We start from the raw sequence: 57258 nt of genomic DNA on the forward strand, positions 1-57258 counted from the left end.
GGGGGGGGGGGGGGGGGGGGCTGCTCTTCGCTCATCCTGCAACTCCCTCGCTCGAGTCGGTCAGGCTGGCTCGACGCCGCACGACCCCACGAATGACAAAGGGCGATGCCCCAAGGAGCATCGTGGCTGCGGCCCCGGCGGCGAGCATGGCACCGTCGAAGCCAGTGCTCGCGAGCGCCTGTCCGGGGCGGTCGATAAAGAGTGTCTGCTCACCCTCCTGCCCACAGACACCCTCGCTGAGCAGTACCTGCTTCGAATCATCGGCATAGGTGCGCTCGATCCAGTTGACGCCAGTGCCCATGTCGCGGGTGGCGGTGAAGGTCGGCCCGGGGACATCCGTGCGGCCGTTGACCAGGATCGGCGCCGACTCCGGCAGGTATTCGGTCGTGGCGTCGCAGACGGGCTGCCCATCGGTGATGCGGTAGGCGGTGAAGGTCTGCACGGCGGTATCGGGGTAGAGGGCAACATCTTCATGGTGGGCGGTGTCGCCGTACTGCTCGCCCTCCATCGCCGTCGGCACGGCCTTCGTTGTGACGCGGGGGATGACCGTCGTCTCGTCGGGCAGCCCGAACGCGTCGTGCCACGGTCCCTGCAGGACGGACTTGGTCGTGTCGGACTGCTTGTCGAGGTCGAGTGACCAGACCGCGGTGATCGGCCCGTCCGCCTCATCGGGTCGGGGGAAGCTGGCTTCCATGACGTCGCCGACCTCGTCACAGCTGGCGGTGGCCGTGCCGAGCGCCGGCCGCCCTTCCGGGACCTCGGGGAGGCTGTCTTCGCCGGGGCGCTTGGCGTAGATCGCGACGTCCCAGGTGACTTCGACGCCGTCGCCGTCTCGGTTGCGTCGCCAAGTGGTGCTCGTGCTGTCGGGGGAGAGGTCGCAGGTGGCGTGGTCGACGATGGTGCCGCCGACAGGCACGAGGGTCTGCTGCATTTCGCTCGTCACGATCGGTTGGAAGGTCGTCGAGGTGGTGGTGCTGGCAGCGGAGGTGAACGAGATGGGGGAGTGGTTGTCGCTGCCGCGGGCGAGGCGCTGCTGGCCGGGCGTCTCGTACATCCAAGCTTCGGAGGCATAGCCGCCTGGTGTGCTCCAGGAGCCGTCGGCGCGGATGTCGTAGTCCGCGATGCCGTCCGCAGGATTGCCGGTGATGTCGATGCGAGATCCATTGCCGACGGCCACCGAGGTCGCGCCCGTGCTGGTCTCGTGTGCGCCGGTGAGGGTGAGTGTGCCGGCCGCGGCTGCGGGGTCGACGGTCACGTCGATGTAGCCGGTGGTGCTGTCGGTCATGGTGATGGTTGTGGTCGCCGTGTTCGAGCCGGCTGCGGCAGCCCAGTTCTCGCCGACCCATGCCCAGATGCTGTTGAACGCTGCGATCACAGCCGCGTCGTGACCGTCTGCCTTCTGTCCGATGTAGTGGATGGCGCCGTCGTAGCCGGGGTGGTTCTGCGAGGTGAAGGCGTAGACGAACGCGGCGACGGCCGCCGCGGTGTCGTTGTCGGCGGTCTGCCCGAACTGGGAGAGCCCGGCGTTGAGCATTGCGAGTTCAGCGCCGCCGACGTCGCGTGTGCCGGCTGTCGCGCCGATGCCGCCGACGAGCGTTCCGCCGCCGGTGGTACCGGATGGCCAGTCGGCTTGGACGTCGATGCAGTACGCGAGGGAGCCGTCCGGGGTGACGTAGTTCACGAGCTGGCCCCACCCGTAGGCGGTGGCGGCTCGAGGGGATGGAGTAGTGCTGTCCGCAGTGGCTGACGTGTCCTCCGCGGCGGGAACCGAAGCGCTCGCGGAAAGGGCAGGCAAGCTCAGTGTGGTGGCAAGCAGAATCGACGCGCCGGCCGCACTCAGGATGCGGCGGCTCATGCGGCCTCCTCCACCCGAGCCCGGCCTCGTCGGCTCCGTACGGCGAGGGCCACGCCCGCCGCGATCGCGAGCAGACCTCCCGCAGCGCCGGCGATGAGTAGATCTTCGTTCGCACCGGTGACAGCGAGCTGTGGGCGCTTTGTCCCGACGCTTCCGCCAGAGTGGTCTGCAACGACATCGATGACGGTCTCATCGTCCTCGCCCTCGTCATCGACGGGTGGCTCGGTCTCTCCGCCCTCCTCCGGGTCGATGACGGCCGGTTCGGTGATATCGACGACTGACGACTCATGGATGATCAGGTCGAGACCTTCCGGATCGTTCGGGTTGTCGAGGGTCCAGGCGTACCCGCCGGCGGCCGAGACGCTCACGCAGTCGCCGTCGTAGCTCCACTCGGAGCCTGTCCACGTCGCGGAGAACGAGCCGACCGTCGCTGCGTCGGCGACCGAGCCGACCGGGGGCCAGCCGTCGTACGGTCCGGTGAGCGCTGCGGTGATCGGTTCGATCGCGATGCCGTCTTGGGTGCCGGACACGTCGAGTGCGAAGCCGACGCAGTCGCCCACTTCCGCTACCGAGGGGCTAGCAGAACCCGAGGCCGTTACTATGGCTAGGGGCGCTGGCGCTTCGAGGATTGTCGCGGGGTTGATGGTACCGAGCGCGGTTGCACTCAGTGCTGCGGCGGCGAGCTGGTGTGAGAGGGTCAGTGCCATGGGGTCCTTCCGACGGTTGCGCGAGTCACTGGGGTGGGTGTCTGTTGTAGTTACACCTCCCGGCCTTGTCGCCACTAGCTGTGCCCGGCGGACTGGTTTTGGCCGAGGCTGCGCAAAGTAGGTAATCAGTCCTGGTATGGGAGATCGATTTGCAAGAAACCATCGATCGTGCGAATGCGGCAGCCTGGACCGCCCTCCGTGGCCCCGCGTATGATCGCCAGATTTCGGGAAGCAAACAGTCCCGTGATTACCTCACAAGGAAGTCAAGTCCTGACATAGCAAAATGCAGTCCCTCGAACACAGTGGGTTCAGTGGGTAGGGTTTACGCATGGGGCTGATGAGAGAGGGAATCGACGCCAAATTTGCACGGGCTAGGCATCACCTGGAGCAATTCAACTCTGTCGTGGCCGCGGAGGGGACGTCAGTGGCCAGCCTCGAAGCAGATGTAGAAGACGGCGCACCAGTGTGGCGCGCCCGTATGCGGGATTTGCCGGCGCACTGGCCTGTCATTCTTGGTGACGCTGTTCACAATGCACGTTCTGCACTCGATCACCTAGCATGGCAGCTCGTTGTAAAGGACGGCGGTAATCCCTCCCGCCGCACACAGTTCCCGATCGCGGGCACACCTGCGGATCTAGCGAAACGCGTCAAGAACGACTTGAGTGGTTGTTCGCTCACCACCAAGAACAGAGTGAGACAGCTTCAACCTTTCAAGGACGGAACTCATTCATTTTGGGCGCTCAACGAGCTTGATAATTGGGACAAACACAGACTGCTCCTGCCAGTATTCGCTAGCCCGCATCATCTCACCCTCTCGACGACGCTCATTGGCGGAGACGAGGACGGTGAGTCGGGACCACCGATCAGCTTTCGAGGAGCGGGGCTCGCGGAGCCCACCGCGGACGGGCAAGTCGTGGCTCCGCGTCAAGAACCGTTGGTCGCGATCGACGCCGATGGGTGGGGATTCATGACAGATGCTATCCCCAGTTTCGTACTCGCGTTTGGTGAAGGTTCGCCATACGAGGGTGAGGAGGTGTCTACTGCGGTCATCAGGATGATCGACGAGATACAGGAAGCCGTGGAGAACTTAGTTTCGACGTTACACGCGCCCAGGGATGGGAGTTAGAGGGAAGCCACAACCCGGCCAGACGGGTGTAACGACCCTGCCGTTCGGATAATAGGCGGGGCTGGATTCCGCCCGTCTGAACCGCGAGACCGCGCCTCCGAGCCGCTTGGAGCATGGCCGGCGCGAGCGGTGTTGCGTGGGCGGTCTTGCTCGAAGGAGCCGCCAGGCTGGGCTGCGGTACAGAGGTTATCTGGGCCTATCAGTCGCGATCGACGCCAAGCGCAAGGCTGAGGGTAACTCCGCGACAAGCTGAGGAACAAAGCTTCGCTGTACTCAGAATTGAGACATGCATCGACGGATGCACGCAGGCACCGGGGTGGCAAGGTCCGCTCGGTCTGACCGCCGAGCGCAAGAACTGGTGAGGCGGAACGACCGTCTACGGCAGGGAGACGTTCGTGCGCGGCGGCATGGTCAGGTGGAAGCGGGGCATCGCTTCGCAAGGGCTCGAACAAGCCGTCGACTACGCGCTTGGTGGTTCCTGCGACGCAACTATTGGCACCCCCGCTGGCATCGCCCGCGCGCTCGGTTACGCACCCGAGACCGTAACCCGCTTCATCGTCGAGAACGAACAGGTCACCTCTGACCAACTCGACCGACAGAAACTCGCCGCATGGGTCGCCGGCCGTGATCCCGACACCGAGTTTATGCGAGGCATCCGGAACCCCTCACCTCGAGCAGATCTGCTCCTTGACGCCACCATCAACGCATCGAAGTCATTCTCCATCGCTGCGATACTCGATCCAGAAGTCGCCGCAGCGTATGACGCACTCCAGAATCGCCTCCGCGAACGCATCATCCTCGTCTGGCAGCGCGAGCTCAATGCCCGTCGCGGGAAAGCTGGCCACCGCCGCATGCCGCTGACGCGCATCGAGATCGTAGAGCTCAGGCATGCCCGGTCGCGCGCACTCGATCCCCACCAGCACCGGCACCTGTGGCTCAACATCAAGGTGCTCGGGGAGGACGGGCGCTGGAGCAACATCGATTCCCGGGTGGCACTGCGCTTCCAGACCGTCATCAACGCTGAGGGCGACCTCGCCGCGAGGACGGACCCGGATTGGATTGCAGCGCTCGCCAGGAGGGGCTTCAGCATCGGCGACGACGGCGAGATCGAGCAGCTCGCTCACGTCGTGCGGCCGTTGTCGAAGCGGTCGCGTCAGATCGAACGGAACCGTGCCAACCGACTCGACCAGTGGCGGCTCGAACACCCCGGCGCTGAACCCACGCCGCAGGACCTGACCGCCATCGACCAGTGGGCCTACGCGCACGAGCGCCCCGCGAAGCCTCACGCAATCGACGAAGCCGACTGGCTGAACCTTGTCCGAGAGGAGATCATCGAACTCGATCCGAGACTCTCTGAGGAGCGGGCTACCTTCACTCCGGTGGCGACCAGCCTCGATGACCTCGATATCGATCTGCTCGCGAGGCGGGCGGTCACCGATGCTGACCAACGTTCGACGCCGAGTGGAGGGCGATTCAGCCGATTCGATGTCCGCGCCGGGGTGCTCCGAGCAGTCGCCGCAACGGGAGTCGTCGCTGACCGATCCCAGCTCGAACCGCTGATCGAGCAGGTGCTCCAGCACGCCATCGGCGAAGGCTGCACGGACCTGCTCGGCGCAGACGAAGTGCCGCCACAGGTGAAGGGCTACCTCTCGAATCACACCGCAACGCTCAAAAGGGAAGTCGAGCGCCGCATGATCGAACTCGCGTCCCCCGGACGGTCTCTGACCGAGGAGACGGTCTCCCGCGTCGAGCGCGCGTCCCTTCCAACCGGTCGCCCGCTCGATGATGGGCAACGAGCCGCCGCCGCAGTGTTGGCGGGCACTGATCGGCTCGTCACCGTGACCGGCCCTGCAGGAACAGGTAAGACGACCATGCTGCGCGTCGCGTGCGACCTGCTCCGCCGCAACGGCCGTCGCCCGCTCCTGCTTGCACCAACGCGGAAGGCCGCCCAGGTCGCTGGTGCCGAGACGGGCGCCGATGCAACGAGCGTGCACGAGATGCTCCGAGCGCATGGCTGGACCTGGAAGACAAATGACGCCGGCCGCGATGTCTGGACCTGGGAACGGCCAGCCAACCCCATCGCTCGCCGCTACCGACTCCGACACAACGACCGTGTCATCGTCGACGAAGCCGGCATGCTCGACCTCGAGGCCGCACGCGCGCTCTGCATCACCGCTGAGCAAACCGGCATCGACCTGGCCTTCGTCGGCGACCCGATGCAGTTGCGCCCAGTCGGACACTCGGGAGCGATGCTGTTGGCGACCGAGGCCGCTACAGCACGCGTCGATCTCGAGGACGTGCACCGATTCCGCAAGCCAGACGGAGCGATCGACCGCGAGTACGCGCAGCTCACCGTCGCATTGCGCGATGCGCGGAGCGAAGATGATCGGCTTGCCGTTGCAGATCGTCTTATAGCCGGCGGCCATGTCGTCGAGCTGGAGCACGGTCAGGACCCGACGGCCCACCTCGCCGAACGGTATCTCGCAGACACCGCGGTAGGGCTACGTGTTGCGTTGGTGACGGCGACGAACGACGAGGCGCAGCGCATCAACGACACGATCCAGCGACTCCGACTCGCGCGAGGCGAGCTGCAGCCAACGTCCGTGATCTTCGCGCAGGACTCGCAACCCATCTACGAGGGGGACCTCGTCCAGAGTCGAGCCAACGAGAAGAACTTGGGCGTGAGCAACCGACAGCTCTGGCGAGTCCGCGGCATCGCCGGTGAGCACACCTCCCTCGAATCCGTTTCGGACCCGACCGGTGTTCGAAACGTGCCAGCGAGCTACATCGCTGAGCACGTGCACCTGGCTTACGCATCCACGGCGCATGGTGCCCAGGGTGAGACCGCTGACGTCAGCTACACGTCGGGTGCAGTAAACGGCGCGGCCATCTACGTCGGTCTCACTCGTGGAAGGCTCCAGAACACCCTGGTGCTCCCGCCGAGGGTCTTCGACCTCCGTGAGCAGATCGCCGAGTTGCTTGCGCTCGGCGCACCCGAGCCGACGGTGAATGCCACACGAGACGCGGCGCGGGTCGATCTTGAGCGCGCGGCACGCACCGGGGCGATAGCCGAAGCGAGTATCTGACGCGGGTGCCGGGGACGGCCAGCTTGTCCCGTGTGAACGCGCTCGTAACGTGGCGCTGCGGTGCCAGTGAACGAGCGGGTTTCCCGCATAAAGTGTCGCCGGCGTCCTAGTCGTGGTCGGTCGGCTGGACGTTTGCCTCGATTGCCCACCGTTCGGCGGCTCGCCTGAACGAGGCGAGATCACCTCGGCCGGCTCTCTCGAGGACGTCCCAGAACGTGCTCATGACGGTCTCATCATCCATACCGGTCAGCCAGCGCTCGAACGGCACACGAGATGGTGTCCCGAACATGCCGACCATCATGTCCAAGATCTGGACTCGGAGCATCTCACCGCCGATGCGCTGTTGCATGCGCTTCGCGGCGGGAGTGTCGCTTGCAGCTGCCCAGGCCGCATCAGCGTTGTCGTGCACCACGGTGATGTCGAGCGCTGGTGGGATTGGCGGGAGATCGGTTCGACCGGCGATGAGGATAGGGAGTGCTTGCAGCCGTACCCAGTCCGCGATCTCGCTGGTTTCTTTCATCAGGGTCCGCCACTCGCCTGAATGCGGGCGCTGCACTGCCACCTCCGGCCAGACCGAGATGGACTCCCGTCGTCCGATCGGTACGGAAGCGAGAACGTCACCGATCTCGACGACGTCTCGTATCTGCGCGGGCCGCTTGGTGATCTGCGAGTCGAGATCGAAGCGGGCAACTCGTGTGAGGGCGATGGTTGGTTCACGATGTTTCGCGAAGTTGGTGTGTTCCGTGAGTACACGCAGCGGGTGATGGTGAGTTTCATTGCGCTGCAACGGTTGCAGGCGGTGGATGCGTTCGTAGAGGTCATCGCCGGGCGAGAAGAGGTTGAGGGACACGCGGTGTTTGTGATGCGCCCATTGCTCGTACTTCTCCGATGTGTCGAACGCGGGCATTTGGAGTGCTCGTGACTCGTCGGGGGTGAGCGGTCGATCCAGACGGTGCACGACTTCTGCGAACAGGGTGTGCTCGATGCAGTTGCGCACCTGGTTCAGCGCGTCCGCGAACAGACGTGCCGCGGCCTGCGGCAATGGGCGAATGCCTTCCAGGATGACCTGCTCTTCGGCCTGCGTGTAGCGGCGTCCGAGTTGCACCGGTTCGTCGCGCTGGTAGCGCTCCAGCGTGACCGACAGGGTGGTGATGATCGCATCGATGTGTGCGGTGGTAAACAGCGCGTGTTCCTGATGCGGTGGCAGCCACGATCCGCTGGTCGTCCCCGTGCTCAGCATGGCCCGGCAGTGCTGTAGCTCGCTGTCGACCGTCCCATGGGTCCATCCTCGCGCATCGGCCATGGTGGTGTGCCGCCACCGGCACGGACGGTTTCGATGGAGTCGTCCACGAGGCGAGGACGTCCGCCGTACCCACAGTCGCGCCGCGATACAGCTCGTTCATCAAGAAGGAGTCGAGGATATCGCGTAGGACCTGTGGGTCCCTGTCGCGAAGCAGCCACTCGCTGGGCGTCATCCGTCGGCGGGACGTGGCCCACCCGCGGGCTTCAGATGGAGGCCAGCGGCCTGTCTGTGCCTGTCGCGGCGATACACAGTCAGCGGCGGGTTTTGCAGACCTGCTTGTCGCTGCACTCCGAAAGCGACACCCTAGATCGCAAAGCGACACTCTACGTGGGCGTTCACATCCCGATGGGTTCGTCCGTTGTCGCCGACACGACGTACACTCACTCAATCGAACACGTGTTCGAATATCGGAGGTGCGGCATGGCGACGATTGTTGACGAAGCAGTGGATGTGGATCTCGCGGCGGACGGAGATCCGTTGGCGTTCGTGTGGAAACGGTTCGAACATCGGGTCGTCGGCCAACCTCAGGCGCTGTTCTCCCGCCAAGCCTGGTGGACGGGTGATTCCTCGCCAGCGCGCATCGACATCGAGACCTGGAGGGTCGACGCAGCGCGAGGCGACGAGGAGCCCACTCGGTACGACCTCCGTCGGGACACCACCGGCAGGTGGACGCTCGCGGTCGCTTGGACGTGAGCTTTTCCCACCTCCACGTCGCATCACACCTCTCTGCGCACTACGGCGTCACATCGAGCGCCGCACTGGCAGGTCTCGCAGCGGAGGACGGAGCATCGTTCCTCGCTCTGACCGACCGCGACGGGCTCTACGGAGGACCGAAGCACGTCGGAGCCTGTCTGGCTGCGGGCATCTCACCAGGTCTGGGGGCCGACCTCGCTGTGCTGGACGAGCATCAGGAGCCGATCGGCCGAATCGTCCTGCTCGCGCACGGTCAGAACCGCGGAGCTGGGTTCGCTCAACTGTGCCGGGCGGTCAGCGCGGCGCATGGTCGCCGCGAGAGGCCGGCGATCCTCCGCGATGAGCTCGCCGCGATCCTCTGCGATGATCCCGCACTGACGGTGATGCTCGGGCCTGAGTCCGATGTCGGGCAAGCGATCGAGCAACGGGATTATACCGGCGCCGGTGCAGCTCTCGATCGGTGGCGGGAACGGCTACCAGCGCGTCATCTTGTGATCGAGGTCGTCTGCCATCTCACCGAGCAAGGGGTTCGAGGCAATGTCGCGGCCGCGACCCGGATGCTCAGCCTCGCGGAGTCTGCCGTCGTCCCTGCGGTGCTCACGAACGCCGTTCGCTACGGACTTCCGGACGAGGCCGCCACCGCGGATCTGGCGGACGCCGCGAGATTCTTGCGCCCGCTGGCAGAGCTCGACGACGTGAACGAGCTGCAGGTCAACGGACAGGCCTGGTTGAAGCCCGCGAAGCAGATGCGGCAGATAGCCAGGATGATCGTCGGCGCCGGCACTCACGATGACGGCGCGGTGCAACGACTCCTGACAGAGACCGAACGCCTCGCCGAACGGTGCGCTCTCGACCCGGTGTCCGATGTCGGTTGGAAGCAGCCGCGCATGCCCGAAGCGTCGGTGATCGGCATCAGCGGAGATCCCCACCAGGCCCTATGGGAACGGGCACGTGCCGGCGTCGACGAACGGTACACACGGCCAGGGATGCCACCGCTCGAGGAAGCCCACCGAGCCCTCGAACACGAGATGCGCATCGTGGAGCAGCTCGGCATGCCGTCCTACTTCCTGACGGTCGCCAAGGTCGCCGACATCATCCGTGAGATGGGCATTCGGATTCAGGCACGTGGCTCGGGCGTCGGGTCCGTCCTCAACTACGCCCTCCACACGTCGTCGGTCGAGCCCATCAGTAACGGGCTCATCTTCGAGCGCTTCCTCTCGCCCGAACGCACCAACCTGCCCGACATCGACCTCGACGTCGAGTCCGCCCGCCGTCACGACGTCTATCGCGAGGTGTTCGCCCGCTTCGGCTCGGACCGCGTGACGCTCATGTCGATGACGAATGCCTACCGCTCGCGCGGAGCCGTCCGCGATGCCGGCCTCGCGCTCGGCATGGACGAGTCGATGATCGACATGATCGCCAAGCAGATGTGGCGGTTCAACGCCCGCGAGTTCCGCGACGCCCTCCGAGACAAGCCAGAGCTGGCCGACCTCGCCGACGCGGTTCGCGAGTCACGCGAGCTCGACTTGCTCGTGGATGTCACCGAGCGTCTCGATCGTCTGCCGCGTCACATCAGCGTCCACCCCTGCGGTGTCATTCTGTCCGACACATCCTTGCTGCACCGCACGCCGACGCAGCTGTCGGGCATGGGCCTTCCGATGTCGCAGTACGACAAGCACGACATGGACAACATGGGCCTCATCAAGCTCGACATTCTCGGCGTGCGGATGCAGTCGGCGATGGCGCATGCCGTCAGCGAGCACGAACGGTTGACCGGCGAGACCATCGAACTCGATGCCTTGCCGCTCGACGATGAACCTACGTATGAACTGCTCCGTTCAACGCGCACGCTCGGTGTTTTCCAGCTTGAGTCGCCCGGGCAGATGGAACTGGTCGGCAAGCTTCAGCCGGAAGTCTTCAACGACCTCACTGTGGAGATCTCGCTCTTCCGCCCGGGGCCGATGCAGAACAACATGCCGCTGCAGTACCTCCAGGTTCGGCACGGCGAGACGATGCCCGACTACATCGATCCGAGACTTCGGCCGATCCTCCGAGAGACGCGCGGCGTGGTCGTGTTCCACGAGCAGGTCATGCGGATCATCGACGAACTCACCGGCTGCGGTCTCGGTCCCGCCGACGTCATCCGCCGGCAGCTCGCGGACCGCGGACGACTCGCCGGAATCGAGACGTTCGTGCGCGACCGTGCGGCAGCCCGTGGGTTCCGGCCGGTAGTGATCGACAAAGCCTGGACGATTCTCGCCGGCTTCGGGTCCTTCGGCTTCGCCAAGGCCCACGGGGCGGCCTTCGCGTTGCCCACGTTCCAGTCGGCCTGGTTGAAGCGGCATCACCCGGCCGAGTTCATGGCCGGGCTCCTCACTCATGACCCGGGGATGTGGCCGAAGGACCTCATCCTCGCCGAAGCCCGCCACCTGGACGTGCCGGTCCTCCCGATCGATGTGCAGCGCTCAGGGCTCGAGTACGTCGTCGAAATTGCGCCCGACGGCCGACTCGGCGTGCGAATGTCGCTCGTCGAGATGAAGGGAAGCACCGAGAAGGAACGAGCCCGCATCGCGCGGCACCAGCCATTCTCCTCGCTCCAGGACTTCCGGGACCGAGTCCGCCCGCGCCGCCGCACCTTCGAGGCGCTGGCACGCGTGGGTGCACTCGACGCATTCATCGATTACATCCCGAGACGACGCCACGAACTCCTGGCCCATCTCGCCGGAGTGACCACGAGCGCCCAACTCATCGCCGACGAACAGCTTGCGTTCGAACTGGACCTGCCCGTTCCCGAGCGCAGCACGATCACCTCGCTCGAGCTGCGCGGCAGGACCCAAACCGATCTCGAACTGCAGGAGATGCGTCTGGCAGTGAATCGCCACCAGATGGAACGGTTCTACCCGCTCTTCCGCGAACTCGGCGTGACGCCGGCACGCGATCTCGTGGACTTGCCTGGAGGAACCGAGGTCCTCATCGCGGGCGTCCGACGCGCAACGAACACTCCGCCGATGCGCGGCGGCAGGCGTGTTGTCTTCGTATCTCTGGATGACGGTACGGGACCGGTGTCCAACGTTGTGTTCCTCCATGATGCCCAGGAGCAAATCGGCTCTGGCGTCTTCCGGACGCACTACATGCTTGTCCGCGGTCTGACACGACGTTCAGGAGCACGAGGAGTGTCGGTCACCGGTACCGACGCATGGGACCTGCTGCACGCGCATCGAGAATTCAACGAACGGGGTGCAGCGCTTGCGGGGGTAGCGCACCTCCGACGTCGAATCGGTTGAGTTCGTGATGTCACTCTGTGCGCCGTCGGATCGGTTGGGGTGGGGCGCCAAGCCATCAGCCGCTTCGGACGTGTTCATCACCGCGCAAGCCTGATACGCGGCTCGTGGATGAATGGCGAAAGCGAATTGGGCATTTCTACGAGCACGTTGTCGATTGCGCCGATTCAGATCAGAAATCCGGCAGTAGAAGATGAGCCCAAGTGCCTTGGCTTTCTGGTGGCGGCCCTGGGGCCTTCGAAAGTTCGGCCGCGTCGCTGTTGCCGCAACGCCCGCGATCACCGTCTGCCTTGTGCAACCCCGTGCAATCGTCGATATCGTCGTCACATGAGTATCGTTTTCCAGCCGACGCAATCACTGACGATTGCCGCTGATCAACATGGTAGGGTCCTCCCGGCTGTGCGGTCGTGGGCCGATGCGAGCACGAGTTTCTCCGTCGACCGCGCGAACGATCGCATCCAAATCAGGCGAGGAGGCGAGGAGGCGCTCGAGGGTGCATTGGCGGCTCTTGAGGAATGGATGCAGGACATGGTCGACGTGAACAAGACCACATTCGTCGTCAACGAGTGGCCCAATGTCATTGAGCTTCGAAACCGCTTCGAGGTCCCGTTCACGAGTGACAGATACACGGCGGTGCCCGTGGCGAACGGCGAGTACACCATCCTCGGTAGACAGTCGGTGCAGGTCGGCCGAATTGTCTCTACGCCAGATGGATTGGTCGCGTTCCGAGGCTCGGTGCTGCCTGATAGCGACGGGGTCAAGACTTCTCCGCGGTCCGATGCTCGGTCTGCATTTGAGGAGTTCCTGAAATTCGAAGGTTTCTCTACAGGGTGATGGGAGGGCCGGCTGGCGCAATAAATTGGCTGCCGCGGTGAATTTGCTACGTCGTCAACCACGACGCTACTCGTACTCCGGTCGAGTTCTGGCTCCTGGCTCGTCGGTAGCTTCTGGCTAGTGGGAGCGCACCAGCCGCTGTTCTCGAGAGCTACCCGTGGTCCTCGCGCGATGCAGGCGATGGCAGCCCGAGGATGCCACTTTGCGTCGCGATGCTCGCCACGGCGCGTGCTGAGCGTCTACAATTTAGCTACGACGGGCTGGTCTCCAGAACGTTGTTCGCCGGATGCCCCGCCTCGCGGGGCTTTCGTGCTTAAGGGCGCCAGACCCAGACATGGACAACCGCCGGCTCGATCGCTGCCCACAACCGCTCCGCGGAGCGGCGTGCGCGAGCGTCTCCTTCGGGATGTCCGTCCAGTCGGTGGTAGAGGTAGGCGACGAGGTCTGCTGCCTGGATCCCCGGGGTGCCTCGTGATGCCCGGAAGGCCAGCGGCAGCTCGATCCCGGTGAGCGTCGACGAGGCATAGCCTGGCGTCCCGATGTCCCGGAAGCGGCGCACGAGTGCGTGCAAGGCGGCCTGGTCGGGCAGTTCATCGGCGATGACGGTCAGCCATGTGCTTCGCGCAACAGCATGCTCGCTGAGCTCCTCGAGAATGTGCTGCAGGACTACCTCATGCGGCCTGCGCGGATACCGGTATCGCGCGCGCAACCTCGCAACGTCGAGTCCCCGAACGAAGACCTCGACAGGTACCTCGACGAGTAGCTCGAGTGCTCGCCGGTAAATGGTCGCGACCGCTCGGTAGCGACCCCGTAGAGGTGACCATGCACCTTTGCCTGCCGTCATCTCGTGTGCGTGCAGTTCGACGTCACGGGGGAGACCGAACGCCTCGGCAATGCCCGCCGCACGCACGATCGCCTCTCGGAGCCGGTCCTCGTGCTCCGCATCGATGACCACGGCAGCGATGTAGTAGTAGTCACGCGTGTAGGACTCATCGAGGTACGCGATCAGCATGTGCTGTTTGTCTGTCGATCAGGACGGTCAGCGAGATAGCCGTCTGCCCGTCTGTGCGTCTTTCCGTCTGTCATGACGGATTGCGGTTGAGGCGGTCGCGAATCGCCTCGTCGAGGAAGTCGACGATGCTGAGGTCGTGGATCGCGAGGTAGCGGTCGAGGTCGTCCCGGAGGGAGATCTCGATCTTCGATGAGAACGGTTCCATTCGGCGGCGATTGCGCGGCCGACCCGGTCCCAGGCGGCGGGAGGTGAGATCATCCGTCATCCCGCCGGGCCGACCGGCGGGCGAGGTCAGCGCTGTGAGGTCGTCGACCGTCGGCGCCTTCCTCAGCGCTGGGCGACGGTCATCCGCGCTCATGCTGCCACTCCGTGGAGTACCTCAGTGAGTGCAGCGAATCGCTCGGTCAGCACCAGCGCGCCGGGAGTCGTCAACGAGCTGAGTGGCCGACGACGACTCTCCGCATCCTGCATCGCCGTACGTTCCGGCAGGAACGGGCGGAGCAGGACTTCGCCGTAGGTGGCCTCGAGCTCCTCCAGGCGGTATCGGTGTTCTGAGGTCAATCGAGGTGTGACTCGGTTGACGACGATGCCGGCGAATCGCAGAGAGGGGTTCAGGTGGGGGAGCGCCCGAACCTTCGCCACCGTCTCGAGGTACTGTCCAACGCCGGTGAGGCCGAAGGCTGTGGGGTCGGTGATGACGATGGTGCTGTCCGCCCAGAGCAGCGCGTTGAGCGTGAGTCGTCCGAGTGCTGGTGGCGTGTCTATCAGGATGTCGTCGTATGCGTCGAGTTGCGCGCTTCCCCAGGCGGACGTCTTGAGCCGCAACTCCGGCGTCAGGAGTGATTCCGACTCAATCCGCGCGAGATCCGGAGATCCGGCGATGAGGTCGATATTCTTCCAATCAGTCGGAGCCGCCGCTGCTCCGAGCGTTCCTGCGTCACCCGCGTAGAGGACGTCGAAGACGGTGTATTCACCGTGTCTCCCGAGGACGGTTGTCGCATCGGACTGCGGGTCGAGGTCGATGACGAGGACCTTTCGCCCCTCTTGCGCGAGTGCGTCTGCTCGACCAAGGACGACCGTTGTCTTGCCGACACCACCCTTGCGGGAGCCGATGGCTTCTATGTGAGGCATGTATTGACGTCCATTCGTATGGTTTGTCGGATGGGTGGAGGGTGTGACGGGTAGCCGTCCTTCAATACGTCATGACGTATTGACCGGATGAGTCTCCGTGTTCGAGGCAGCGAACGCGTCAGCCGGCGCCGAGCTGCGTTTGCCTGACGTGGATCAAGCCGTCGAGAGCGGCGTCGTCTGAGTCGTATCTGCCAGCCGGGAGCGCGAGGAGTGCGCCACTGCAGAACGTGAGCACGAGGAAGGCGAGGTATCGATTCCGGTCAGGGCGATGCGGACTCTCGCGCACGGGCTCCTCGTGAACGTGTTCGTGAATCCGCTCGACGTGATCCAGATTGATCCACTGCCATTCGGCCGCTGCCTCGGATGGCAGTCCGGTGTCATCGAAGCTGGTGAGCATCATGCGGGTGAAGCGCGTCATTCGGTGTCCTGTTCGTCGTTGCTTCGACCGTAGAGACGGCAGCCGCGGTCGTGTGCCGGCAGGTGTTGGACTGTGGATAACTCCCACTTGGCGGCCCGTGTGGATCGCATCAGCTCATCGCCGGACCATTCCGACCGCGGCTAGCGCGGCGAGCACGTTGCTCAGCCTCCCGGCGCCGTTCCGCCTCGACGGCCAGCTGGAGTGCGCGCTCACGGGTCATTCCGACCGGGGTGACCGTTCCTCGCTTGTAGGGCCCGGTCGGCGCCGTGGGTCGCATTGCGGGATCGATCCGCATGCGGGACTCGAAGATCTTTCGGCGTTCTTCTGGCGTCGGGCGCCCCGGCTCCGGATGGAGGAGCCTCCACAGCTGCTCATTGCCGCGACGCTCCTTGTACAACGCCTCGAGCCGGTCGGGACTTGCCCGGCTCAGAGCGGAGAAGAAGATGTTCGCTCGCTGCTTCGCAAGCCGCTGCTCTGCTGACGACGTTTCGTGAAGGCGCGGCGGCGGAAGGAGCACCCGCGTCGGTAGCGGCACGTAGTTCCGCTTCGCGTCCTCGCGGTAGAGGCCGAGCAACGACTGAGTGCGCTGCTTCGCGAGGGCCTTCTCCCTCCCGTACCCGAGCCCGCGCGCTTCGCGGATGTGCTCGCGAGCGATCCAGTCGCGGGACTCCCACAGCACGAAGCTGAGCTTGGCGTCATAGGCGCCCTCATTCAGTACCGCTTGCAGCCGCTCGGGGCTCGCCTTCTTCAGTCCGTTGAAGAATGCCTTCGCCTCAGCCTGGTAGTTGAGGGTCTTTGGAGCTACGACGAGCATCAGTGCACCGTGCCGTCACGGTCGGCTCGGGCGATGCGCCGGTGAAGCGCAGCTTCCTCTGGCAGGGTCCGGCCCGCCGTTTCCAGGTGTCCGTTCGCGCAGCCTTCGGGCTTGTAGTGGCGAAGACGGGAGCGGAAGTACTCGAATCGCTCATGCCAGCCGAGGGGACCGTGTCCGCCGCTGTCGGCCTCTTCGAAGGACACCTCCCAGCTGCTGAACAGTGCGGAGAGCTCCTCCACAATGCCCTCGTGGAGGTACCAGCAGTCCGGAATCAGCCGGGCCGGGATCGTGTACCGAGTGCAGAGCCAGGAGACCCATTCCGCGAGCAATCGCCAGACCTCACGCTCGCGTTCGTCCGACAAGGACCGCCAGTTGACGACACCGAAGTACTCGGGCTCGGGCAGGGCCGGCCAGGTGTCGAATCCATCGCCGACCTCGTCCGCGTCGCCCAGCGCGAATGGCGCCCGGAACTCACGCTCCGCGGCCTGACGCCATCCGCCAGTCTCAGCCATGCGTCTTCCGACGGGCTTCGGACTGCTCGGTGAACACCTGCCGCTGAGCAGCCTCCGTCGATCGCTTTCCCGCGACGATCTCGCGAGCGTCGCGACGCGTGGTCCAGCCCTCGACGTCGAGGAGGACGCCTCGTCGGTTCCGGTAGCTCAGCAGGCCCATACCTTCAGGGAGTCGGCGGAGTTCATCGACCGTCAGGACCGGCTCCAACTGTCGCTGTTCGGAGCGGGTCGTACCCGTCTCGCTGCGGCTGACGGACCCACGGTTCACCTGACGCTGGCCGAGCATGCTCGACACGTCCTGCAGGTGCTTGATGTTGGACGACCCGCCGAGCATGAGCTTGGCGATGGCAGAATTCCAGATCGTGTCAGCCTCGCTCTCCGACCACCGGGACTTCGCCTGCGACAGCGACTGGAGCACGACCATCGTCGAGATCCCGATACCGCCACCATCCGAGAGGATCGTCGGCAGCTGCGGCCAGGCGAACATGTTCGCGATCTCGTCGAGGATCAGCCCGAGCGGAGGATCGAGACGGTTCCCGGGCGAGGCCAGCGCCTTCCGACGAGCGGTCTCGACGATGTCGTCCAGTACCGCGCCGAGGAATCCACCGACCGCCCCCGCGCCGGTTCCGGTACCGATCAGATAGATCGTGTTCGAGGCCGCGAGAAACTCGTTGACGTCGAGCGCCTCGTCGAGTGCAGGGTTCATCGCATCGAACACGGACGGGATCGCCAGTGGACGAAGCGCCTCCGCGACGCCGAACCACTTCGAACCGAGCAGCTTTGCGTCGCCTTCGATCACATCCGCAAGACCCATGGCCCACCCAGGTGCTCCAGAGTCCGCGAGTACATCGACTGCCCGACCAGCCAGGACGGGGCTCATTCCCCAGTCGCGGAGTGCCGTCGTGCCGCCGCCGCTGAGCGCTGCCGCATGCAGCAGCGCAGCGAGGAGCGTTCCTGAGGCACCTGCCCACTCCTGATTGGTGGAGGAGCGTCCGAGTGCACTGCCGGCAATGATCGTCCGGGCTCGTTGCTCGGCGACGAGTGGGTCAGCGCAGCCGGTCACCGGTGAGATCCGGAGGGCGGAGCGAACGCCTGAGAGCTGCTGCGGGTCGAAGACCGTGACGGTTCCGCGTTGCGCGCGGTGTGCCATCGTCGCGGCGAGGTTGTCGTTGCGGGTGGAGGTCGTGACCAGCGGGCCGTTCCAGTCGAGGATGGCGGAGATGATGACTCGCCAGCCTTTGCCGGAGCGGGGTGGGCCGTCGAGGAGGAGAGAGTCTTCGATCGAGACGTAGACGTCAAGGCCACGCGAGGTGCCGATCCGCCAGCCCACATCATCGGCGGCGGGATCCGCGAGCGTCGGACGAAGGGTTCCTGCCCTGCGGAGGAGCGCCCGCTCGGAGACCTGTCGCCGCACCTCACTGCGTCCGGCCAATCCGTTGCGCCGCAGGAGCTGCGACCGGAACCAGCGGTCGGATTCACGGAACGACAACCATCCGGCTAGACATAGCGCGGCGACGATCGTGAGCAGGACCACCATGCCGATGACCGTCCAACGGGCGCCATCCGTGGAGACGATGCAGCCCCCAGCCGGTGTTGCGGGAACCGAACCGCTGGCGACCAGTAGCCCTGCCGCGGCGAACGGACCGAGTCCAGCCGGCATCTCTCCGCAGCTCAGCAGCACGAAGACCATCACCACGGCGCCCGCGATGCCGATTGCGGTTGCAGCGATGGCGATGATGCCCAGGAGAACGAGCACGAGTCGGTCGGTCATCGGGGTGCCGCTCCGGGCCCGTCGGTGCGGAAGACAGCCAGTTCGCCAGGTGTGCAGTCGTTGCGGACCTTGGCTACCCGTTCCGGCCCGATCTGCCAAAAACCTTCGCCACGACGGAGTTTGCGAACAAGCTCGGTCTGTGTCCGGTTCCATCCGAGGACCTGCGAACTGCGCTCGAGCTCTCCCGTGTGCTGCGCGTAGTTGACGCGCGTGTCGCAGTCCGCCAAGAGCCCGAGGGCTTGAGCGTGCAAGGCGGACCCGCGATCGCCAAGCGCGTCGAAGTCGTTGATGCGGTGGATGAGGTAGCAGTTCGACCGCCTCTTGTGACGAGCGGTCTTCTCATCACTGACCCGTCCGACGAGATCGCCACCGCCTGCGACCTCGTTGAGCAGCGCGACGGCTGCCTCCTCGTGCACGATCAGCCGCGCCTGGCCAGGACCGGCCGGGGTGCCCCGCTCGATCCAATCGGTCGTCGCCAGGCGGAGAAGTGCTTTCGTCTCCGCACTCGCGCGCAGGAGCTCTGAGGTGTCGACGGTCAGCATCGGTGTGCTCGCATCGAAGGCAACCGTCGACGGGCGATCCATGAGGTCGGCGAGATCGCCGACCGTGACGCGACGAAGGGCGTGGGCGAGCATCTGGCCGCCCGCACCGATCTCCTCGGCGATGTGGGACTCAGGGTGACGCAGAGCTTCCCAAACCATCGGCACCAGCGCGGTCGAGTTCGACCGGTGCACCTGCTCGAGCGCGAGATCGATAGCCGTGTGCTCGATCTCGCTGAGCTCCGTCGTGTTCCGGAGGATGGCGACCATGGCCCGCACCTTCGCTCGCTGGAACTGCAAGACTTCCTGCGTCCAGTCGGCATCGCTCACGTCGGCGCGGCGGGGTCCCGGATCGAGCGGGTTGATCCGGGCAGTCTGACCGGGGCCTAGGCGCATCGTCACACCACCGACGTAGGCGGCGACGCGTGTCCACTCGCCGTTCGGATCGTGCGGCACCGCAACCTTCCGACCCAGTCGACACAGGCGCGTGCTGAGGGCTTTCGCGAGCACGGACTTGCCGCTGCCCTTCACCCCGAAGATCGCCATCGAGTGCGAGCGAACGACACCCGCGGCGTAGGCCTCCCACGGGTCGAAGCAGAACGTGGACCGAGACAGCAGGTTCGGGCCGACGTAGGCGCCGGCCATGGGTTCGCCGCTCTCAGCAAGGAAGGGCAGCGCGGCGCCGAGGGTGCGTGACGAGGCGCGGTGGACCGGCGCAACGACACCCGCCCGTGCGCGGAGGTTGTACAGCGTCTTCCATCCGCCGGCGGGCATCGAACTTGTCGGGAGCGCGTCCTCAGCGAGGCTGTCGCGCCACACATCCAAACGGGCCAGGGTTCCAGGACGACGTCGACTCATCGCTTGCCCACCGGAGTAGGGAGCGCGGTCGACATGAACGCCGCGGCCTGTTGGAAGTACATCGCAGCGAGCGTGACCCTGGCCGGCTGCGCTGATTGCAGGATCGAGGCCGATGCGCGGGTGAGGCCGTCGACGTCGGCGGCCGAGACGGTCACGAACCCGCGGAACTCCATGTCGGTGAACCCGTCAACGATGTCATCCTCGCGTTCGCCGAGATCCTCGTATTCGCGATCCTGCTCACGGGTGGTGATCATCCCGCGTCGCTGACGCAAGCCTCGTGCGACCTCGAGGTCGACCTTCGCTCGCCCCACCTGACTCAGAGCCTTGTGGGTCGGTACCGGCCGCACGCTGAGGGTGAGCACCCGCGTCGCGTCGCCTGAATAGAGCAACTTGTTTAGGAACCCCACGCTGATTTCGGAGCGAGGCCACTCGGCGATCCAGTACGTGCGGTGGACCGAACCATCGATCTGCACGTGATCCCAGCGCTCCTCGATGCCCATCACCGGAGCGAGTCGGTTCGGGCCGTCACTCCGCGACTCTGCTGCAAAGCTCGTCGGGTTCATGGCGAGTGCGAGCATCTCGTCGATCGCTTCGATGTCGAGCCAGTTCCGGAGCTCGACGCCGATGGCTTCGAGCGAGTCACGCATCTGCTCGACAAGGTCGGTCACGATGGCAGCGATGCCGACGAGGCCGCCGCCAGAGTGCTTGATCGCCGACCGGAGCGAGCGCAGGTCGCAGGTAGCGGTCACCGTGTTGGTGAACTGCATCGATCGATCAGCACCCGCGGTGATCAGCGTGTCGTACTCCGCTCGGACCGCTGGGCTGACGGTCGACGGATCGGTTCGATCGCGTTCCGATGCGTAGCGCGCGAGCTCGTCGGCGGGTTTGGCATCGACACGGATGCGTGCCGTCGCATCGACCAGCCCAGGGAACGCCTCGAGCCCGCTCATCCATCCGACGAAGCCGTCGTAGGCCGCTTGCTGGACGCCTTCGTCGAGCAGCGGCCACGCGGAGCTCAGAACGTCGACCGAGAACGAGACGAGCGATCGTTTCGGGTCGAGGATGAATCCGCCCCGACCTGGCACTTGGACGAAGCGCAGCGATCCGTGCGCACCGGGAAGGCGATGGCGATGGATCTCGCGTGGGCCTTCAGCCCCGCGCCGCGTCGTTCCGATGTTCAAGGGTTCGTCCTTTCGTGAGTCCCACACGTCGCGCCTGAAGCTCGTCTGGAGGCGATGCCGCCGAGAGGCGTACGTGAGCACACGCCAGATGAGCGCGAGACCGGACTCGCGATGCCAGGTCCAGCTGCCGACGGCGATCGAGAGCGCTGCAGGCCAGATGCCGATGCGCCAGTAGCCGTCCCAATCGATCAGGAGCCAGATGACGGAGATCGCGGCCGTCGTGCACATGACGATGAGCTGGGGCCAGCTCAGACCGAGGAACGCGCCGCGTCGCTCGCGCTGGGCAAAGCGGACGCGGGGGAGGGCCGGCGAGTTGGTCATTTTGCGAGAACCCGTCCGAGGACGCGCATGGCGTTCTGGGCTTTACTCGAGACGTGCGGTCGCGGCTGGAGGGAGTTGCGGACTTCGTCCCCGGCGAATGACACCAGGCGGACCGCCCACAGGGGAGCGAAGGATGCGGCGAAGACAACCCCAGCGGCGACGATCACGACGCCGAGATCGGTGGAATCCGTGACCAGTTGGATCGAGAGGACCAGGATCGCCGCTGCCAACGGTTCAGCGATGACGAGGCCGATCGTCAGGTTCGCCCATCTCGTCGCCCAGACGGCGAACTTCGGCTGACCGATCATCATGAGGCCGATCGGCGCTGTCGCAGCGAGCGCGACGAGCGAGAAGGAGCGGATGGACATCGAGACGTAGAGGAAGAGCGCGGCTAGCGCCATGATGGCGAGGATGAGCAGGACCACCGTGTACTGGCCGATGACTGCGTTCGGGGCGAGCTTGGCGGTGGTCATGGCCTGGGCGATCGCGCCATCGTCGGCCGGGACGGAGACATCAGCGACCACTCGGTATCCGAACATGCGGAGCAGCGCGTTGCCGAGGCTCTGGTCCTGGACGGTTGCGACGAGTGCATCGGTCGTCTCACCGCCGTAGGTCACGAACTGCCTCATCACGTACACAGCGGCGACGCTGGACGGCACTGCGACAACGAGGCCGACTGCGACCTGCGCGATCCGCCGGCCGTCTCGCATGATCGCCGCCGGCGCGAGCTGGAAGCAGGCCACGATCGAGATGACGAGTCCCATCGTCGCGACCCAGAACCAGAACTGGCCGTCGGCGATGGTCCAGCTGGACTCGCCGGGACGGCTGCCGATGAAGGCATTTGCGAGCATGTCGGTCATGAAGTCGCCGAGGCCGATGATGCCGCCGCCGATGAAGCGTGCCGCAGACTCCTGCGCCAGACAGGGGATGTCGGCGGGCCCGCAGCCGAACTGGGGCACGCCGAAGTCGTCCGTCCGGAAGCCGCTCATACGATCTGCAGCCCGATGCCGAAGTTTATGAGTGCGGTGGTGCCAGCCGCGATTGCGGCAGCGGCGACTGAGCAGAGAACCCCCGCGATCCCGACGGACTTCAGTGCTCCGTTCTTGATGAGCCAACCGAGCGCGATGCAGGCGGCAGCGAGGAGCACCCCGATGCCGCAGAGGATGAGTACGACGAAGAGGATGTTGCCCGCAAGGTCCTGGATCGCCTTCGATCCAGGACCAGCCTTCGGCGTGATGTCGGGGATCGTCTTCAGGAGAAGGCCGCCGGCGTCCGTGGTCCACAGGGACGTGATGATGAATTCACCCACGGTCTTCACTCCGCGTGGACCGGGACGGAGAGGGTCAGCGGGTCACGCTGCGAGGGAACATCGACGACGAGATCCAGCGTGGACACACCGAACGGCACGTAGTAGGCGAGTGCGAAGCTCGTGCTCAGGTGGTTCGGCAGAGACCAGTTACGACCGCGCCCCTGCGCGCCGGCCGGACCCCACGGGACTCCTGCATCGGCCGCGAAGTCTGGTCCCTCGTTGGCGTCCAGTTCGGCGGTGTCGCCGAGCCCGACCCAGCTCGTCTCCCGGACGGTGAGGCCGCTGAGGTCGAGTTCACCGAAGGGGACGAAACCGTCGAGCGAAACCTGGATGACCGTCACGAAGCTGCCGGTCGGAAAGCGCTCCGTTCCGCCGGGCTGGCGCAGGAGGCCAGAGTCCTGAGTCGAGACGTAACTGCCGAGTTCGTAGACGGCGACGCCGAGGTCGGAGGTGGCTGCGCGAGCCACTGGCTCTCGATCCGGGGCTGTCGCGGACGGTTGCGTGGGTGACGTGGACGGGGCTGTGGACTGAGATGCGGTGTTGGCATCGATGCACCCGGTCAGAGCGATGGCCCCGACGGCAAGCAGTCCTACAAGCAGCGGTCGCCGCATCAATCCTCCCGAGAGTTCGCGAGGACGTGCGCGTCCTCGATCGCTCTTGGAGTGCCGCGGGCAGACCTGCGGACCTAGTTGCGGCGACGGTAGGGAGCGAGGTCGAAGGATGCACCCGATGTCGCTTGGGCGGTGTTTCGTCGGCGAGCAACGTGTCTGATGTAGAGCGATGCGTTCCCAGCAGCAGCAGCCCAAATGATGGCGAAAACCAAGGCGCGTGTTACGGGATCCTGATGTGCGTCGTGCAGCAGAACAGCGGTCCCGAAGAAGGAGACGACGATCTGGCTGATGACCCAGCCGCCCCAACGGCTGAGGATGACCACGACGAGCACGATTGCCAGGAACGGGAGCGGGAGCAGGAACATCCAGCCGCGCAGCTTCATCGGTTCGCCCAGGTCATGCAGTCGACGCTAGGCGCGGTAGCGGCCCCGCCTCGGGCGAGGACGGGCGTCTGTGGATAACTTCCCGACTACTTGGACGCTGGTCCAGTCCGGCCTAGGCCAAGCTCGACGCCGAGATCCCGGTACCGCTCGGATACGACCTGTTCGAGGACGACGTACTCGTGCCGGTGGCGTTTGCCGTCAGGCTCCTGGATTGGGTGGGCCTCGATAACTCCCAGTTCACGCAGCGTTTCTAGATGGTCCTGCACCGTGACGCGGTTCACCTCGACGAGCTCGGCTATACGTCCCCGCGTGAGCGGGCCCTCCGCTAGCAGTCTCGAGAGGATCGCGAAGTTCACCGGTTCGCCGAGGGTCGCGAGTGCACTCCGCGCATCGTCGGAGAGGTTGGGGCGAGCGACGCGGGGCATGGGGTCATTGTGCACGGTCTCGGACTGGTCCATGATTTAAGGATGGTTAAACCGTTTTCATCGGAGGAGGAACGCGATGTCGACAAGACTTCGAATGGCGGGCATCGTCTATGGCGACGTGCTGCCTGAGGAAAGGTCAGTGGGCAGGCCCGTCGCGTCCTTCCTGCTCGCCGACAAGCAACTGTCGCTGGACTCGGGCGGCGGGATGCAGCAATCGCTCATTCCCTGGTGCCAGGTTGTCTGCAGGGGTCAGGATCTCGTTGGTGACGCGCTGCAATTGCGCAGCGGTGCAAGAATTATTGTCATCGGACGCCTTCGCATCTTGAAGCCTTGTGACGTCAATCACCCGTCAGACGCGGTCTTGGTCACTCTCGAGGCGAATAGATTGAGTATGCGCGAAAGCAACGTACACACTGACACGACGCAGTTACGCCAATAGAGCCTCGCGAGGCGGGATAGTTGCGGAAGGCGCTCATGAGCGTCGAATGCCGTTGAACAGAACTAATCGGGATAGATCATTGGGTATTTGCCCTGCGTTCCAAGTGCATGTATGAGGTCGCCGACAAGTCGTTCAACAACGACATGGGGTTGCTCGCTGAGCTCTGCGAACGAAGCGGTGGTGATCTGCTGGAAAGTATCTTCGTTGTAGACCGGGCTCTGACCTCGGTAGAAACGATCCTCCCTGTATGCACGTGAGCCAGCCAACCCGTAGACGTGAATACCGAGGCCCCACTGACCTCGATATTCCAGGCGTTCGGCTAACGCGCAGGCTGCTCCAACCAAGCGATAAGACCACGCCGCGACGCTCTCATCCATGATTATGAGCGAGGGTCCTATTCGGTGTACGTCTGCTTCGTAGACCACCCGGGAAGCCAGAAAGCGCGCCGCGCCAGAAACTTGAATCTCGATGTCCGAGGCGACCTCCTGCTTCCAAGGGTCCTCAGCGCTGATAGTCCTTCCCTCGTCCAGATTGGTTCGTGCAATGCCGCGAGCGCGGCGCTCGACCCGGTGTAGCTCGCCGAGCTGTGGGCTGAACGCCGAGAGCTCGGCAGGAACGAATGACTCGGCCCGCTGGGTGATAGCCAGAATAGTTTTGGGGTCCTCGCGGACGAGCTGACGAGCAAACCCGGCGGGGGCGTAAAGGGGCTCCACTGCTCCCAGCAAGCGCGCGCGAGAGCCGTTCGCCGGGTTGCGAGCCAGCTCTTCCCCGAGGGCATCGAGCGTGTGCCGAGCAGCGCCTGTTCGCTCTCGCATCAGGCGATATACCTCTGCGTCATCGAGTCTGCGGCGGGTCTTCTCGCCACGTCCGTAGTACCGTCCGCTCACCATATGGAGCCTTGATCCGCTCATTGGGATGTCGATCACCACGTAGCCGTGCGATCCATCGGCGTCGGACCGGACTGCTTGTGGGCGGATGTCTAGGGCCGGCCTCAGACGATTGGCGGCGATCTGCTCGATCCGTTCCACAACACCCTCCAGAGGTACTGGGAACAACGCGAAGACGTCTTTCTGGCTCTCCTCTACGCCGATGATCAGGCATCCTCCATCGATGGCAAACGATGCAAGGTCTGCAGCAATTTCTGCACGTTCCCGATCAGAGGTTCCGAGCTGGCGCTTGAAATCGATGATGTGAGACTCTCGTGCATCTCCGCTCGTCACTAGAGATCGGAGGTCAGACTCAGTCTCAACGCGCCAATTCATGCTGCCCTCACCGCGCTCTGGTATGCATTGAAGGGAGCTCCAGGAGCGGACGAGAGTGGGGGCACCGGGATCGTCGGACGGCTAGCGGATCGAGTTGTGCGCATGTTGTGGAGACTACCGCAGTCAAGGAATTTAATGGCCGTCTAGGGGCACATCCTGCAGAGTCTCTAAAGGAGTACCCCCGGTACTCGTGTGCATCAAAATCAACTTGTCGGAGTCGGGATACCAAGCTGCCGTACAAATCGACTTACGGTGCTGCGCCTGGGTTGCCCGTCCCAGTTCAATGTAGTCGGTGACCAAAGTAGATACACTTGTTCTCTTGCCCGAGTGATTCCGACATAGAATTTGTTCCGTTCCTCGGCCATCTGAAGTTCGTCGTCGAACGAGCGATAGAACGGTATTCGCCCGTCATTGCAGTCTGGTATGAAGACGTAGTCGAACTGCAGACCTTTACCGGCAGGGAGAGTGGTCACGTATACGCGGCCCTCCCGGAGACGGCGCCCTGCTAGCTCCTCCACAGTTCCAAGGGAAAGCTGTTCGTCGCGCAAGCTCGCTAACAGTGCGGTCAGACCGTCCGCCGCCGCTGTGCGGGCGTCTTCAGGTGCCTCGTCGAACGCGTCCAAAACTCTCCCGAGCACCTCCCTGGACGCGTCTCCCGGCCTCGCTCCGATAAGTTCTACAAGCACCTTACCCTTGGTATCAGGGTCTACGCCGGGGGCTAAGTGGTTCAACTCATCAATAACGCTGCCGATGTCGGCCCCCGGACCCGGGTTGAGGATGGCACCGAGAGCTCGCTCGAACCAGTCCGTGAGGGTGGACTCCCAGTCGACGTCTTGCCGAACCCACGCAGGGATTTGATGACCCTCGAGGGCTTCAGCCACTTCTTCTGCCATGGAGTTAGTTCGACATAAGACGCCAATATCCTCTGCATTCGTTCCGCCTGCTGTTAGCTCGGATATCCGACCGACGATCGCCGAAAACTGATCTACGAGGGAACCGGGGATGTACAAGGCTTGTACATCGCCGCCCGTTCGCGTCGTGGTCACTCCTTCACTGTCGTCGAAGAGCCGACGGCTGACTTGGGCGATCACCTCGCCGCACCGATAGTTGGTCAGAAGCTCGACCATTTGCACATCGGGTCGCGAGGCTAGATCGATCAGTAATTTGGAGTCCGTACCGGTCCACCCGTAGATGGCTTGGTCAGCATCGCCCACTGCAAAAAGCTGGCTACAATCTGAGCCTTCTTCGAAACAAAGCTGATAGATGATGCGGTGTAAACCCGGAGCGAGGTCTTGGTACTCATCGACATATATCCCCTGAAACGCCGCTCGAAGCGCATCCCTCACGTCTGCGTGAGCGTCAACTATGCGGACAGCATGTTCGATGATGGCGGAAAAGTCGACCACGTTCTCGTCGCTCATCAACTGCTGGTAGGCATTATGTGCTTGAACAGCAACGCCTGTCAGGTTCCACCGGTCTTGGGAGGCTAGCTCGGTGCGAAGTTTCCGAACTGTGGCTTGGAGGAGGTGATCAGATTCAATCCCTGACTCTTGCAGGGCTCGGGCCCACAATTCATCGGCCTCGTGGCGCTTCAGTACTCGCGCATCTCGGAGTTGGGGGTTTCCGCTGACTTCCGAGAATGGACGAACTATGCGGTTCAGTGCGAATCCATGCACGGTTCCAATGAACAGGTTGCTTCGTTTATCGGAACTAATCTCTCTAAAACGCTGCGCCATCTCAGTGGCAGCTGCATTCGTGAGAGTGATACAGGCGGCGCCGCGCGGAGCAGAGATTTGAGTCGATAGATCGCGAGCTAGGCGTGTGACTAGTAGCTTGGTCTTGCCGCTACCGGGAGGCGCGATGACCGCGACGTGGCCACCGGCCGCCATAGCGTCTTCCTGGCGTGAATTAAGTGGGTGTAGGTCTGGCATTACACACCTCGCAGGTAGGACAACGCTTGTGCAACTGCCGAAGGGGCTGTCAAAGTCTCAGCCGCTAGGCGCTGAGCGAATCGGCCCTTGCCCCCTGAATGACCGATCTCAGACATCAGTTGCGCTCTGGTCGGGCTTCCGCTCCAAGAGTTGATTCTGGCAGGCGAATTAGTTGTGCCGAGATCTAGGAGCACTGCCTCGATGACTTGTCTGTTTCCCGTAGTTCGGTATAGGTCCAGCTCGAGCGTATCCTCGCCAACAAATAGACCATTAGCAGAGTTTGCTCCGCTCGTCCCCAGTGCGGCGGCGAGATTATCGAGTCGAGAACTGCCGGCGCTAGCTCCGTTCTCATCTGGATCTCCATCGGTCAGCACTGCGAATGGTATCCCGAGCGCAGCGCACAGCCTTGCATATGAAAGGAAATGTGTTCCGTGTACAGCGCAAATCGTGACGCCTTCCTTATCGAGTTCGTAGCCTGTGCTGTTTGCGATCGCTGGTATCAAAATTTCCTCGGCGTAACCCTCCACAAGGAGGACCTTCGTAGCGAAGACCAGCTCGGCCTTGGTCGCGTTCAGGTAGCGGTTCATGTCATCCCATTCGCGATCGGACAGGGCAGCGGTAGCGGCGCGATGTGCGATTGTCCTGTCTGCCGAACGTGAGAGGCGCAACAGGCTGCGTACGTCGACGTCACTGACGAGTTGTGGTGAGTGCGTGGTGATGAAGACCGATGTCAGGGGTGATTCTATGCCGAGCGCGCCGAAGACACTGCGTTGTAGATGTGGGTGCAGGTGGGCTTCTGGTTCCTCGGACAGAACCAAAGTGTGGCTTACCTCTTTCCCTTCCAGTCGGGCTTCGTAGCCGAGCTGGAGGAGGACGAAGTAGAGAATGTTCAAGGAGCCTAAACTGGCCGTGCTGAGTGGACGAGCTGCTGCACCGTCCAGGTACAGCAGGAGGCCCTTAATTACCTCGTCGATCTGACGCGGAACTGTACGTAGGGTCGCTTTGACGGCGTGTCGTGCGCCGACGCTCGACTCTAGTCGGTCAGCAATGTTCTTCTCGAGGCCCTGTACCCGGGGGATAGATGCGACAGCGTCATTGGCTTCTTCCAGGAGGGTGTTGATGCGTGTCGCATCGTCGACCGGCACATCACCCATCACCCGCTCTAGCAAAGATCGAAGGGGCGAACGCCGCCAGGCCCGCAGGTCGTTCTCTGCATCTCTGAGGGCAGACGTGAAGGCTACGAAGATCTCGTCTCGTAAATCGGCGGGCACGCGTGCGTTGTCCGAGCCGTCGCGAAAGTAGACTCCGTCGGAGTAGGCACCGTCCTTCTTAGGATCAGGCGCCCACTTGTATGTAAGCCTCGCCACGGGTGGGTTGGTCGAAACTAGGCCGCTCCCGACAGCAGCCAGAATGCGCGTGTCTTTACCCAAGTCGTCAAGGTCGATGGAGACTCGGATTTCCTGACCGTCTCGCATCGGATCACCGCTTTCTGAATCGAGTCCGTCCCAGAAGTCACTGTTCGAGAGTCGTCGGTCGGCGTATGGCAAGCTCGGGTCGAGCACAAGACGTACAGCGTGCAGGAGATTGCTTTTGCCCGCACGATTCTCGCCGACGATGACCACTGTTCGGCCCAGCTCGGTATCGAGATCTGCGAGATTGCGGAAGTTGTGCGTGTTGATTCGTCCGATGCGCATGTGCCAAACCTAGCGCTCTGCACACGTCAGGGTGATTCAGGTGCCCCGCAGGGGGCCACCCCACTACCGCGCATATGCCACGTCGAGATGAAGGTGGTTGCACACGTCCTCGAAGCTATAGAGGTGTTCGAAGTTCGTCTCCGTCCTGCAGTTGGACTGGCCCGCGCGCGACCCAGGTGCAACTAGCGGGTCGATGGTAGTAAGTAGCTGCATCGAGAGGTTATCCCCGCCTGTTATCGGGGCTCCTTCGAGCGCATAGATGTCGACAGCCATTCCGCCACCTTCACGGTAGTGGGACGAGTTCTCCCCAGCACCCTCTAGCGAGCCGGTGCAGCGGCGATTGAGGTCCGAGACTGCGACCTGCTCGAAGGTATTCAGTGCGACGAGCAGGATCTGCATGATGCGGGAATCGACCCCGCAGTGCGCGTGGGCGGTACCGTTCGCGATGTCGCGCAGTTGCTGCAGGTAGTCGCTACCGACGAGACGCCCTTCGTCCATGGCTGAGACGAGGCGAAGCGCGAGCTCACGGTTGTCGCCGTCGACGGGCAGGTAGTTGCAAGACTTGCCGATGGTGAGGTCCTCCGGAGGGAGGCCGGGCTCAACTGTCGTGAGCGCGTTGCGCGCGGCGGCCTCGGCTGAGGAGACGGTGGGCCCCTCGACGTGGATGCCGATGGTGGACAGCCACCATCCGGCCGGCTCGTCGATCCAGGATGGCTCGGTCATGATGCCGGGACGATTCGGTCCAGCGCCTCCGAGAACCAACTTGGTTGCAGCCGCAGGATCCTGCAGCTCTTCCGCAGAACCCCACCCGCCCCGAATCGTCCGGCGATACACACCGAGCGGCGTGTCATCGGTAATTGTGGCGGGGTCGGCGCGCGTCATGTTCGACGCCGCGTAGGCGGCCGTCAGCGCGGCGAGCTTCGCCTTCGGCTCGGGGGTCACCGTCGCGACAGCGCTGATGACTTCGCGGACCAATACTTCCTCGGCGACCGGGAGCGGACCGGTCGCTCGGCTGGAAGGCGCGCTGCCGGGCGCCATGCAGTACGCCTGCCGCAATGCGCTGCCGGCGGGAACGAACATCGAGATCGCAAGGGCGGGCAGAGCAGCGGCCGCAATCACGATCCCGAGCAGCGCGATGAGCACGATCGCCAGGATCTTTCGCGGTCCGATCGCAACCACCACCTTGATGGCCAGCAGCGGAGCAGCCATCAGATGGTCTCCCCGTCGAGGATTCGAGAGGCGAGAACAAGGAGTTTCCTCACATGCGCGATCCTGCTGTGAACGCGGTGCTTGCTCAGCCCGGTGACGGATGCCACGCCGGCGGCATCTCGCAGCATCGCGGGTTCGAAGACGGCGATCGAGCGCAGACCATCCGCCTCGGGGATGCACTCGACCGCGGTCTGTCTTGTGTTCGGGTAGCCACGGTCGGCCAGACGAAGCGCCGCGCGAGTTGTCCACGCCGCCGCGGCTATGTTCTCCCGGGCCGTTCGGATCGCTCTGGGCGAGACGTTGAGCCGTTCCACGACATCGTCGCGCGCCTCATCGGTCAGCATCAACTCCAGTCCGATCAACCAATCCCGCTCGGACACCGCCTCGCGGACCCAGGCGATACAACGCCTCATCTCGAAACGGTGGACGAGCAAGTCCAGGGGATCGCTACCGGCCGCTGGGCGGTCGGTGTCGACGTCGATGGTGAACCGCCCGCAGTGAACGGCGGACTCACGTCGGATCGCGAGAACGACCTTGGCCGCGATGCCCTGCGCGTACCGCCCGAATGACCCGCGAGCCGGCTCGAAGCTCTCGGCTCGACGCCACGCGATGACGCGGATCTCTTGCATCGCGGTATCGATCTCGCCGGGCAGGCCATGCTGGTTGAGGACCCGAGTGACGTACCCGCGTGTCGACTCGACGGCTGCGAGAAATACGTCCAGACCGATGCGATCGATCGCGTCCGACGACTGGAGCAGTAGCTCCCGATCGACGACATCGCAGTCCTCCGATGGCATCGATTTCACTTCACGCTGAGTCACGGTCACGGTCCTCTCGCCATCCCGGGCGTTCCTCGCCACAGGTGCTGCACACCTCGAGGAACGTGCCGATGAAACGATGCCCGCGAGCACCGCACTCGGCGGCCGTTGGTGGGCGACTGCCTAGGCGGCGAGGGCCAGGCGGGGTTTCCATCTCGACCGACACTTCGTCTTCAGAGACGCGCTCGAGCCACCGCATCGGTTCACGCTCGATCGAACGGCCGACGTACGCGACGGGGTCACCGATCGGTCGGGCGGCTGCGTGGATAACGTCGACACTGGCAGCGAGGAGGTCCAGCCGTGCCGGTTCGATCGAAGGCGCATTCCGAGCAAGCCACGATCGCAACCGGGCGAGGCTGAGCCCTGGGTGCAACGCTTGGAGGGCGAGCTCCAAACTCGCGACCGAAGAAGACTGGTCTTCTAGTGATTGGTCTTCATTAAGCGGCGGGGCAGCCGTCGCTGGTTGAGCCTCGGAGGAAGACCCGACGTGGTTCGCCGCAGGTACAGCGGGCGACGGTTGCAGCATCGGCGTGCGAGTCGGTGTCGTCTGGGCGACAACCGCACCGGCACCCTGAACCCTTGGCGGATTATCAGCCGAGGCCAGAGGCACACGCTCTACCGCCGCGTTCGGCTGTGGGGGATCCATCAGGATCAGCAGGACCCTTCGGTGCCCCGCGATCGAGTTGCCGTGAGCGTCGACCGTGCCGGCCGGGTGCCGATGCTCCTCGACCCGCAGGTACCCTGCGGCTTCCAGCTTCTTCCGTGCCGCACGGAATGCATCCTTGCCGAGCCCGAGGTCAGATTGGGCGCGTGACTGGGTGATCCTGTAGGTGCGCTGATGGGTGACGAGGTAGAGCAGGAGCGAGAACGGATTGCCGACGATCCTCTGGTCTCGCGCCCACCAGTTCCGGTACTGACCGTACTCGCGCTCGAACGCGAACTGCGGACGGATGAACTCAGCTTCGGTGACTGGGAAACCGTTGGCAGACAGGGACTGTTGCTCGGCGCTCACTCGCTAGCACCTTCCGTCTCATCGAATCGTTTCGCAGCGCAGGGAGTGATTCTCGTCGCGAGCCAGGCGTCGAGATCTGCGGGGTAGTAGACGGTTTTTCGTCCATGTTTGAAAGCGGGCGGGCCTTCTCGCTTCGACTGCAGGTTGTACATCGTGCCTCGGGACAGCCCGCAGTAGACGGCGGCGTGAGATGTATCGAGAACCATGCCCGATCGGTTCTCGGGCTCTACGAGCGCGCGAATGTCAGACACCACGGTCGCCTCCAGCCGAACTCCGATCTGCGGGAAGCAATTCTGACCTGCGGCACCCCAGTGCCGTGGCGATTCGGTCGAGCTCATCCACGGTGAAATCCAGCTCGCCGGCGAGCTTCAGCTGTAGATGACCCGGCGGGATGTCAGCGACATTCGCGGCGTCGTGCTGAGAGAGATCGTGAGTCCACAACATGCGTTGGACATGTTCGGCAGTGCGCCGAGTGAGGGTCTTGGTAGCCATTCGGTCACCATAGGAACCGAACGGCAACCCTGTCAAATATTAAATTTGTGCCTGTGTATATCTGTTTGCTACGGTCTCCGTATGGCTACTCCCGGTCGATTCAATGCGGCGGTCGCGGCCGCGCTTCGCGATGCGAGGACCGCTCGAGGGCTGACGATCGATGATCTCGTTCGGACCTCTGGGATGGTGCGCGCGACAGTGCTGCGGTACCTCAACAACCAGCGGGAGATTCCGATCTCGGCGCTCTACACCCTGGCCGGCGCGCTTGGCGTCGAAGCACATGCAATGGTCGCGGCCGCAGAAGCAGCTTGCGTGATGGACACCGAGGGCGAGAATCGAATCCCTCCACCGCCCATCGAGGTCGCTCGGCGTCTCCGACTCCTGGTCACAGCTCAGGCTCGCGGACGGGGATCTTCGGACGGGTACACAGAAGTCTCGACTGCGCTGGCTGATCGGGGCGTCGTCTTGACACGCGAAACATGGGCGGGCCTCCTTGCGGGCAAAGAGACGGAAGCTCCATCGACGGTTCTCCAGGACCTCGCAGAAATGCTCGGTGTCGACCCGGTCTATCTCCGAGGGAGTCGCGCGGACAGCCGAGTGGAAGCCATCGATGCGCAGCTCGAGTTTGCCCGCGCCGCCCACGATGCGGGCATTGATGCGATCGCCGCTCGCGCGATATCGGACGTCACTGCTCAAACACTGAGGGCTGTGACCGCTGAACTCGACGCGGCTCGAACGTAGACGGCAACTGCAGCAAAGGAACACGACGGGGAATCGTGAAGCACACACTAGGGGACATGCCGCGTCAGCTGCGGGCAGAGGAGGCGTATCGCAGCGATGCCTGCGCTTCCGTCACTTCGCTCGAAGAAGCTATCCGCCACGTCGAACGTGTCCGAGGCCTATCCATACGCACCAGGCCCCTGCGCGCGTTAGGCGACACCTCGGTGTGTGGTCTCCTCCTTGTGGAGGGGCAGCGGTGCACGATCTTCCACGCGCCGGCGTCCTCAGCTATTCATCGACTGCAGTGTCTCCTGCACGAGCTGGGGCATCTCCTCCTGAGGCACGACCTGTTGGCGCAGAGCGCGCCGACACTGACCCGGTTTCTCCCGGACGTGCGGCTCGAGGTGGGCGACCGCTTGTTCGGCCGTGCCGATCTGTCAGACAGGGACGAAATCGAAGCCGAACGGCTGGCCGATCTTCTTGCGGCCGGAATCCGTCAGCGACCGCAACACCCGATCGGTCTCGAGGAGTTCCTCGGATGAGCGCTGCGATCATCGCCGGTGCGATGTGGTCGTTATCCATCGTGCTCCTGATCACGGCCCGTCGTAGGCGGAGCCAGCGCATTCTCGTCGCCGCCAGCCTGATAGCCGCGGCTCAGACGCTGAACGTGGACGATGTCTACTTTGCAGCCGATGCCGTGATGGGATCTCAGAACTGGATGATGCTGCCGGCCAACCTCCTCCAGGTGTGTGGGGTGGCCGTGCTCTCTACGGCGATCCAGGGATCGGTCGGCGCGGCATCGTCGGCGAATCGGCGCTGGACGTACGGACTCCTCGCCTTGACGGCTTGCGTGATGGTCGGGTCGTTCGGCTGCACCAGCACGACGACGACGACTGGCTCGTTCATGCGCGAGTACGGTGCTCAGCCTGCAGCTGCCGTCTTCAACGGCGTCGAGATGGCGTTCATCGGAGGGGTGCTTGGGCACGCGGGCTGGGTACTGGTTCGGTTCATCCCCGCAGTCTCGGACCGGATGTTCGCGCTCGGAATCTGGTTGCTGATTCTGGGGTCTGTCTCCGCCGTGGGCTTCACGTCTGCGGCCGTCGTCATGGACATCGCTCATGTCGTGGGAGACGTGCGGACGATGGATCTCGGACGACGGCTATACGGATCGTTGATGACGGCTTCGGTCCTGCTGTTGTGCGGAGGTTTCTCTGTGTTGCCGCTTGCGCGTCGATCTGAGGGATGGCGTCGCAGTAGACGTGTGAACCGGCTAATGGCAGGGGTCGAGCGTGTGTGGAAACGTGTCACTCCCTCGGACGTACAACGCCGACAGGAGTTCGACTACTGGAGCTCGGAGATGAGGCTGCATCGCCAGGTCATCGAAATCGAAGACGCGCTCTTGGCGTCCCCAGGGGAGCATGTGCTGAGTCGACGGGAGTCTTGTCTCATGCGTTCGGCCCAGGTCTGCCTCGCCCGACTGGCCCAGTTGGAACTCGGCCGATGAGCCATTCGGGCACTCTCGATATTCGAGCAGGAGGCTTGCCGCAAACGAGGATGACGGTGCGGGTCGGCGATGACTGTGGAAACCCATCATGACCAGGCCTCCACTGCCTCTCGAAACCTGGGGCAAGATCAATCGAGCTGAACGCGACGGGCGACCGGCCGCGATTGCGAACTATCGGGATTCGGATGGCCGCACTCGAAGAGTTCAGCGCACCGGACGGACGTATGCCGACGCGGAACGGCGCCTCCTCGAGGCACTCCGAGACCGCCTTGCCCCCTCAGGCCAAGACCTGACTCGAGAATCGACGCTCGGGTCGTTGGCTGATCGATGGATCGAGAGCGTGCGGCGTGAAAGACGCGCCGCTGCGACCATCGCAAAGTACGACGCCACGGTCGCCCGTCATGTTCGGCCCCTTGAAGACATACGTCTCCGAGAGGTGTCAGTACCGCGGCTACAAAGGCTCATCGACAGCATCTCGGACAGCTCCGGTCCCGCCGCTGCGCGGATGACGAAGGTCGTACTCACCGGCATGTTCGACCTCGCGGTCCGGCTCGGCGGTGCCGACTCAAATCCCGCGACCCCGGTGAAGGTACCCAGGGTCGTGACGCCGGCCGTGCGGGCCCCTACAGTGGACGAAATTCAGCAGCTCCGGGCGGCCTTGCGGCGCTGGGACGAAACCAAGACGTCTCGAACCGATACACGGCGTGACCTGTCAGATATTGCCGATGTAATGCTGGGAACCGGCGCGCGCATCGGCGAGGTGCTGGCCCTCCGCTGGGCGGATGTCGACCTGGAGGCGAACACGCTGACGGTTCGGGCGACAGTCGTGCGGATGCCCGGAGAGGGACTGGTGATACAGGAGCACCCGAAATCTCAATCCTCGGAGCGGAAGCTGCACCTCCCTCAGTTCACAGTGAAGGTCCTCGACCGGCTGAGCGCCGAGAGCTCAGGCGAGCTTGTCTTCCCCTCGCTCAATGGCACACCTCGGTGGCCGGAGAATATCCGCACCGCCTGGGCCCAAGCTGTTGCGGACACGCCAGTGAGTTGGATGACAACGCGAGTCTGTAGGAAGGCAGTAGCTACCCTCCTTGCGGATGAGCACGGTATCGAGGCAGCGAAAGAACAGCTTGGCCATCACAACTCGTCAGTGACGAAAAAGCACTATGTGCCGCGACAACTCGAACGACCGAACGTGTCGCCCACCCTCGATGGGCTTGCGTGATGCGTGGCGCCCGCTGTCTAGCAATCACTGATTCCGAAGGTTGCCGTGGCTGCGCGGCGCGGTGAGTGATTGCCGCTAACCCAGCTGGCAAACATCCTTCCTTGGCCTGCTACCTTCTTGTGTCGACCACGGTGCATGTTCGCTGTCGCTATCGTTGTACCTATTCCGAGCGTCACTTCCCCCGCCTGGTCTCGCTGCATTTGCAACTGGTGACCTGATGGCGCTCGTTCTACGAAGGAGAATAAAACCCCATGGCACAAAAAATCGTCACCACTCTGGTCGATGACCTTGACGGCTCAGAACTGAAGCAGGGCGAAGGAAAGACGATCACGTTTGGTCTCGAAGGGTCGACGTACGAGATCGATCTGTCCGAGAAGAACGAGAAGGCGCTGCGCGAGGCGCTCGAGCCGTTCGTGAAGGCTGCACGAAGCTCGTCGCGGTCCAAGGCGGCCAGCTCCACCAGCGCGAACCGAAGCAACAAGGAGGAGCTCGCGGCTGCACGAAGCTGGCTCCGTGCCAACGGCCACGATGTCTCCGACCGCGGCCGCATCCCCGGCGCGCTCCTCGAGAAGTTCCGCGCTGCGGCGAAGTAGGACGTGGGTCCGGCCTTGGGCGCCACGCGACTGTCGAGCGTGGCACCTAGCGCCGACCAGCAGGGAGGACTCTTGTGGGATTGACGCTCGGTGCGATCTTGCTTGATGCCGATATCGGACTCGCTGACGCACTCGTGATCCGCCACACCTACGTGCGCGAGCACGAGGAGAGCGGGCTGCGTGGAATCCACGGAGACTCGACGGACGACGAAATCCTCGAATACACGCGAAACCAGTCTCCGGATTCAAGACGGTTCCCGATCGCACCGCCGCCGCTCTGGGTAGTTTTCATCCGCGAGGGAGGCGACCGGGCGAGGCTCTGGTCGGTGGTAGAGAACCTCGGCGAAGTCGGGCGTACGGAGCACCTCCGGACGTTTGATCTTGTCCAGTCCCCGCGCATGCACGACCTCCGGGATCGACTTGTCATCGGTTGGCGGTCGCCGCGCAGTTGGCGAATGAATGCCACTACCGCAGCCAGCTATCCCGTGGTCGAGATTGCTGACGCTGAGCCTCTGCCCTTCCCAGGATTCGACAGGATCATCTTGAGTTACGACCAACTGCAGGCGGTGACGCGCGAGCCGAGGTACGCGTCCTGGCGGACCGCTCTGGCGTCAGTCGTCGGGATTTACCTGATCACCGACACCCGAGACGGCCGCCACTACGTCGGGAAGGCCGACGGCGCGGAGAGTATCCGCCAACGTTGGAGTTCGTATGCGACCAACGGGCATGGAGGGAACACCGGGTTGCGCGGACTCGACCCCACGAGTTTCCGGTTCTCGCTATTGCGAGTGTTCGACCCGGCCACGCCAACCCAGGTCATCGACATAGCCGAGAGTCACTTCAAGGTGGCTCTCGATACGCGCGCACACGGGTTGAACCGGAACTAGGCGCTGCCCCAATTGGATGGGCTCGCGCGAAGACTGATTCAGGATGACGACGGATTGCCATTCTGAACGAGTGCAGCCACCGCCATACTGGCTGAGTGCCTTCCGGACTAACGACGCCAGACCAACACGAGCCACCGCTGCTCTATCACTACACGAACGCGGGTGGTCTGCAGGGCATCATCGGGAATCGCGAACTCTGGGCGACGGAGTCGAACTACCTCAACGATCCATCCGAGATCAGCTTTGCCAGTGTTGAGCTGCTCAGGATCCTCGAGGAGATGAAGCGAGCCGGAACTGAACATCCCGATCGCGCCGAGCATGCCATCGAGCTTCTGAAACGCGCGTATGTGGACCCCAACTCTGCGTCCCAGTATCAAGAGGACCGTGCCTTCATCACGAGCTTCTCTCGATCCGATCAGAGCCTTACCTTGTGGCGGCTCTACAGCGGGCGGAATGGCTTCAGTATCGGTTTTGATGAGAATGTGCTCCAAGCATGGATCGGCGCTCCGACGCCCGCTGACTTCCCTCAGGAGTTCGAGGCCACCGACCAAGAACGTCTTCGGGCGTACAACATGAATTTCCACATCGAAACGCGCGTAGAGGAAGTCTCTTACGACTCTGCCCGGATTCAGGAAGTCGCTGAGATCATCATGACGACGCCCCTCGTCGTTGGCGAGCCGTTCGCGGATGAGGCACGCTTACGGTTGACGCTGAGAGCGGTCGCGGGCGTCAAACATCATGCTTTCGCCGACGAGAAGGAGGCTCGCCTGATCGTCCAGGCCGTTGGTGACTTCGCAGCAGACCCAAGTGTTCGAGTTGCCGCAGATGGCAGCCTCGTCGCCTATCGCAAGGTCGCCATACCGTTCGAGGCCGTACGCTCCATCACGATCGCCCCTGCGGCGAACGTGCAGCGAACCGAACACGCGCTGCAGTCTCTGATGCGAACTGGAGGGCGAGGCGCCTGGTCGCATGTTGAGGTCCGGAGCTTCGACGTGCCGTTCGCATGGTGACGCAGGACAGTAGAACAATCGAATTGAAAACGGTGAGTAAACGGTGAGATGGCGGATCTCGCTCGAGGCACGCCCTCAGGGCTGATCGCTTAGATCGTTGGCCTGATCAGGCATTTGGAGCGGATGACGGGAATCGAACCCGCGCTATCAGCTTGGGAAGCTGAAGTTCTACCATTGAACTACATCCGCGTGGCGCCGGAGCGTCCTGAGTAATCGTACATGACCCGGCGGGCCTCCGTTCGGTCCCTGAGCTCGTCGAAGGGTGGGGTGTCCTCGTGTGCCCTTCGACAGGCTCAGGGACCGGGGCGAGTGTTGGCTCAGGGACCGGGGTTCGGCTCAGGGACCGGGGTTGGGCTCAGGGATCAGGGATAGCTCAGCGACCGGGGTCGGCTCAGTGAGCCGGGGGTGCGCGGAGCTAGGCTGGTTCACCGTTCCCCGAGCGGGACGGGATCGAGGGTGTGACGTGAAGCGCAGTGCAGGTGTCGTCGTGGCCGGCCTCGCCACCGTTGCCGTCGCCGGGTTCGGGGTCGCGAGCGCGATGGTCGCCCGACGCGTCATCGGGGCCGGACGAGTGCACTACAGCGAGGTGTTGCCGACCTCGTCGCCGACGACCGTGCGGCTCGAACGGAACGCTGCCACCGCGCTGCCGGGACGGTACGGGCTCGAGTTCGACGACGGCTCGCGGGTCATCGTCGGACCGGTGATCGGCCGCGAGACGACCGACGGGTCCGTGATGCGAGCGGTCGTCAACGGCCAGGTTCCCGCTGGGACGACCCGTGCGCGGTTCACCGGGGCGGCTGTGACACCCGCGGACTTCGGGGTGGACGAGGCGCGCGTGCCGAGAACGCCGTCGGGGGCATGGCGGTTCGACGGCGATGCCGACAGCGCCCGACATGACGACACCTGGGTCGTGCACACCCACGGACTCGGGGCATCGCCACTGGCCACGCTTCGCTCGGTGCAGGCCGTGCGGCGGGCGGGTCTGCCGTCGCTCGTCACCTGCCTCGGGTCCGCGTTCGCCGAGCGTCGCTCCGGGGCTGACGCCACGGACGTCGACCGCGTCATCGCGGCCATCGACGACGCCGTGGTGCTCGGTGCTCGACGGGTGATCGTCTGCGGCTGGTCCTACGGCGCCGCCCTGAGCCTCGCGGCGGCACGCGAGCGACCAGAGGTGGTGCAGGGCGCGATCCTCATCTCGCCGATGCTCGGCCTCAGCGAGACGGTGCTGCACGCGGCCGAGGTCGCCGGCGTGCCGCGGATACTCGTGCGCTCGGCGCTCGCCGTGCTCTCGGCGCCGGTGCTGGCGCGATTCGCCGGGGTACGCGGCGCGGTTCCGGTCCGCGCGCTGTCCGCCGGGCCGATCGACGACCTGCCGACGCTCGCGATCCACTCGCCCGGCGACACGACGATCCCCGTGGAGCTCACGCGGGCCGTCGCTCGGCGGTCACCCTCGTTCGAGCTCGTCGAGGTCGACGCGGCACCGCACGGGTTGGAGTGGAACGTCGCGCCGGAGGCGTTCGAAGCGGCAGTGCGGGAGTGGCTCGACGCGCGCTGATCGGGTGAGGCTCGGTCCCTGAGCGAGGTGCTCCTCGGTCCCTGAGCTTGTCGAAGGGCGGGGTGTGTCCGTGGTGCCCTTCGACAGGCTCAGGGACCGAGATCATCGGCGGGTAGGACGGTTCGGTGGGGTGCGTGGTGCCCTTCGACAGGCTCAGGGACCGGGGTAGTTGGGGGAGCGGGGCGCTGTCGGTTGGGTGCGTGGTGCCCTTCGACAGGCTCAGGGACCGGGAGTCAGCTCGTGTAGCGGTAGCGGGCTCCGGTGTGCTCCTCGGGGAGACGGTCACCACGGCCGTGGAGCTTGTGGCGGAGGCTGCCCTCGACGTACTCCTCGGGGTAGGCGCCACGACGACGCAGCTCGGGGATGACGAACTCGACGATGTCCTCGAAGGTGCCGGGCGTGATCGCGTAGGCGAGGTTGAAGCCGTCGACGTCGGTCTCCTCCACCCACTCCTGCAGGGTGTCGGCGATCTCCGACGCACTGCCGACGATCCGCGGACCGAGCCCTCCGATCGCCCCCATGCGCGCGATGTCCTTCACCTTGAACTCGCCACCCTCCTCGTTGGCCGCCTGGTAGTTGGCGACCGCCGACTGGATGGCGTTGCTCTTCACGTTGCCGATCGGCTCCTCCGGGTCGTACTGCGACAGGTCGATGCCCATCCAGCCCGACATGAACACGAGCGCACCCTCCTGTGACGCGTACTGCAGGTAGTCCTCGTGCTTCGCCTGGGCCTTCTCGCTCGTCTCGTCGGTGATGATCGTCAGCAGCGTGTAGATCTTCGCCGAGTACCGGTCGCGACCGGCGGCCTCCAGGGCGTCACGGATGCGTCCGACTGTCGCTTTGAGCCCCGCCTTCGTCGACGCACCGACGAAGATCGCCTCCGCGTTGCCCGCGGCGAACTGGATGCCGCGCGGCGACGCACCGGCCTGGTAGATGACCGGCGTCCGCTGCGTGGACGGCTCGGACAAGTGGATGCCGGGCACCGTGTAGTGCTTGCCGAAGTGCCCGATCTCGTGGACCTTCGTCGGGTCGGTGAACACGCCCGTCTCGCGGTCGCGCACGACGGCGTCGTCCTCCCACGAGCCCTCCCACAGCTTGTAGAGGACCTCGAGGTACTCGTCGGCGACGTCGTACCGCTCGTCGTGCTCGAGCTGGTCGTCGTGCCCCATGTTGCGCGCCGCACTCGGCAGGTACCCGGTGACGACGTTCCAACCGACGCGCCCCTTCGTCAGGTGGTCGAGCGTCGACATGCGCCGCGCGAACGGGTACGGGTGCTCGTACGCGGTGCCGGCCGTGACGCCGAAGCCGAGGTGCTTCGTCACCGCTGCCATCGCCGACACGAGCAGGATCGGGTCGTTCACCGGCACCTGCGCGCCGTTGCGGATCGCGGCCTCGTTGCTGTCGCCGTAGACGTCGTAGGTGCCGAGGACGTCGGCGATGAAGATGCCGTCGAAGTTGCCGCGCTCAAGCAGCTGCGCCAGGTCCGTCCAGTAGGAGAGGTCCTTGTAGCTACTCGAGCGGTCGTCGGGATGACGCCACATCCCCGATGCCTGGTGGGCGACGCAGTTCATGTCGAAGGCGTTGAATCGGATCTGTCGGGTCATACGCACGATCCTGCATCACGAGTCCCGGACGTCGCCTGGCAATCGGCCTCTCCCGTAACAGGGCGTCATCTAGGCCCCGGACATCACCTCTGCGACGTGTCCTCCGCTGCGATCGCCTCGGCGTACTCCTCGTCGCTGAGGGCGCCGACCGTCGAGTGCCGGCGTCCGTACCCGAGGTAGAGCGCCGCGCCAACGAGCATCCAGATGAGGAACACGATCCAGGTCGTCCCGCCGAGCGACACCATGAGCCCGAGGCACATGACGATGCCGAGCGCGGGGACCACCGGGAACAGCGGGACGGAATAGCTGCGGTCGAGGTCGGGGCGTAGGCGACGCAGCAGGATGACCGAGAGGTTCACGAGGGCGAACGCGAACAGTGTGCCGATGCTCGTGGCGTCGGCGAGTTCGCCGAGGGGGATGAGGGCGGCGACCACCGCGACGACCGCACCGACGATGACGGTCCCGGCGACGGGCGTCCCGCTGCGGCGACCGACGCGCGAGAACACCCGCGGCACCATGCCGTCCTGCGCCATCCGGTACAGGATGCGCGTCTGCCCGTAGTAGACGGTGAGAACCACACTCGCGATCGCGATGACCGCGCCGATGGAGAAGAAGAGCGCGACGATCGGCTGCCCGGTGATCTCGGTGAGGATGCCGACGAACGCCGACTCGTCGTCCGCGAAGGCGGTCCACGGCCGGGCGCCGATCGCGGCGATGGCGACGAGGATGTAGACGGCGGTGACGATCACCATCGACAGGATGATCGCGCGCGGCAGGTCGCGTCGCGGGTTCGTCGCCTCATCGCCGGCGGTCGATGCCGCATCGAACCCGATGTAGGAGAAGAACAGCCTGCTGGAGGCTGCCGCGACACCGGCGACACCCATCGGTGCGAGCGGTTCGAAGTTGCCGAGGGAGAACGCCGAGAACGCGATGACGACGAAGACGAGCAGCACGGCGAGCTTCACGAACACCATAATCGTGTTCGCCCAGGCGCTGTCCTTCGCGCCGCGGACGAGCAGCAGCATCGCGAGCAGGACGAGGGCCGCGGCCGGCAGGTTGATCAGTCCGTCGGCGACGCCGATCGGGTTCGCGAGTGCCGGCGGCAGTCCCAGGCCGAAGACCGCGAGCGCTTCGTTCACGTACTGCCCGGCACCGACGGCGACCGCGGCGACGGAGACCCCGTACTCGAGCACGAGGCACCACCCGCACACCCAGGCGACGCCCTCACCCATGGTCGCGTAGGCGTAGGAGTAGCTGGATCCGGAGACCGGCACCGACCCGGCCATCTCGGCGTAGGACAGGGCCGACAGCAGTGCTGCGAGCCCGGCGACCGCGAACGCGATCCAGACGGCGGGTCCGGCGAGCGGGACGGCGGTGCCGAGGACGACGAAGATGCCGGTGCCGAGCGTCGCGCCGACGCTGATCATCGTGAGCTGCCAGACGCCGAGCGAACGGCGGAGCGACGTCCCGGATTCGGCGGGATCCGTCCCGAGTCGGACGAGCGGCATGCGCCGGCGCAGCTGCACGAGGAGCGGGAGTCGGCGATCAGTCACGGGTATCCATGGTAACCGCGGAGATCGGCGGAGCTTGCCGCGGTCACCGCACCGAGCTGCGCCGGACGACGAGTTCCGGCTTGAGCACGACCGTGCGGTGCTCGTGCGTCGCCGGCTCGTCGACCTCCTCGGCGAGCAGTCCGGCTGCGATCACGCCCATCTCCCGACCGGGCTGCGCGATCGTCGTCACCGGGACGGCACTCTCGGCGGCGTAGTGGTTGTCGTCGTACCCGGTGACGGCGATGTCGTCGGGGACGCTGATCCCGGCGGTGACGAGGTGCTCGATGCACCCGACGGCCAGTGAGTCCGCGGCGCAGACGATCGCGTCGGGCCGATCCGTGGCCGCGCGGTCGGCCAGCTGCTCACCGAGGATGCGGCCGACCCTGGTGGTGAGGCTGTGGGTTTCCGCGACCTCGAGCTCGACGCCGGCGTGCTCGGACACGGCGCGTCGCACGCCCGCGAGCCGGTCGGCGACGGCGTGCAGGTGGAGCGGTCCGCCGGCGTACAGCAGCCTGCTCCGTCCGAGTCCGATGAGGTGGCTCGCCGCGAGGTAGCCGCCGAACTCCTCGTCGACGATGACGCCGCAGGACTGCGCGGGATCGCCCGGCCAGTTCACGAACACCACCGGGCGGCCGTGACTGCGCACACGGGCCGCGCCCCGCTGTTCGCCGTCGAGTGGAGCGAGGATGATGCCGCGCACGCGGGTCTCGTCGAACAGGTCGAGGTAGTCGTTCTGGCGCTGGAGGTCGACGTCGCTGTTGGCGAGGAGGAGTTTCAGCCCGGCTTCCGCCGCTGCGGACTCGATCCCGCGCGCGATGTCGACGAAGAACGAGTTCCCGATGTCGACGAGCACGGCGCCGACGGTGTTGCCGGTCCCTTTCGCGAGTGTGCGGGCTGCGTCGTTGGGGACGAAGGCGAGGGCGTCGACCGCGGCGGCGACCTTCTCGCGCGTCGCGTCACTGAGCAGGTGGGGTCGGTTGAAGAAGTTCGACACGGTGCCGTGGGACACTCCCGCGCGCTCAGCGACGTCGCCCATGCGCGAGTCGCCCTGCTGCCCGCGCCGCGCTCTCGCTTCCGACATCTTCGCCCACCCTCGTCGTGATCCGCGTCGATCGGTGAATCGTTACCGATTCCACCTTGCGGATCGAGGCCAGTTTACCTAGTCTCATCACTTGACGCGCATCAATTGATGCGCGTCAACAACACACGGCACCGCTCGGGGCCTGCATTCAAGGAGGAATCGCAATGACACGACCCATGCGCCGGAAAGCCGTCCTGGCTCCGCTGGCCGCCAGCGCCGGAGCGCTCGCTCTCGTCCTCACCGGTTGCGGTGGCGGCGGTGGCTCGACCACGGCGACCTCGTTCACCTACCTCATCAACTCCGAGAACACGATGATCCCGGGGCAGATCACGGCCCTCAGCGAGAACCAGTGCAAGGCCGAGAACACGGCCCTGCCGCTCAAGGTGGAGACGGTCCCGCAGACGAACCTCGACCAGAAGCTCCAGTTGCTCGCCGGGCAGAACTCCCTCCCCGTCATGTACGCGGCGGGTAACGCGCCCGATCTCACCAAGACGCTCGACGGCTCCGGCAACGTGGTCGACTTCGAGCAGGCCCTCACCGACCTCGACGCGCTCGACGACATCGAGCCCGCGGCGATCAGCACCATCAAGGCGCTCTACGGCGGCAAGTTCAACGTGCTGCCCTACCAGTACAACATCGAGGGGATCTGGTACAACAAGCAGATCTTCGCCGACGCCGGCGTCGAGATCCCGCAGACGTGGGATGAGCTGGTCACCGCGGCCGACACCATCTCGAAGACGGGCGTCACCCCGTTCTCCGCGTCCGGGGAGCAGGGCTGGCCGCTCACCCGTCTCGTCGGCGACTACCTCTTCCGCGACCTCGGCGCCGACGCGCTCCAAAAGGTCGCCGACGGCGATGCGAAGCTCACCGACCCCGAGTACGTCGAGGCGGCAGCTGCCGTCGCCGACCTCGGCGCGAAGGGCTACTTCGGACAGGGCGTCGGATCGATCGACTACGACACGGCCGCGCAGCAGTTCCTCACTGGCAAGGCCGCGATGTTCTACATGGGCAGCTGGATCCTCGAGTCGATGAACGACGAGACGGCGAACCAGATCGGCATCGACAACGTCGGCTTCATGCCGTTCCCGGCCGTCGAGGGCGGCAAGGGGTCGATCGACGAGTACCCGGCGAACGTCGGCCTGCCGACGACCATGAACGCCAAGCTCTACGACGACAAGGTCGGCGACTGGCTCGGCTGCATCGCCGAGAACTACGGCAGTGCGGCGCTCCAGGATCAGGGGACCATCTCGGGCTTCAAGACGAACACTGAGGTGACCGGCGTCGCTCCGCTCACGCAGGAGATCCAGACGACGATCTCCGAGTCGACGTCGAGTGTGCTCTGGTTCGAGGCGCTGTTCTCAACGAAGGCGACGACCACCAGCCAGACGAACGCCGCACAGCTCGTGACCGGGGCCATCAGCCCCGAGGAGTTCATGCAGCTCGTCCAGGCGGACCTCGACAATTGACCCGCGGCGGGCGGCGACCTCGCGCCGTCGCCCGCCTCCAACCGCGGCTGCACACGGAAGTGACATGACATGAAACACGTACTCGGTGACAAGCGGGCGATCGCGATCCTGCTCGGTCCCGCCCTCCTCGTCTACACCCTGGTGATGCTCGTCCCCGTCATCTGGTCGCTCGGCTACACGGTCTTCGAAGGCAACGCCATCACCGGCTTCACGTTCGTGGGCGTGGACAACTTCGTGCGCGCGGCCGGCGATCCGAAGGTCTGGGACGCGGTCCTCTTCACGGTCAAGTACGCGCTGGTCGTCACGATCGGGCAGGTGTTCATCGGGTACCTGATGTCGCTCCTGTACGTGTTCGTCCTGAAGCGCTCGTCCGGAATCATCCGCACACTCGTGTTCTTCCCGGTCGTCCTGCCGACCGTCGCGGTCGCGCTCCTCTTCCAGAAGATGTTCGAGGTGGCACCCTCCACCGGGGTCGTCAACACGGTCATCACCAGCTTCGGTGGTGACTCCGTCGACTGGTTCGGCAGTGGCGCGAACGCCTTCCTCGTGATCGCGATCATGGACATCTGGCGCTCCATCGGCTTCTACGGGGTCCTGTTGTACGCGGGCATCGTCGAGATCCCCGAGGACACGCTGGAATCCGCCCGCCTCGACGGAGCGACCGGCTGGAGCCTCGTGCGCCACATCGTCATCCCGTTGTCGCTCCCCGTCCTGTTGTCGGCGATCATCTTCAGCATCAACGGCACCCTCAAGGTCTTCGACTCGATCATCGCGCTCACGAACGGCGGCCCGGGCAACGCGACGAGCCCCCTGACGCTGTACATGTTCCAGACGTCCTTCTCCTACGGCGAGTACGGCTACGGCAGCACCATCGCCCTGCTGCTGACGATCATCTGCCTCGTCGTGACCGTGTTCATCTTCCGTTCCTCGCGTCGCGACCTCACGAAAGCCTGAGCCGATGACCTCCAGCACCCTGCCCGCCACCGCGGTTCCCACGAAGACCCCCGAGCGCCGACCGCGCGTCTCACCCGGCGCCCGGCGCTTCCGCCGCGGACTGGTCAAACTGCCCCTGAACGTCCTCGTCGCGGTCATCCTCGTCATCACGATCTATCCGCTGTTCTGGCTGGTGATCAGCTCGTTCAAGACGAACGACGAGTTCATCAACGGTGACGCCTTCGCCCTGCCGTCCTCGATCGCCTGGGACAACTACATCGAAGCGTGGACCACCGGCAACATGGGCCAGTACCTCACGAACAGCGCGCTCGCGGTGTTCCCGGCGCTCGCGCTCATCATCGTCCTCGGGACCGCCGCCGGCTTCGCCCTCGAGGTCATGGTGTGGAAGGGCCGGAACGGCGTCCTGCTGGCGTTCCTCGTCGGCATCATGGTGCCGGGGCAGATGATCCTGCTGCCGCTGTTCACCGTCTACTTCCAGACCGGGCTCTCCGGCACGCTCTGGCCGCTCATCATCACCTACACCGCGATCGGCCTGCCGCTCACGGTGTTCATGATGGCGACCTTCTTCCGGGCGATTCCGCGCGAGGTCTTCGAAGCGTCGACCCTCGACGGCGCGAGCATCATCCGCTCGTTCTTCGTCATCGGGTTCCCGATGGTCCGGAACGGGATCTTCACGATCGCCCTCGTGCAGTTCTTCTTCATCTGGAACGACCTGCTCATCGCGCTGACCTTCACGAACAGCTCCGACCTCCGCACGATCCAGGTCGGGCTGCTCAACTTCACCGGCGAGTTCGGGGCCACGCAGTACGGTCCGCTGTTCGCAGCCATCTGCATCAACGTGTTCGGCACCCTCGTGCTCTACCTCGTGCTGAACCAGCGGGTGATGAAGGGGCTCACGGCGGGCTCCGTCAAGGGCTGATCCCTCAATCGCCGCCGTCCCCAGCGCCCTCGATCGCGCTTCCCACCACTCCGCTCACCCGGGTCCGTTCCGACCGGGAGAAAGGCTATGTCTCGCCATGACCACCTCCATCACCGCCACCACCGCCGACCAGGCCGGTCGGCCTCCTGCTGCCGCCGCCGAGCAGGTCACCGTGACCGCGCCACGTTTCGAGCACCTCCGTGAGCCGCTCGGCATCGGCGTCGCCTCGCCGCGGTTGTCCTGGAAGCTCACCGCTCCGTCCGGCTTCGAACCGTCCGCGTACCAGGTCGAGGCGGTGCGCGCCGGCAGCCGCAGGGAGGCGGAGCCGGTCGTGTCCTCCGAGCAGGTGCTCGTCGACTGGCCGTTCGAACCGCTCGCGTCGCGTGAGGCGGCCGTGGTGCGGATCCGGGTCCAGGATCGTGACGGTGCGTGGTCGGCGTGGAGCGAGTCGGCGACCGTTGAGGCCGGCCTGCTGGAGCCGTCCGACTGGTCGGCGGCGCCGGTGGGCGGCGCGTGGGAGGAGGACCCGGAGGCCGAACGGCGACCGTCACTCGTCCGTCGGGAGTTCTCGCTGCCGGACGACGTCGTCTCCGCCCGCCTCTATGTGACCGCCCACGGGCTCGCCGAGGTCGAGATCAACGGGAGCCGTATCGGGGCGGACGCCCTGGCGCCGGACTGGACCGTCTACGGCGAGCGCCTCACGTACCGCACCTACGACGTCCTCGACGCGCTGCGGGCGGGTGGGAACGCGATCGGGGCCTGGCTCGGTGACGGCTGGTACCGCGGCCGCATCGGCTTCCACGGCGGGTATCCCAACCTGTACGGGGCCGACCTGTCGCTCATCGCGCAGCTCGAGGTGACGCACGCCGACGGCACGTGCACGACGATCGCCACCGACGCCGACTGGACGGCCGGGTTCGGGCCGATCCTCCGCAGCAACCTCTACTTCGGCGAGCACTACGACGCGCGTGAGGAGGTGGCCGGGTGGTCGCTTCCGGGGTTCGACGGTGAGGGCTTCTCTCCCGTCGCCGTCGGGTCGCGCGACACCGGGACACTGGTGGCGCCGCAGGGGCCGCCGGTCCGGAACACGCAGATCGTCTTGCCGGTGGAGGTGACCACCTCGCCCTCGGGCGCCACGGTGCTCGACTTCGGGCAGAACCTCGTTGGTCGCCTCCGCATCCGGGTCTCCGGAGCGCGCGGGACGACCGTGCAGCTCCGCCATGCGGAGGTCATGCAGGACGGCGAGATCTACACCCGTCCGCTGCGTGGTGCCCTCGCGACCGACCGGTACACGCTGCGTGGTCCGGCATCCGACGCCGATGCCGCCGATGGCACCGATGGCCCGGATCACGTCGAGGTCTGGGAGCCGCGCTTCACGTTCCACGGATTCCGGTACGCCGAGATCACGGGATGGCCGGGCGCGTTCGATCCGTCGGACGTCGAGGCGCTCGTCTACCACAGCGACATGGAGCGCACGGGGTGGTTCGAATCGTCCGACCCGCTGCTCGACCGGTTGCACGAGAACGTGGTCTGGGGGATGCGTGGCAACTTCGTCGGCCTACCGACCGATTGCCCGCAGCGCGACGAGCGACTCGGCTGGACCGGAGACATCCAGGTGTTCGCCCCGACGGCGTCGTTCCTCTATGACTGCGCGGGGTTCCTGGGCGGGTGGCTGCGGGACGTGGAGGCGGAGCAGCTCGACGACGGGACCATCCCCTGGTACGTCCCGGTCATCCCCGGTGGCAGTGAGTGGACGCCGATCCGGCCGGGCGCGGTGTGGGGCGACGTCGCCGTCCTGACGCCGTGGACCCTGTTCGAACGGTTCGGAGACCGTGGGGTGCTCGCGACGCAGTACGAGAGCGCGAAGCGGTGGGTGGACCTCGTCGACCGTCTCGCAGGGCCCGGCCATCTGTGGAACACGGGCTTCCAGCTCGGCGACTGGCTCGACCCGGCTGCACCCCCGAACGATCCAGCCGATGCCGCGACCGACCGCTACCTCGTCGCGACCGCGTACTTCGCGTGGTCGGCGAAGCGACTGGGAGAGACGGCGGCCGAACTCGGACTGACGGCTGACGCCGAGCACTACGGGCGGCTCGCGGCAGCGGTCCGGGACGCCTTCGCCGCGGAGTACGTGCTCGACTCGGGCGAGCTGACGAGCGATGCGCAGACGGCGTACTCGTTGGCACTGGAGTTCGGACTGTTCCCGACTCCGGAGCAGCGGGGCTGGGCGGGTCGTCGGCTCGCCGAGCTCGTCGCCGCGGCCGGCAACCGCATCGCGACCGGCTTCGCGGGGACACCGCTCATCACGGACGCGTTGACCGACAGCGGCCACCTGTCGACCGCCTACGACCTGTTGTTCGAGGACGAGTGCCCGTCGTGGTTGTACACGGTGAAGCAGGGCGGCACGACGATCTGGGAGCGCTGGGACAGCCTCCGTCCGGACGGGACCGTGAACCCCGGCGGGATGACGTCGTTCAACCACTACGCCCTCGGGGCCGTCGCCGACTGGATGCACCGAACCATCGGTGGGCTCACGAGTGTCGCGCCGGGGTACCGTCGGGTGCGGATCGCGCCTCGACCCGATCCGCGGCTGACGTCGGCGGCGGTCGCGCATGAGTCGCCCTACGGTCGCATCAGTGTGTCCTGGCGGGTCGCCGGTGAGACGTTGGAGGTCGCCGTGGTCGTGCCCGTCGGCGTCACCGCTGAGATCGCCCTCCCCGGTGCGGAGGAGCAGGTGGTCGCGCACGGTGAGCACCGGTTCGTGGTGCCGGTCGTCACCGACTGAGCCCGGGGTCGCCCAGGCTCACCCGGTCTCGGCGAGCTCGGGTCTCGTCTCGTGTCGTCGGCCGTCGGGTGTGGTCCAGGTGAGGATGCCGCCGGGGTGGTGCTCGAGGTTCCAACCCGGCAGGTGTTTCAGCCGGTGATGATGTCGACAGAGACAGGCCAGATTGTCGACAGCTGTCGTGCCGCCGTCCTGCCAGGCGATCGAGTGGTCGAGGTCGCAGCTCCGGGCGGCCCGTCCGCAGCCCGGTGCCCGACACGTGGTGTCTCGCAGGCGGACGGCGCGCGCCAGGTCTGCCGGTACCCGGTACTGCTCGCGCCCGACGGACACGACGGCTCCCGTTTCCGGTTGGGTGAGGATGCGGGTCATGGAGGGGGCCGTGACGGCGAGTCGGGCGGCGGTGTCGGGGTCGATCGGGCCGTAGCCGTCGAGCACGCCGGGTTCGTCGGTGATGCCGAGGGTGGACAGGGCCGGGACGGTCATCTGGACGGTGGCCCGGATGCGGGCCTCGATGCCGACGGGCTCGGCGAGTAGGGGGTCGGCCCGGGCGGCGACCGCCTCTTCGACGATCCTGGCGGCGTCGTCGAGCGGCGCGGAACCGGGGAGCCACGTGAACGTCCCGGTCGTCTCCGGGTCGACCGGGATGGGACCGACGTCGTCGTGCACCGTTCCGGCGACGGCGAGCGACGCGAGGGCGTCGGCACGCAGCTGAGCGAGCGTGCGGGTGTCGCCGGCGATCCGCGCCGGGACCGCGACGGCGTCGAGGCGGTTCCTGATCGCGTGCGCCAGCGGGGCGGTGGTGAACAGGTGCAGCCAGGCCATGCCGTCGGCCGCAGCCTCGAGCTCGACACGGCGCTCGGTGATCGAGCGCGTGCGCCGGGCGGTGATCGATTCGGGGTGCAGTCGTTCCCGTACGACCCTCGCGCGCTGCCGGAGGCGTGCGGTCGTCGATCGGAGGGCGACGGGCAGCACCTGCTCCAGGAACACCGCGCGGCCCTCCGCCGGGACGTCGCGGAGTTGGTCGGTGATCGCGCGGGCGTGACCGCCGCTGATGGAACCCTGCGCGAGCGCCTCGAGCACGACGGGTGCGTGGTGGACGAGCGCCTCGGCGTCGCCGACCCGCGCCTGGAGCGTCGGCTCGGACATCCTCGTGGCGATCGCGAGCGACGCGCACATCGACCGCCTCGCGAGGTCGCGGGCGTCGGTCGAGGTGGTGCTCGCGGAGACGAGCGCTGACGCGGTCGCATCGGCGTAGGAGAAGGCCTCGGCCAGCAGCTGCGCCTCCTCGGCGTCGAGCGCCGCGCGGCGCCGGGCGAGGTCGACGAAGCGGTCGGTGAACGACGCCATCCGAGCGGCGAACACATCGCTCGGGTGTTCCGGGTGCTCCGGATACCCCGAGCGCTCGTGCACCTCGGGGCCCTCGAACGTGGCGGTCTCGGTCATGACTCCAGTCCAACATGGACCACTGACATTCGAGATGATCACGAGGATCCGGGCCGCTCTGACCCGCCCATCGCCTCGCACAGCCGACCGCCGAACGCCAGGGCGAGACCGCGGTCACCGGTGGCTCGTACGATGAGCGGGTGGGTATGCGTTCGCTGCTGAGTCAGCTGGCCGGGGGAGTCCGAGGAGCGGCGCCGGAGGGTGTCGACGAGCAGGCGGTCGTCCGCCTCAACGCCGAACGGCCCGTGCGCGAAGTGCTCGAATTGGCCGGCCGGATCGGTGAGTCGATGCTGGCGCTCGGAGCCGCAGCGGCCGAGGTCACCGACGCCATCCGCCGGGTCTGCCGCGCGTTCGACCTCGAATGCCAGGTCGACCTCACCTTCACCTCCATCCTCATCGCGCACGACGGGTCCGAGCGGTCACCGGGGGTCACGGTGCTGCGCGTCGTCCGTTCGCCCGCAGCCGACTTCGACCGGCTCGCGAAGGTCGTCGTGGTCGCCGAAGGGATCACCCGTCGCTCCGAGCCGATCATGACCGTCACCGACGTCGCCCGCGACGAGGAGGCGGACGTGCTCGACGAACTGCACGCCCGCCTCGGCACCGCCCATCGCGACCTCGACCGCATCCTCACCGCCCGTCGCACCTACCGTCGCGGCTTCATCACCGTGCTGCTGTCGACCATGGCCGCGGCCGTCGCCGTCCTCCTCGGCGGCGGCGTGGTCTCGATGCTGCTCGCCGCAGCCACCACGGCACTCATCGACAGCGCGTTCCGGGCCCTGAACGTCTGGAAGCTGCCCGTCTTCTTCCTCCAACTCACCGGAGCGGCCATCGCCACGACGGTCGCCGTCCTCATCTCCATCCTCAGCCCCTACGTCCCGGCGGACCTCTCCGCGCTGCCCCCAGCCCTCATCGTGGCGTCCGGCATCGTCGTCCTCCTCGCCGGCGCTTCACTCGTCGGGGCGGCCGACGACGCGATCAACGGGTTCCCGGTCACCGCAAGCGGACGCCTCGTCGAGGTGATGCTCCTCACCATCGGGATCGTCGTCGGCATCGGTGGGGTGCTCGACCTCGCCCGACGACTCGGCATCTCGCTCGTCCTCTTCGACCTCCCCGTGAGCCCCTGGCCGGTCGCCGTGCAGATCGTCGGAGCGGCCGTCGCCTCGGCAGCCTGGGCGATGGCCTCGTACGCGGCCCTCCGCGCGGCGTTCTTCGCGGGCGTGACCGGCGCCATCGCGTTCTCGGTGTTCGTGTTCGTGTCCGGCAGCGGCGTCGCCCCGGCGGCGGCCAGTGCGCTCGCCGCACTCGTGATCGGGTTCGCTGCGGAGGCGCTCGGCCCGCGGCTGCGGATCCCGGCGATCATCCTGACGATCTGCGGGATCGTCCCGCTGCTGCCCGGGCTCGCGATCTACCGCGGCATGCTCGCCCTCGTGAACGGTGAGCAGGGTTCGGAGGGCTTCGAGCAGCTCCTGCAGGCGGGGCTCACCGGCCTCGCGCTCGCCGCGGGCGTCACCTTCGGCGAGATCCTCGCGCGTCGCTCGGGTGTCTCCGGCCGGGTGCTGTTGCCCGGGTACATCCGGCGCTCCAAGCGCCATCCGCGCTGACCGGGGCGGTTGTTGCTCAGGGACCGGTTGACGCGGCTCAGGGACCGGGGTTCGGCTCAGGGACCGGTCGGCGCGGCCGTCCGCTGCCGGGCCTGGGGCTTCGCCGCGGACGTCAGGAACGACGCCAGGACGACGACGGCGAGCACGACGATCATCGCGCCGCGCAGACCGAAATGCTCCCCGAGGAACCCGAGCAGCGGCGGCCCGACGAGGAACGCGACATAGCCGGCCGAAGCGACGGCGCCGACGGTCGTCGTCGGATCGTCGCTCTCACCCGCCGCCGAGAGGGTCACCGGGAAGCCGAGCGCCGCTCCGAGCCCCCAGAGCAGGACCGCGAGCCCCGCGACGAGCACACTGTCGGAGAAGACGACGAGCGCGATCCCGACCGCCGACACCAGCGCGCTCACCCGCAGCACGTTGGCCTTGCCGAAGCGGGCGAGGAGCGGTTCACCGGCGAAGCGACCGATCGTCATGGCGAGCGCGAACCCGCCGAAGACGATCGAACCGACGGCCGCCGTGGTTCCGTGTCCGTCGACCATGATCAGCGGCAACCAGTCGCCGGCGGCGCCCTCCGCCAGCGCGAGGGCGAGCACGATGAGTCCGAGGAAGATCACACGCTGCTGTCGCCACACCGCGAGCTGCGCGCGGATGCCGGGGGAGCCGACCCCCGTGTCCGTCTGACGTCCCGTGTCGGCCGGGATCTTCGGGATCGCCCACAGCAGCGCCGCGAGGGCCACGGCCACGACGATCAACAAGTGGATGGTCACGGGGAAGGCGATCGCCGTGAGCGCGATGCCGGCGACGGATCCGATGACGGAGCCGAGGCTGTAGCAGCCGTGGAGCACGGGCAGGATGGACCGTCCGGACAGCTGCTCGATCGTCGCACCCTCGATGTTGATCGCGATCTCGGCAAGGCCGAAACCTAGGCCGATGCCGACCAGCCCGACGAACACGCCCACGCCTTGGCCGGCACCGGCCATGAGGGCGAGGAGGGCGAGCCCCGTGACGAAGGCGCTACCACCGATGAGGATCGGGCGTCGGGCGCCGAAGCGGCGGACGAACGCCGCCGAGGACAGGACGCCCGTCATCGAACCGATCGAGATGCCGAAGAGGATGAGCCCCATCTCGGCGGTGCTCGCGTGCACGAGGTCGCGGACCGCGGGCGTGCGGACGATGAAGGATGACAGGCCGACCCCGAGGGTCAGCATGAAGACGAAGATCGCCCCGCGCCGCCGCCGAAGAGGGGCGGACAGCGCGGGGCGGGGGTTCGCCTGACCGGCGCGAGCACTCATGCTCCGAGCCTAGAGGCGGTGGAACTGCCGGCTGGCAGGAATCAGAGGATCAGCCCGAGGGGTTCTCGACGGGATCGCCTTCGGGGTCGGTCCCCGTCTCGGGGCGGTGCTCCCCTCGGACGGGCCGACGAGGAAGGATCAGCCCGAGGGGTTCTCGACGGGATCGCCCTCGGCGTCGGTCCCCGTCTCGGGATCGACCTCCTCGGGCTTCGTCACGGCCTGCTCGATGTCGTCGTCGTGTGCGCGCTGCGCGTCCGACTCGGGTCCGTTATTCGACATCGCCACGCCATCCCTGCCCGGTCTGACCTTCGGTCTCGACGAGCTGCTTGAAGTTGCCGAGGTCCTTCTTCACCGCATGTCCGGCCACACCGACGGCGGAACCGAGGTGCTCGAGGAGGCCCTTGGGCTCCCAGTCCAGCTGCACGGTGACGCGCGTCTTGGCGTCCTCCAGGCGGTGGAAGGTGACGACGCCGGCGTGGTCCGCCTCGCCGCCCGTGCTGTTCCAGGCGACGCGCTCGTCCGGGTGCTGCTCGGTGATCTCCGCTTCGAAGGTGCGGGTCTGGCCGGCGACGCTCACCGTCCACTCGGTGAGGGTGTCGGTGACCTGCGTGATCGACTCGACCTCGTCGAGGAACTTCGGGAAGTCCTCGAAGCGGGTCCACTGGTTGTAGGCGACGGAGACGGGAACGTCCACGTCGATGGTTTCGATGATCTGCGTCATGGGCGCCATCCTCTCTGGTGCTGCGGTACCTGCACGGGTCTCGTCCGGAAAGCCCGGACGCGACTGCGACGGTACGCGTGCAAGCTGCGATTCCGGGGGCATGGCCACAGGCGCTGCAACCTGTTACCCTGGCCGTCGCGACGCGTGCCCTCGCTCAGAGTTGGAAGCGGTACCCCATACCGGCCTCGGTGAGCAGATGGCGGGGGGTTGCCGGCTCCGGCTCGAGCTTCTTCCGCAGCTGCGCGATGTAGAGGCGCAGGTAGCCGGTGTCGGTCACGTGCGTCGGACCCCAGATCTCCGTGAGCAGCATCTGTCGGGTCACGAGCTTGCCGGCGTTCCGGATGAGCAGCTCGAGCACCTGCCACTCCGTCGGCGTCAGGCGGACGGTGACCGGGGTCGCACCAGCGGTCTGCCTGGTGACCTGCTTCGCGGCGAGGTCGACCATGATGTCGCCGAACCGCACGGTGGGTTCCGCCTCGGCACCGGGGACCCGTCGGGTGAGCGCTCGGACCCTGGCGAGCAGTTCGTCGATCGCGAACGGCTTCGTCACGTAGTCGTCGGCTCCGGCGTCGAGCGCCTCGACCTTGTCCGTCGAGCCGGCACGACCGGACACCACGAGGATCGGCGCGTCGGTCCAGCCGCGGAGGCCCTCGATCACCTGCCGCCCGTCGAGCCCGGGCATGCCGAGGTCGAGCAGGTACAGGTCGGGCCGGTGCGTCGTCGCGGCGTTGAGCGCAGCGGTGCCGTCCTCGGCCGTGATGATCTCGTAGCCGCGGGCGGTGAGCGTGATGCGCAGGGCCCGGAGGATCTGCGGGTCGTCGTCGGCGATGAGGATCTTCATCGAGCGCTCCCCTCCTGGTCACGTGCCGCCGGCAGCGACACCACCATGGTGAGACCCCCACCCGGCGTGTCCTCCGGTTCGAGTGTGCCACCCATCCCCTCGACGAAGCCCTTCGACAGCGCGAGTCCCAGGCCGAGACCGGTGAGGTTGTCGGTGTCGCCGAGCCGCTGGAACGGGACGAACACGTCCTCCCGCCGGTCGGGTGCGATGCCAGGGCCGTGATCCACGATGCGGATCTCGACGGCGTCGCGGAACCCGCTCGTCGCGATCCGGACGGGGGTGTCGTCGGGACTGAAACGCTGCGCGTTCGTCAGGAGGTTCACGATGACGCGCTGGAGGAGGCCGGCGTCCGCGAGGACAGGTGGCAGGTCCGGTGCGAGATCGAGCTCGGCGTCGTGCGGGCCGATGCCGAGTTCGTCGAAGGCCGGCAGGATCGCGTCCTCGACGTCGATCGGTGCGACGGTCACGGCGAGGACACCGGCC

Annotated in this window: 53 protein-coding genes and 1 tRNA gene (1 of these 54 cut by a window edge); 19 read left to right on the forward strand and 35 right to left on the reverse strand. The window is 65.6% G+C overall.

Annotation, left to right across the window (positions count from 1 at the left end):
• Window positions 1-31 precede the first annotated feature (31 nt).
• Together BIU99_RS13410 and BIU99_RS13415 are read right to left on the reverse strand one after the other, a co-directional pair.
• Window positions 32-1681 carry a hypothetical protein gene (locus BIU99_RS13410; protein WP_071261652.1) on the reverse strand — a complete coding sequence of 550 codons (1650 nt, stop codon included), beginning with the start codon at window positions 1679-1681 and terminating at the stop codon, window positions 32-34.
• Window positions 1682-1851: 170 nt separating this feature from the next.
• Entirely contained in the window at window positions 1852-2562 is a 711-nt protein-coding gene (locus tag BIU99_RS13415) for a hypothetical protein (RefSeq protein WP_139205444.1), read from the reverse strand.
• A 424-nt stretch (window positions 2563-2986) separates the two neighbouring features.
• Between BIU99_RS13415 and BIU99_RS19790 the strand changes: the two genes are divergently transcribed.
• Window positions 2987-3688, forward strand: coding sequence for a hypothetical protein (locus BIU99_RS19790; RefSeq protein ID WP_139205445.1), 702 nt, complete (start codon window positions 2987-2989; stop codon window positions 3686-3688).
• A gap of 395 nt (window positions 3689-4083) precedes the next feature.
• On the forward strand, window positions 4084-6774 hold the full coding sequence (locus tag BIU99_RS13420; RefSeq protein ID WP_139205446.1) for an AAA family ATPase: 2691 nt from the start codon (window positions 4084-4086) through the stop codon (window positions 6772-6774).
• A gap of 106 nt (window positions 6775-6880) precedes the next feature.
• Here BIU99_RS13420 and BIU99_RS13425 read toward each other — a convergent pair whose 3' ends face one another.
• A complete protein-coding gene (locus BIU99_RS13425; RefSeq protein ID WP_139205447.1) occupies window positions 6881-8077 on the reverse strand; it encodes a hypothetical protein in 1197 nt (398 codons plus the stop codon).
• 327 nt (window positions 8078-8404) lie between these two features.
• Here BIU99_RS13425 and BIU99_RS13430 point away from each other — a divergent pair, with 327 nt between their 5' ends.
• From BIU99_RS13430 to BIU99_RS13440, 3 genes are all read left to right on the forward strand, one after another.
• Window positions 8405-8770, forward strand: a complete 366-nt coding sequence (locus BIU99_RS13430) for a hypothetical protein (protein WP_175484400.1) — start codon at window positions 8405-8407, stop codon at window positions 8768-8770.
• Complete coding sequence (gene dnaE, locus BIU99_RS13435; RefSeq protein ID WP_071261857.1) at window positions 8767-12054, forward strand: DNA polymerase III subunit alpha; 3288 nt, start codon at window positions 8767-8769, stop codon at window positions 12052-12054. The genes BIU99_RS13430 and dnaE overlap by 4 nt, the downstream gene beginning before the upstream one ends.
• 324 nt (window positions 12055-12378) lie before the next feature.
• Window positions 12379-12885 (forward strand): hypothetical protein, encoded by a 507-nt coding sequence (locus BIU99_RS13440; RefSeq protein ID WP_071261658.1) that lies wholly within the window; start codon window positions 12379-12381, stop codon window positions 12883-12885.
• Window positions 12886-13198: 313 nt separating this feature from the next.
• Here BIU99_RS13440 and BIU99_RS13445 read toward each other — a convergent pair whose 3' ends face one another.
• From BIU99_RS13445 to BIU99_RS13510, 14 genes are all read right to left on the reverse strand, one after another.
• Complete coding sequence (locus BIU99_RS13445; protein WP_071261659.1) at window positions 13199-13897, reverse strand: DUF3800 domain-containing protein; 699 nt, start codon at window positions 13895-13897, stop codon at window positions 13199-13201.
• A gap of 70 nt (window positions 13898-13967) precedes the next feature.
• On the reverse strand, window positions 13968-14102 hold the full coding sequence (locus BIU99_RS20345; protein ID WP_256374755.1) for a hypothetical protein: 135 nt from the start codon (window positions 14100-14102) through the stop codon (window positions 13968-13970).
• A 149-nt stretch (window positions 14103-14251) separates the two neighbouring features.
• A complete protein-coding gene (locus BIU99_RS13455; protein WP_071261661.1) occupies window positions 14252-15028 on the reverse strand; it encodes a ParA family protein in 777 nt (258 codons plus the stop codon).
• 118 nt (window positions 15029-15146) lie between these two features.
• The gene (locus BIU99_RS13460) at window positions 15147-15446 is read right to left on the reverse strand and encodes a hypothetical protein (RefSeq protein WP_071261662.1); all 300 of its coding nucleotides are present in this window, start codon (window positions 15444-15446) and stop codon (window positions 15147-15149) included.
• Between the two features lie 109 nt (window positions 15447-15555).
• Window positions 15556-16260, reverse strand: a complete 705-nt coding sequence (locus BIU99_RS13465) for a hypothetical protein (protein WP_071261663.1) — start codon at window positions 16258-16260, stop codon at window positions 15556-15558.
• Entirely contained in the window at window positions 16260-16772 is a 513-nt protein-coding gene (locus BIU99_RS13470; protein WP_071261664.1) for a hypothetical protein, read from the reverse strand. Before BIU99_RS13470 ends, BIU99_RS13465 begins: the two co-directional genes overlap by 1 nt.
• The gene (locus BIU99_RS13475) at window positions 16765-18543 is read right to left on the reverse strand and encodes a type IV secretory system conjugative DNA transfer family protein (RefSeq protein ID WP_071261665.1); all 1779 of its coding nucleotides are present in this window, start codon (window positions 18541-18543) and stop codon (window positions 16765-16767) included. The genes BIU99_RS13470 and BIU99_RS13475 overlap by 8 nt, the downstream gene beginning before the upstream one ends.
• Window positions 18540-19940: a helicase HerA domain-containing protein gene (locus BIU99_RS13480; protein ID WP_371263806.1), complete on the reverse strand. Its 1401-nt coding sequence runs from the start codon at window positions 19938-19940 to the stop codon at window positions 18540-18542. Before BIU99_RS13480 ends, BIU99_RS13475 begins: the two co-directional genes overlap by 4 nt.
• Window positions 19937-21442 carry an SCO6880 family protein gene (locus tag BIU99_RS13485; protein WP_071261667.1) on the reverse strand — a complete coding sequence of 502 codons (1506 nt, stop codon included), beginning with the start codon at window positions 21440-21442 and terminating at the stop codon, window positions 19937-19939. Before BIU99_RS13485 ends, BIU99_RS13480 begins: the two co-directional genes overlap by 4 nt.
• Entirely contained in the window at window positions 21439-22431 is a 993-nt protein-coding gene (locus BIU99_RS13490; RefSeq protein WP_071261668.1) for a hypothetical protein, read from the reverse strand. The genes BIU99_RS13485 and BIU99_RS13490 overlap by 4 nt, the downstream gene beginning before the upstream one ends.
• Window positions 22428-22751 (reverse strand): hypothetical protein, encoded by a 324-nt coding sequence (locus tag BIU99_RS13495; protein ID WP_139205451.1) that lies wholly within the window; start codon window positions 22749-22751, stop codon window positions 22428-22430. Before BIU99_RS13495 ends, BIU99_RS13490 begins: the two co-directional genes overlap by 4 nt.
• 5 nt (window positions 22752-22756) lie before the next feature.
• A complete protein-coding gene (locus tag BIU99_RS13500) occupies window positions 22757-23218 on the reverse strand; it encodes a hypothetical protein (RefSeq protein WP_071261670.1) in 462 nt (153 codons plus the stop codon).
• 218 nt (window positions 23219-23436) lie between these two features.
• On the reverse strand, window positions 23437-23745 hold the full coding sequence (locus BIU99_RS13505; protein WP_071261671.1) for a hypothetical protein: 309 nt from the start codon (window positions 23743-23745) through the stop codon (window positions 23437-23439).
• 86 nt (window positions 23746-23831) lie between these two features.
• Window positions 23832-24203 (reverse strand): helix-turn-helix domain-containing protein, encoded by a 372-nt coding sequence (locus BIU99_RS13510; RefSeq protein ID WP_071261673.1) that lies wholly within the window; start codon window positions 24201-24203, stop codon window positions 23832-23834.
• A 43-nt stretch (window positions 24204-24246) separates the two neighbouring features.
• Here BIU99_RS13510 and BIU99_RS13515 point away from each other — a divergent pair, with 43 nt between their 5' ends.
• Entirely contained in the window at window positions 24247-24609 is a 363-nt protein-coding gene (locus BIU99_RS13515) for a hypothetical protein (protein WP_139205452.1), read from the forward strand.
• Window positions 24610-24671: 62 nt separating this feature from the next.
• Here the strand turns inward: BIU99_RS13515 and BIU99_RS13520 are convergent, their stop codons facing one another.
• From BIU99_RS13520 to BIU99_RS20000, 8 genes are all read right to left on the reverse strand, one after another.
• Complete coding sequence (locus tag BIU99_RS13520) at window positions 24672-25829, reverse strand: helix-turn-helix domain-containing protein (protein WP_139205453.1); 1158 nt, start codon at window positions 25827-25829, stop codon at window positions 24672-24674.
• Window positions 25830-26074: 245 nt separating this feature from the next.
• Window positions 26075-27802 (reverse strand): ATP-dependent helicase, encoded by a 1728-nt coding sequence (locus tag BIU99_RS19445; RefSeq protein ID WP_083397357.1) that lies wholly within the window; start codon window positions 27800-27802, stop codon window positions 26075-26077.
• The gene (locus BIU99_RS19450; protein ID WP_083397358.1) at window positions 27802-29496 is read right to left on the reverse strand and encodes an ATP-dependent endonuclease; all 1695 of its coding nucleotides are present in this window, start codon (window positions 29494-29496) and stop codon (window positions 27802-27804) included. The genes BIU99_RS19445 and BIU99_RS19450 overlap by 1 nt, the downstream gene beginning before the upstream one ends.
• Window positions 29497-29559: 63 nt before the next feature.
• Entirely contained in the window at window positions 29560-30705 is a 1146-nt protein-coding gene (locus BIU99_RS13525; protein WP_071261677.1) for a hypothetical protein, read from the reverse strand.
• A complete protein-coding gene (locus BIU99_RS13530; RefSeq protein WP_139205454.1) occupies window positions 30705-31526 on the reverse strand; it encodes a sigma factor in 822 nt (273 codons plus the stop codon). Before BIU99_RS13530 ends, BIU99_RS13525 begins: the two co-directional genes overlap by 1 nt.
• On the reverse strand, window positions 31513-32535 hold the full coding sequence (locus BIU99_RS19455) for a hypothetical protein (protein WP_083397360.1): 1023 nt from the start codon (window positions 32533-32535) through the stop codon (window positions 31513-31515). Before BIU99_RS19455 ends, BIU99_RS13530 begins: the two co-directional genes overlap by 14 nt.
• Window positions 32532-32873 (reverse strand): helix-turn-helix domain-containing protein, encoded by a 342-nt coding sequence (locus BIU99_RS20440; protein ID WP_083397361.1) that lies wholly within the window; start codon window positions 32871-32873, stop codon window positions 32532-32534. Before BIU99_RS20440 ends, BIU99_RS19455 begins: the two co-directional genes overlap by 4 nt.
• On the reverse strand, window positions 32779-33027 hold the full coding sequence (locus BIU99_RS20000; RefSeq protein WP_175484403.1) for an XRE family transcriptional regulator: 249 nt from the start codon (window positions 33025-33027) through the stop codon (window positions 32779-32781). Before BIU99_RS20000 ends, BIU99_RS20440 begins: the two co-directional genes overlap by 95 nt.
• Window positions 33028-33108: 81 nt before the next feature.
• On the opposite strand from BIU99_RS20000, the gene BIU99_RS13535 reads away from it, so the two are divergent.
• The 7 genes from BIU99_RS13535 (at window position 33109) to BIU99_RS13565 (ending at window position 38963) form a co-directional block, all read left to right on the forward strand.
• Window positions 33109-33768, forward strand: a complete 660-nt coding sequence (locus tag BIU99_RS13535) for a helix-turn-helix transcriptional regulator (protein ID WP_175484404.1) — start codon at window positions 33109-33111, stop codon at window positions 33766-33768.
• A 56-nt stretch (window positions 33769-33824) separates the two neighbouring features.
• Window positions 33825-34289: a hypothetical protein gene (locus tag BIU99_RS13540; RefSeq protein ID WP_139205456.1), complete on the forward strand. Its 465-nt coding sequence runs from the start codon at window positions 33825-33827 to the stop codon at window positions 34287-34289.
• Window positions 34286-35251, forward strand: a complete 966-nt coding sequence (locus BIU99_RS13545) for a hypothetical protein (RefSeq protein WP_071261682.1) — start codon at window positions 34286-34288, stop codon at window positions 35249-35251. Before BIU99_RS13540 ends, BIU99_RS13545 begins: the two co-directional genes overlap by 4 nt.
• Window positions 35252-35339: 88 nt before the next feature.
• A complete protein-coding gene (locus tag BIU99_RS20445; RefSeq protein WP_083397362.1) occupies window positions 35340-36473 on the forward strand; it encodes a site-specific integrase in 1134 nt (377 codons plus the stop codon).
• Window positions 36474-36724: 251 nt separating this feature from the next.
• Window positions 36725-37066 carry an Lsr2 family protein gene (locus tag BIU99_RS13555; protein WP_071261683.1) on the forward strand — a complete coding sequence of 114 codons (342 nt, stop codon included), beginning with the start codon at window positions 36725-36727 and terminating at the stop codon, window positions 37064-37066.
• Between the two features lie 74 nt (window positions 37067-37140).
• Window positions 37141-37953, forward strand: coding sequence for a GIY-YIG nuclease family protein (locus tag BIU99_RS13560; RefSeq protein ID WP_071261684.1), 813 nt, complete (start codon window positions 37141-37143; stop codon window positions 37951-37953).
• 95 nt (window positions 37954-38048) lie between these two features.
• Window positions 38049-38963: a DUF2971 domain-containing protein gene (locus BIU99_RS13565; RefSeq protein WP_071261686.1), complete on the forward strand. Its 915-nt coding sequence runs from the start codon at window positions 38049-38051 to the stop codon at window positions 38961-38963.
• A 115-nt stretch (window positions 38964-39078) separates the two neighbouring features.
• On the opposite strand, the gene BIU99_RS13570 is transcribed toward BIU99_RS13565, so the two are convergent.
• A tRNA-Gly gene (locus tag BIU99_RS13570) sits at window positions 39079-39152 on the reverse strand.
• A 274-nt stretch (window positions 39153-39426) separates the two neighbouring features.
• On the opposite strand from BIU99_RS13570, the gene BIU99_RS13575 reads away from it, so the two are divergent.
• On the forward strand, window positions 39427-40518 hold the full coding sequence (locus BIU99_RS13575) for an alpha/beta fold hydrolase (protein WP_071261687.1): 1092 nt from the start codon (window positions 39427-39429) through the stop codon (window positions 40516-40518).
• A gap of 233 nt (window positions 40519-40751) precedes the next feature.
• Here BIU99_RS13575 and BIU99_RS13580 read toward each other — a convergent pair whose 3' ends face one another.
• The 3 genes from BIU99_RS13580 to BIU99_RS13590 form a co-directional block, all read right to left on the reverse strand.
• Window positions 40752-42122, reverse strand: a complete 1371-nt coding sequence (locus BIU99_RS13580; protein ID WP_071261688.1) for an LLM class flavin-dependent oxidoreductase — start codon at window positions 42120-42122, stop codon at window positions 40752-40754.
• A gap of 83 nt (window positions 42123-42205) precedes the next feature.
• Window positions 42206-43630 carry an APC family permease gene (locus tag BIU99_RS13585; RefSeq protein ID WP_079003811.1) on the reverse strand — a complete coding sequence of 475 codons (1425 nt, stop codon included), beginning with the start codon at window positions 43628-43630 and terminating at the stop codon, window positions 42206-42208.
• 88 nt (window positions 43631-43718) lie between these two features.
• A complete protein-coding gene (locus BIU99_RS13590) occupies window positions 43719-44756 on the reverse strand; it encodes a LacI family DNA-binding transcriptional regulator (RefSeq protein ID WP_240555659.1) in 1038 nt (345 codons plus the stop codon).
• A gap of 164 nt (window positions 44757-44920) precedes the next feature.
• Between BIU99_RS13590 and BIU99_RS13595 the strand changes: the two genes are divergently transcribed.
• From BIU99_RS13595 to BIU99_RS13610, 4 genes are all read left to right on the forward strand, one after another.
• The gene (locus BIU99_RS13595) at window positions 44921-46222 is read left to right on the forward strand and encodes an ABC transporter substrate-binding protein (RefSeq protein ID WP_071261691.1); all 1302 of its coding nucleotides are present in this window, start codon (window positions 44921-44923) and stop codon (window positions 46220-46222) included.
• 69 nt (window positions 46223-46291) lie between these two features.
• Window positions 46292-47176, forward strand: coding sequence for a carbohydrate ABC transporter permease (locus BIU99_RS13600; RefSeq protein ID WP_071261693.1), 885 nt, complete (start codon window positions 46292-46294; stop codon window positions 47174-47176).
• 4 nt (window positions 47177-47180) lie between these two features.
• The gene (locus tag BIU99_RS13605; RefSeq protein WP_071261694.1) at window positions 47181-48095 is read left to right on the forward strand and encodes a carbohydrate ABC transporter permease; all 915 of its coding nucleotides are present in this window, start codon (window positions 47181-47183) and stop codon (window positions 48093-48095) included.
• Between the two features lie 97 nt (window positions 48096-48192).
• Window positions 48193-50880 carry an alpha-L-rhamnosidase gene (locus BIU99_RS13610; protein WP_079001062.1) on the forward strand — a complete coding sequence of 896 codons (2688 nt, stop codon included), beginning with the start codon at window positions 48193-48195 and terminating at the stop codon, window positions 50878-50880.
• Between the two features lie 18 nt (window positions 50881-50898).
• Here BIU99_RS13610 and BIU99_RS13615 read toward each other — a convergent pair whose 3' ends face one another.
• Window positions 50899-52320, reverse strand: a complete 1422-nt coding sequence (locus BIU99_RS13615) for an HNH endonuclease signature motif containing protein (protein WP_071261696.1) — start codon at window positions 52318-52320, stop codon at window positions 50899-50901.
• 146 nt (window positions 52321-52466) lie between these two features.
• Between BIU99_RS13615 and BIU99_RS13620 the strand changes: the two genes are divergently transcribed.
• Window positions 52467-53921, forward strand: coding sequence for a threonine/serine exporter ThrE family protein (locus BIU99_RS13620; RefSeq protein ID WP_079001064.1), 1455 nt, complete (start codon window positions 52467-52469; stop codon window positions 53919-53921).
• 56 nt (window positions 53922-53977) lie between these two features.
• On the opposite strand, the gene BIU99_RS13625 is transcribed toward BIU99_RS13620, so the two are convergent.
• From BIU99_RS13625 to BIU99_RS13640, 5 genes are all read right to left on the reverse strand, one after another.
• Entirely contained in the window at window positions 53978-55213 is a 1236-nt protein-coding gene (locus BIU99_RS13625) for an MFS transporter (RefSeq protein WP_071261697.1), read from the reverse strand.
• 138 nt (window positions 55214-55351) lie between these two features.
• Window positions 55352-55492: a hypothetical protein gene (locus tag BIU99_RS20010; RefSeq protein ID WP_153303361.1), complete on the reverse strand. Its 141-nt coding sequence runs from the start codon at window positions 55490-55492 to the stop codon at window positions 55352-55354.
• On the reverse strand, window positions 55482-55934 hold the full coding sequence (locus BIU99_RS13630; RefSeq protein WP_071261699.1) for an SRPBCC family protein: 453 nt from the start codon (window positions 55932-55934) through the stop codon (window positions 55482-55484). The genes BIU99_RS20010 and BIU99_RS13630 overlap by 11 nt, the downstream gene beginning before the upstream one ends.
• A 154-nt stretch (window positions 55935-56088) precedes the next feature.
• Window positions 56089-56775, reverse strand: coding sequence for a response regulator (locus BIU99_RS13635; RefSeq protein ID WP_071261701.1), 687 nt, complete (start codon window positions 56773-56775; stop codon window positions 56089-56091).
• Window positions 56772-57258, reverse strand: the 3' portion of a protein-coding gene (locus tag BIU99_RS13640) for a DUF4118 domain-containing protein (protein ID WP_071261702.1). It continues 2009 nt past the right edge of the window; the window shows 487 of its 2496 coding nt (coding positions 2010-2496); its start codon lies beyond the right edge, outside the window; its stop codon occupies window positions 56772-56774. Before BIU99_RS13640 ends, BIU99_RS13635 begins: the two co-directional genes overlap by 4 nt.

The sequence above is a fragment of the Plantibacter sp. MMLR14_011 genome (genome assembly GCF_001865025.1).
Taxonomy (GTDB): Bacteria; Actinomycetota; Actinomycetes; order Actinomycetales; family Microbacteriaceae; genus Plantibacter; species Plantibacter flavus_A.

Excerpts from the sequence above, each read along its gene's own strand:
- BIU99_RS13620 (WP_079001064.1), top strand. The coding sequence starts at position 52,467 with ATGCGTTCGCTGCTGAGTCAGCTGGCCGGGGGAGTCCGAGGAGCGGCG.
- BIU99_RS13455 (WP_071261661.1), bottom strand. The coding sequence starts at position 15,028 with ATGCCTCACATAGAAGCCATCGGCTCCCGCAAGGGTGGTGTCGGCAAG.
- BIU99_RS13535 (WP_175484404.1), top strand. The coding sequence starts at position 33,109 with ATGGCTACTCCCGGTCGATTCAATGCGGCGGTCGCGGCCGCGCTTCGC.
- BIU99_RS13525 (WP_071261677.1), bottom strand. The coding sequence starts at position 30,705 with ATGGCTGCTCCGCTGCTGGCCATCAAGGTGGTGGTTGCGATCGGACCG.
- BIU99_RS13580 (WP_071261688.1), bottom strand. The coding sequence starts at position 42,122 with ATGACCCGACAGATCCGATTCAACGCCTTCGACATGAACTGCGTCGCC.
- BIU99_RS13555 (WP_071261683.1), top strand. The coding sequence starts at position 36,725 with ATGGCACAAAAAATCGTCACCACTCTGGTCGATGACCTTGACGGCTCA.
- BIU99_RS13445 (WP_071261659.1), bottom strand. The coding sequence starts at position 13,897 with ATGCTGATCGCGTACCTCGATGAGTCCTACACGCGTGACTACTACTAC.
- BIU99_RS13480 (WP_371263806.1), bottom strand. The coding sequence starts at position 19,940 with ATGAGTCGACGTCGTCCTGGAACCCTGGCCCGTTTGGATGTGTGGCGC.
- BIU99_RS13510 (WP_071261673.1), bottom strand. The coding sequence starts at position 24,203 with ATGGACCAGTCCGAGACCGTGCACAATGACCCCATGCCCCGCGTCGCT.
- BIU99_RS20000 (WP_175484403.1), bottom strand. The coding sequence starts at position 33,027 with ATGGCTACCAAGACCCTCACTCGGCGCACTGCCGAACATGTCCAACGC.
- BIU99_RS13540 (WP_139205456.1), top strand. The coding sequence starts at position 33,825 with ATGCCGCGTCAGCTGCGGGCAGAGGAGGCGTATCGCAGCGATGCCTGC.
- BIU99_RS13475 (WP_071261665.1), bottom strand. The coding sequence starts at position 18,543 with ATGACCGACCGACTCGTGCTCGTTCTCCTGGGCATCATCGCCATCGCT.
- BIU99_RS19450 (WP_083397358.1), bottom strand. The coding sequence starts at position 29,496 with ATGCGCATCGGACGAATCAACACGCACAACTTCCGCAATCTCGCAGAT.
- BIU99_RS19445 (WP_083397357.1), bottom strand. The coding sequence starts at position 27,802 with ATGCCAGACCTACACCCACTTAATTCACGCCAGGAAGACGCTATGGCG.
- BIU99_RS13490 (WP_071261668.1), bottom strand. The coding sequence starts at position 22,431 with ATGAGCGGCTTCCGGACGGACGACTTCGGCGTGCCCCAGTTCGGCTGC.
- BIU99_RS13605 (WP_071261694.1), top strand. The coding sequence starts at position 47,181 with ATGACCTCCAGCACCCTGCCCGCCACCGCGGTTCCCACGAAGACCCCC.
- BIU99_RS13585 (WP_079003811.1), bottom strand. The coding sequence starts at position 43,630 with ATGCCGCTCGTCCGACTCGGGACGGATCCCGCCGAATCCGGGACGTCG.
- BIU99_RS13505 (WP_071261671.1), bottom strand. The coding sequence starts at position 23,745 with ATGAAGCTGCGCGGCTGGATGTTCCTGCTCCCGCTCCCGTTCCTGGCA.
- BIU99_RS20345 (WP_256374755.1), bottom strand. The coding sequence starts at position 14,102 with ATGGAACCGTTCTCATCGAAGATCGAGATCTCCCTCCGGGACGACCTC.
- BIU99_RS13615 (WP_071261696.1), bottom strand. The coding sequence starts at position 52,320 with ATGACCGAGACCGCCACGTTCGAGGGCCCCGAGGTGCACGAGCGCTCG.
- BIU99_RS13460 (WP_071261662.1), bottom strand. The coding sequence starts at position 15,446 with ATGACGCGCTTCACCCGCATGATGCTCACCAGCTTCGATGACACCGGA.
- BIU99_RS13470 (WP_071261664.1), bottom strand. The coding sequence starts at position 16,772 with ATGGCTGAGACTGGCGGATGGCGTCAGGCCGCGGAGCGTGAGTTCCGG.
- BIU99_RS20010 (WP_153303361.1), bottom strand. The coding sequence starts at position 55,492 with ATGTCGAATAACGGACCCGAGTCGGACGCGCAGCGCGCACACGACGAC.
- BIU99_RS13545 (WP_071261682.1), top strand. The coding sequence starts at position 34,286 with ATGAGCGCTGCGATCATCGCCGGTGCGATGTGGTCGTTATCCATCGTG.
- BIU99_RS13440 (WP_071261658.1), top strand. The coding sequence starts at position 12,379 with ATGAGTATCGTTTTCCAGCCGACGCAATCACTGACGATTGCCGCTGAT.
- BIU99_RS13465 (WP_071261663.1), bottom strand. The coding sequence starts at position 16,260 with ATGCTCGTCGTAGCTCCAAAGACCCTCAACTACCAGGCTGAGGCGAAG.
- BIU99_RS13590 (WP_240555659.1), bottom strand. The coding sequence starts at position 44,756 with ATGTCGGAAGCGAGAGCGCGGCGCGGGCAGCAGGGCGACTCGCGCATG.
- BIU99_RS13630 (WP_071261699.1), bottom strand. The coding sequence starts at position 55,934 with ATGACGCAGATCATCGAAACCATCGACGTGGACGTTCCCGTCTCCGTC.
- BIU99_RS13610 (WP_079001062.1), top strand. The coding sequence starts at position 48,193 with ATGACCACCTCCATCACCGCCACCACCGCCGACCAGGCCGGTCGGCCT.
- BIU99_RS13485 (WP_071261667.1), bottom strand. The coding sequence starts at position 21,442 with ATGACCAACTCGCCGGCCCTCCCCCGCGTCCGCTTTGCCCAGCGCGAG.
- BIU99_RS13515 (WP_139205452.1), top strand. The coding sequence starts at position 24,247 with ATGTCGACAAGACTTCGAATGGCGGGCATCGTCTATGGCGACGTGCTG.
- BIU99_RS13625 (WP_071261697.1), bottom strand. The coding sequence starts at position 55,213 with ATGAGTGCTCGCGCCGGTCAGGCGAACCCCCGCCCCGCGCTGTCCGCC.
- BIU99_RS13600 (WP_071261693.1), top strand. The coding sequence starts at position 46,292 with ATGAAACACGTACTCGGTGACAAGCGGGCGATCGCGATCCTGCTCGGT.
- BIU99_RS20440 (WP_083397361.1), bottom strand. The coding sequence starts at position 32,873 with ATGAGCTCGACCGAATCGCCACGGCACTGGGGTGCCGCAGGTCAGAAT.
- BIU99_RS13425 (WP_139205447.1), bottom strand. The coding sequence starts at position 8,077 with ATGGCCGATGCGCGAGGATGGACCCATGGGACGGTCGACAGCGAGCTA.
- BIU99_RS20445 (WP_083397362.1), top strand. The coding sequence starts at position 35,340 with ATGACCAGGCCTCCACTGCCTCTCGAAACCTGGGGCAAGATCAATCGA.
- BIU99_RS13415 (WP_139205444.1), bottom strand. The coding sequence starts at position 2,562 with ATGGCACTGACCCTCTCACACCAGCTCGCCGCCGCAGCACTGAGTGCA.
- BIU99_RS13635 (WP_071261701.1), bottom strand. The coding sequence starts at position 56,775 with ATGAAGATCCTCATCGCCGACGACGACCCGCAGATCCTCCGGGCCCTG.
- BIU99_RS13595 (WP_071261691.1), top strand. The coding sequence starts at position 44,921 with ATGACACGACCCATGCGCCGGAAAGCCGTCCTGGCTCCGCTGGCCGCC.